Source organism: Pararhizobium polonicum, from assembly GCF_001687365.1.
Lineage (GTDB): Bacteria > Pseudomonadota > Alphaproteobacteria > Rhizobiales > Rhizobiaceae > Pararhizobium > Pararhizobium polonicum.
This window is the reverse complement of sequence record NZ_LGLV01000010.1, coordinates 228,089-274,998: the sequence shown is the minus strand read 5'-3', so window position 1 is coordinate 274,998 and position 46,910 is coordinate 228,089. Positions and strand designations below refer to the sequence as shown.

At 61.9% G+C, this 46,910-nt stretch carries 38 protein-coding genes and 1 tRNA gene (1 of these 39 cut by a window edge); 25 read left to right on the top strand and 14 right to left on the bottom strand.

Annotation, left to right across the window (positions count from 1 at the left end; translation table 11 throughout):
* Positions 1–1,248: 1,248 nt before the first annotated feature.
* The 3 genes from ADU59_RS30285 to ADU59_RS17455 form a co-directional block, all read right to left on the bottom strand.
* The gene (locus ADU59_RS30285; protein ID WP_139093189.1) at positions 1,249–1,497 is read right to left on the bottom strand and encodes a hypothetical protein; all 249 of its coding nucleotides are present in this window, start codon (positions 1,495–1,497) and stop codon (positions 1,249–1,251) included.
* 63 nt (positions 1,498–1,560) lie between these two features.
* A complete protein-coding gene (locus tag ADU59_RS17460) occupies positions 1,561–2,052 on the bottom strand; it encodes a BA14K family protein (RefSeq protein WP_068955407.1) in 492 nt (163 codons plus the stop codon).
* A gap of 125 nt (positions 2,053–2,177) precedes the next feature.
* A complete protein-coding gene (locus tag ADU59_RS17455) occupies positions 2,178–2,396 on the bottom strand; it encodes a hypothetical protein (protein WP_068955406.1) in 219 nt (72 codons plus the stop codon).
* A gap of 204 nt (positions 2,397–2,600) precedes the next feature.
* Here ADU59_RS17455 and ADU59_RS17450 point away from each other — a divergent pair, with 204 nt between their 5' ends.
* Positions 2,601–3,740, top strand: coding sequence for an alpha/beta hydrolase (locus tag ADU59_RS17450; protein WP_083198322.1), 1,140 nt, complete (start codon positions 2,601–2,603; stop codon positions 3,738–3,740).
* Positions 3,741–3,774: 34 nt separating this feature from the next.
* Here ADU59_RS17450 and cml read toward each other — a convergent pair whose 3' ends face one another.
* From cml to ADU59_RS17425, 5 genes are all read right to left on the bottom strand, one after another.
* Positions 3,775–4,971 carry a CmlA/FloR family chloramphenicol efflux MFS transporter gene (gene cml, locus ADU59_RS17445; protein ID WP_068955404.1) on the bottom strand — a complete coding sequence of 399 codons (1,197 nt, stop codon included), beginning with the start codon at positions 4,969–4,971 and terminating at the stop codon, positions 3,775–3,777.
* A gap of 224 nt (positions 4,972–5,195) precedes the next feature.
* Complete coding sequence (gene metH / locus ADU59_RS17440) at positions 5,196–8,969, bottom strand: methionine synthase (protein WP_068955403.1); 3,774 nt, start codon at positions 8,967–8,969, stop codon at positions 5,196–5,198.
* 165 nt (positions 8,970–9,134) lie between these two features.
* Positions 9,135–10,298 carry an AGE family epimerase/isomerase gene (locus ADU59_RS17435; RefSeq protein ID WP_425332027.1) on the bottom strand — a complete coding sequence of 388 codons (1,164 nt, stop codon included), beginning with the start codon at positions 10,296–10,298 and terminating at the stop codon, positions 9,135–9,137.
* A 15-nt stretch (positions 10,299–10,313) separates the two neighbouring features.
* Entirely contained in the window at positions 10,314–10,808 is a 495-nt protein-coding gene (locus ADU59_RS17430; RefSeq protein ID WP_068955401.1) for a heme-degrading domain-containing protein, read from the bottom strand.
* 18 nt (positions 10,809–10,826) lie between these two features.
* On the bottom strand, positions 10,827–11,723 hold the full coding sequence (locus ADU59_RS17425; protein WP_068955400.1) for an ROK family protein: 897 nt from the start codon (positions 11,721–11,723) through the stop codon (positions 10,827–10,829).
* A gap of 218 nt (positions 11,724–11,941) precedes the next feature.
* Here ADU59_RS17425 and ADU59_RS17420 point away from each other — a divergent pair.
* From ADU59_RS17420 to ADU59_RS17410, 3 genes are all read left to right on the top strand, one after another.
* Positions 11,942–12,018: transfer RNA gene (locus ADU59_RS17420), tRNA-Arg, on the top strand.
* 393 nt (positions 12,019–12,411) lie between these two features.
* On the top strand, positions 12,412–13,863 hold the full coding sequence (locus ADU59_RS31025; protein WP_083198321.1) for a GSCFA domain-containing protein: 1,452 nt from the start codon (positions 12,412–12,414) through the stop codon (positions 13,861–13,863).
* On the top strand, positions 13,860–14,546 hold the full coding sequence (locus ADU59_RS17410; RefSeq protein ID WP_068955398.1) for an SGNH/GDSL hydrolase family protein: 687 nt from the start codon (positions 13,860–13,862) through the stop codon (positions 14,544–14,546). Before ADU59_RS31025 ends, ADU59_RS17410 begins: the two co-directional genes overlap by 4 nt.
* Positions 14,547–14,863: 317 nt before the next feature.
* On the opposite strand, the gene ADU59_RS30900 is transcribed toward ADU59_RS17410, so the two are convergent.
* From ADU59_RS30900 to ADU59_RS17400, 3 genes are all read right to left on the bottom strand, one after another.
* Complete coding sequence (locus ADU59_RS30900; RefSeq protein WP_099050848.1) at positions 14,864–15,028, bottom strand: hypothetical protein; 165 nt, start codon at positions 15,026–15,028, stop codon at positions 14,864–14,866.
* A gap of 346 nt (positions 15,029–15,374) precedes the next feature.
* On the bottom strand, positions 15,375–16,658 hold the full coding sequence (locus ADU59_RS17405; protein WP_068955397.1) for a cystathionine gamma-synthase family protein: 1,284 nt from the start codon (positions 16,656–16,658) through the stop codon (positions 15,375–15,377).
* A gap of 159 nt (positions 16,659–16,817) precedes the next feature.
* A complete protein-coding gene (locus ADU59_RS17400) occupies positions 16,818–18,548 on the bottom strand; it encodes a cation:proton antiporter domain-containing protein (RefSeq protein WP_068955396.1) in 1,731 nt (576 codons plus the stop codon).
* A gap of 243 nt (positions 18,549–18,791) precedes the next feature.
* Here ADU59_RS17400 and ADU59_RS17395 point away from each other — a divergent pair, with 243 nt between their 5' ends.
* From ADU59_RS17395 to ADU59_RS17335, 14 genes are all read left to right on the top strand, one after another.
* Entirely contained in the window at positions 18,792–19,379 is a 588-nt protein-coding gene (locus ADU59_RS17395; RefSeq protein ID WP_068955395.1) for an ANTAR domain-containing response regulator, read from the top strand.
* Positions 19,380–19,428: 49 nt separating this feature from the next.
* Positions 19,429–20,730, top strand: a complete 1,302-nt coding sequence (locus ADU59_RS17390; protein ID WP_068955394.1) for a CmpA/NrtA family ABC transporter substrate-binding protein — start codon at positions 19,429–19,431, stop codon at positions 20,728–20,730.
* A 363-nt stretch (positions 20,731–21,093) separates the two neighbouring features.
* Complete coding sequence (locus tag ADU59_RS17385; protein WP_068955393.1) at positions 21,094–22,392, top strand: CmpA/NrtA family ABC transporter substrate-binding protein; 1,299 nt, start codon at positions 21,094–21,096, stop codon at positions 22,390–22,392.
* 197 nt (positions 22,393–22,589) lie between these two features.
* On the top strand, positions 22,590–23,483 hold the full coding sequence (gene ntrB, locus ADU59_RS17380) for a nitrate ABC transporter permease (RefSeq protein WP_068955392.1): 894 nt from the start codon (positions 22,590–22,592) through the stop codon (positions 23,481–23,483).
* A 10-nt stretch (positions 23,484–23,493) separates the two neighbouring features.
* Positions 23,494–24,291 (top strand): ABC transporter ATP-binding protein, encoded by a 798-nt coding sequence (locus tag ADU59_RS17375; protein ID WP_068955391.1) that lies wholly within the window; start codon positions 23,494–23,496, stop codon positions 24,289–24,291.
* Positions 24,292–24,296: 5 nt separating this feature from the next.
* Entirely contained in the window at positions 24,297–26,747 is a 2,451-nt protein-coding gene (nirB, locus tag ADU59_RS17370) for a nitrite reductase large subunit NirB (RefSeq protein WP_068955441.1), read from the top strand.
* Between the two features lie 169 nt (positions 26,748–26,916).
* Positions 26,917–27,246, top strand: a complete 330-nt coding sequence (nirD, locus tag ADU59_RS17365; protein WP_068955390.1) for a nitrite reductase small subunit NirD — start codon at positions 26,917–26,919, stop codon at positions 27,244–27,246.
* Between the two features lie 243 nt (positions 27,247–27,489).
* Positions 27,490–30,147 (top strand): nitrate reductase, encoded by a 2,658-nt coding sequence (locus ADU59_RS17360; RefSeq protein ID WP_068955389.1) that lies wholly within the window; start codon positions 27,490–27,492, stop codon positions 30,145–30,147.
* A complete protein-coding gene (cysG, locus tag ADU59_RS17355; RefSeq protein WP_068955388.1) occupies positions 30,119–31,621 on the top strand; it encodes a siroheme synthase CysG in 1,503 nt (500 codons plus the stop codon). The genes ADU59_RS17360 and cysG overlap by 29 nt, the downstream gene beginning before the upstream one ends.
* Positions 31,622–31,626: 5 nt before the next feature.
* The gene (locus ADU59_RS17350) at positions 31,627–31,938 is read left to right on the top strand and encodes a hypothetical protein (RefSeq protein ID WP_139093188.1); all 312 of its coding nucleotides are present in this window, start codon (positions 31,627–31,629) and stop codon (positions 31,936–31,938) included.
* 157 nt (positions 31,939–32,095) lie between these two features.
* Positions 32,096–32,233, top strand: a complete 138-nt coding sequence (locus ADU59_RS30655; RefSeq protein ID WP_158515732.1) for a hypothetical protein — start codon at positions 32,096–32,098, stop codon at positions 32,231–32,233.
* A 179-nt stretch (positions 32,234–32,412) separates the two neighbouring features.
* A complete protein-coding gene (locus tag ADU59_RS17345; RefSeq protein WP_068955387.1) occupies positions 32,413–32,625 on the top strand; it encodes a hypothetical protein in 213 nt (70 codons plus the stop codon).
* A gap of 129 nt (positions 32,626–32,754) precedes the next feature.
* Positions 32,755–34,215, top strand: coding sequence for an FAD/NAD(P)-binding protein (locus tag ADU59_RS17340; protein ID WP_068955439.1), 1,461 nt, complete (start codon positions 32,755–32,757; stop codon positions 34,213–34,215).
* 101 nt (positions 34,216–34,316) lie between these two features.
* Positions 34,317–35,534, top strand: coding sequence for an SfnB family sulfur acquisition oxidoreductase (locus ADU59_RS17335; RefSeq protein ID WP_068955386.1), 1,218 nt, complete (start codon positions 34,317–34,319; stop codon positions 35,532–35,534).
* 419 nt (positions 35,535–35,953) lie between these two features.
* On the opposite strand, the gene ADU59_RS17330 is transcribed toward ADU59_RS17335, so the two are convergent.
* The 3 genes from ADU59_RS17330 to ADU59_RS30280 form a co-directional block, all read right to left on the bottom strand.
* Complete coding sequence (locus ADU59_RS17330; protein ID WP_068955385.1) at positions 35,954–37,165, bottom strand: acyl-CoA dehydrogenase family protein; 1,212 nt, start codon at positions 37,163–37,165, stop codon at positions 35,954–35,956.
* Positions 37,166–37,238: 73 nt separating this feature from the next.
* On the bottom strand, positions 37,239–38,285 hold the full coding sequence (locus ADU59_RS17325) for a substrate-binding domain-containing protein (RefSeq protein ID WP_068955438.1): 1,047 nt from the start codon (positions 38,283–38,285) through the stop codon (positions 37,239–37,241).
* An 82-nt stretch (positions 38,286–38,367) separates the two neighbouring features.
* Entirely contained in the window at positions 38,368–38,592 is a 225-nt protein-coding gene (locus ADU59_RS30280; protein WP_139093187.1) for a hypothetical protein, read from the bottom strand.
* Positions 38,593–38,645: 53 nt separating this feature from the next.
* Here ADU59_RS30280 and ADU59_RS17320 point away from each other — a divergent pair, with 53 nt between their 5' ends.
* The 7 genes from ADU59_RS17320 to ADU59_RS17290 form a co-directional block, all read left to right on the top strand.
* On the top strand, positions 38,646–40,124 hold the full coding sequence (locus tag ADU59_RS17320) for a sugar ABC transporter ATP-binding protein (RefSeq protein WP_068955384.1): 1,479 nt from the start codon (positions 38,646–38,648) through the stop codon (positions 40,122–40,124).
* Positions 40,121–41,179, top strand: a complete 1,059-nt coding sequence (locus tag ADU59_RS17315; protein ID WP_068955383.1) for an ABC transporter permease — start codon at positions 40,121–40,123, stop codon at positions 41,177–41,179. Before ADU59_RS17320 ends, ADU59_RS17315 begins: the two co-directional genes overlap by 4 nt.
* A gap of 117 nt (positions 41,180–41,296) precedes the next feature.
* Positions 41,297–42,310: a sugar ABC transporter substrate-binding protein gene (locus ADU59_RS17310; RefSeq protein WP_068955382.1), complete on the top strand. Its 1,014-nt coding sequence runs from the start codon at positions 41,297–41,299 to the stop codon at positions 42,308–42,310.
* An 81-nt stretch (positions 42,311–42,391) separates the two neighbouring features.
* Positions 42,392–43,936 (top strand): sugar ABC transporter ATP-binding protein, encoded by a 1,545-nt coding sequence (locus ADU59_RS17305; RefSeq protein WP_068955381.1) that lies wholly within the window; start codon positions 42,392–42,394, stop codon positions 43,934–43,936.
* Positions 43,926–44,969, top strand: coding sequence for an ABC transporter permease (locus ADU59_RS17300; RefSeq protein ID WP_068955380.1), 1,044 nt, complete (start codon positions 43,926–43,928; stop codon positions 44,967–44,969). Before ADU59_RS17305 ends, ADU59_RS17300 begins: the two co-directional genes overlap by 11 nt.
* Positions 44,970–44,971: 2 nt before the next feature.
* Positions 44,972–45,970: an ABC transporter permease gene (locus tag ADU59_RS17295; RefSeq protein WP_068955379.1), complete on the top strand. Its 999-nt coding sequence runs from the start codon at positions 44,972–44,974 to the stop codon at positions 45,968–45,970.
* Between the two features lie 22 nt (positions 45,971–45,992).
* Positions 45,993–46,910, top strand: partial view of an LLM class flavin-dependent oxidoreductase gene (locus tag ADU59_RS17290; protein WP_068955378.1) — the 5' portion only. 480 nt of this gene lie beyond the right edge of the window; 918 of the gene's 1,398 nt are visible here — the first part of the coding sequence; it begins with the start codon at positions 45,993–45,995; the stop codon falls past the right edge of the window.

Below are 46,910 nucleotides of genomic sequence, written 5' to 3'. Positions count from 1 at the left end.
TTCTTCTACGCTTTTGCCTCTTGTGAAGGAAAAAGCCTCCAATGCCCCAGCCTGGCCGCTTATCCGCCAGGCCTTTCAATGAGGCGGGGTTTAGCCCTGGACCCATGGACGGCAAAGCCGTCCGGCGGGGTGAACCGCCCGTGGTGTGGCTACCCGGCACGCCCGGCCCGCTTTCACGAACCGGAGGAGAACCGCCTTTCACGCAGCCCCGGGGATCTGACGCGCGTTTCGCCAAATCGTCCGGGCACCGGCCCCGCCTCGCCGGCAACGCTAACCGGTGTATCCTCGGCGGAACAAGCTCATGATGGCATGGAACAAAAGGGCGGGGAAATTTCGTCTGTGGCGAGGATCCCCTCACCAACAAAATCTAACCCTTAGCCTGCGGCTAAGATGTTGATTTTGTGTCCTCTCCCACGAGGGGAGAGGTATGCTGCCGCATCTTTCCGATAAAAATCTCGTCCCCGTTTTGGGCGGATGAAGCCACGGGCTACCTCTCCCCTCGTGGGAGAGGAGGCAATGTCAACATCTTGGCTTTCGCCAAGTGTTCGAAATTGCAGGTGAGGGGGACGGTCCAGAAACGGAGGAGGCGCTAGCTGCGCCCGGCGGACGGGTCATCGCACCCCCCCCCCGAGATCGTTGAAAGCCTGGATCAAACACCTAGAGTTTTTCCTCCGGCCCCAACTGGCCCAATAAATAAAAACAAACAAGCGCTCCAGCATATATAGAGCTAAAAACCAATACGGTATTTTCTGGCGTATCCCTAATGCTGCCTAACATCCTCCCACGTATGCCGCTGGTATACACGAACATTGACAGTATCGTTGCTTCGCACACTATGCTGAATGCCATTGTAATTAACACACCTATCCAACCATTCGATATTTTTTGAATAAAAAATAAAGATACAGCAAATGCCGATATCGCAAGAGAAAATGGCACAATATATATAATATACTCAAGAGAATTGAATATTAACAAGCCTAGTGACGCCATGACAACAGGTAATGAATTCGCGACTATTATCTCAATCACTCGTATTTCGACACTCATTATTTTCATTATTAAATCCCTGTCCCGGTAGGCGTTTTGCTCCGGTTTTATTCATCCGATTTCCTGCTTGAGTCATCTCTATCGGATTGACTGTTTTTCTTATCCGACTCAGCGCCGCCCAGCCCCCCAATGTTGATTATCAGTGATGGATGCTTCTCTTCCTCGAACGCTTTCTTCTCCAACGCCCCTGTACGCTTTTCAAAAAATCTGCGGTGAGCCGAGAAAATGTCGAGGCAAATCCTCGATGCCCCTGCAAACGCTTTGCAAGTTTCGGTCACCCCTAATTCCGTCAAACGTCATCCCTGCTGGGGCACCAACAAGCCCACCGATTGCCGCACCCGATATAACATGCTGTAGTTCTAGCTTGCCATTTGTAATTGCATCGCCGGCAACAACACCCAGCGCGCCACCAGCATCGCTGCTGATGGCGCCTTTCACAGCGCTCACTGAAATTTCGCCAGAGATATACTCTGCCGCTCGTATGCGGATCAGGTCGTTATGAGCCTACGCCTAGTACGGCGAGATACACTGGCGACGGCCGCCATTGTACGGCTGGAACGTGTTGTCATAAGCCCGATAGGAACGATAGCGCGCATAGCACCAATTGGCATGCGAGCCGCCGCCACGATAATAGCGCTCACCGCCGGAATATCTGGGTTGCGCCAGCATGCCGCCAATGATCGCTCCGGCAGCGAAGCCGCCAAACGCTGCGCCGAAATTATCGCCGCGGTGACGGTAATAGCCCCGGCCATGGCGGTAGTACCCACCATCGCGATAGTAGCTTCGATCACGATAGAAACCCCGGTCGCGGTAGTAACGCTTTTTGTAATAACGGCTATTGCCGCCGTAGCGGCCGATACCCCAGGAACTGCGGTAGGATTCGACCTGCTGGACATCCGAAGTCTGAATCTTCGGCCTCTCGATGGATGGGAACGCCTGCGCCGGCACAACGCTTGAAAAGGCTGTGGCCAGCGACAGACCGATGATTGCGAGCATCTTCATTTGGGTCACCATTTTGCCTTTCGGCAAGCGTAACGCTCCAGACGCCGATTTGTGCCACGATTGGACGGAAGTAACAGGATTGTGATCAAGACGCACACGCATGGGGTCTCTTCCGCAATGCCTTTTCAGAAGAGACGCTTGAACGTCCATTTGACGGTATATTCGCCGCTGCGCTTCATTTTGGTCTTGGTTCGCACCTTGACCGGACCGCCAAGCGCGATCTCCGCATCCTCAAAAGCCTGGCGGGCCTCGGCGATGGCTCGGTGATAGGCGCTGTTGTCGCGCTTCGGGTCTGCGGCAATCGCCTTGAAAAGGGCGATCGTATCCAGTTTGTCTTCGGCCATGAATGGGTCACGCTCCTTCTTGCCATGCCGCGGCCGCGTATCGATCCATGTCGCGGCGCCGGACCAGGCTGGTTCAATACACCAACCTGTGAGCGCGTCTCAACGCAAACGTCCGGGCAAACGTCCGGCAGATGCATCTGTTGCCGGAGGGGAAAATATGCCACCAAGGCTCTTGCGCCTTCGCCGTCCAGTCAGCGGGTACCAATGAGTCGTTTGTTTGAACCCAATCGTGCTTCCCCCAACCTGCGCAAGATGGCCATCGTCTTCGTCGCCGTCTCGCAACTGGCGGCCTGCGCAACGCGCCCGACGGATGCCGTCTTGCAGCCGGTCAGCGCTGCCGGCGGAGAAAGAGAGATCACGCTTCTGACGGCAACCGACAGAACGAAGGATGCGGACGGCCGGGGCTTTGCAAATGGCCGCGCGCCATCGATGGCATTCGAAGAATATACGATCTCCATTCCGCCCACGCACAAGCCGTCGAAAATCGAATGGGCGAAGAACAAACCGGACGCGCGGCGTGACATCGTGGTCACGAAGCGGACCGCCCTCGATAAGCCGACGTTCGTGGCATTGGCAGGCAAACCGGCGGCCGACGGGTCTGTCGGTCTGTTCGTCCACGGTTATAACTACAGCTACCAGGAGGGCCTGTTCCGGCTGGCCCAGATCGCCGCCGACGCAAAGATCGACGCGATGCCGGTTCTCTTCTCGTGGCCTTCGGAAGCGACCCTGACGGGCTACGTGGCTGACAAGGACGCGACGCTCTTTGCCCGGGACGATCTGGTGGCTGTTATCACCGAAATGTCGCGCCAGCCCCAGGTGAAAAAGTTCTTTCTGTTCGGGCACAGCATGGGATGTTTTCTGATCATGGAAGCGCTGCGGCAGCTCAAGCTCGAAGGCCGCGGCGATGTCCTGGACAAGCTTGTCGTCCTGCTGGCAGCGCCCGACATCGATGCGGATGTTTTCCGCAAGCAGCTTGCCGTCATCGGACCGTTGAAGACGCCGCTGACATTGTTTGTGGCCAAGGACGACAAGGCGCTGAGAGTTTCCAGCTTTCTGGGAGGCGAAAGACAACGCGCCGGCGGCCTGGATGTCGACGATCCCGTCGTCGAGGATGCTGCGGCGCGCTACGGGATCAAGGTGATCGACATCACCTCCGTGAAGGCGGACGACGGCCTCGGTCACGACCGCTATGCCAGCCTGGCCGCCGTCGGTCCCCAGCTCGTCTCGCTCGACACCCGCGCGGGCGCATCGGGCCGGGAGACCGGGGCCTTCGTTTTCGACGCTGCGGCCTCTGTCGTTTCCAGCCCCTTCAGGCTGGTCGGCAGGGTGGTCGGGGGACGATGAGGCAGGGCAGCATCCGCTACCCTGCCCACACCAATTAGCCCGGTATTTTCCGCCGGCGAAGCAAGGCCAGCGCGACCAGCACCACCAGCGCCATGACAGACGCATAGGCCACAAGCGGCCATGCCGTATTGCCGTGCAGGGCGACGACCGCCAATGTCCCGAGACTGCCGACGATCAGGCTCTGGATGCAGAAATGCAAGGCAACGGCTGCCCCTGCGATATCACCAAAGCCCTTCAACGCTCCGTTGGCGGTTACGGAAACGGCAAAGACAATACCGATCGCCATGATCCACATCGGCAGGATGAAGGTGAAAAATGACGGAGAGCCGAACAACTGGCCGACACTCAGCAGAACCGCGCCGAACAGCAACATCGCCATGCCCCGGGCGAGACTTCCCGGGATTCCCCATTTTTGAACGAACTGCCGGGCAAAGCGCGTGGTGACGATCATCGCGCCCGCCGCCGTTGCAAAAGCCAGGCTGAACGTCACCTCGGAAAAGCCGGCTCCCTCGATCAGTATCCGGGGCGCGGTCGAGAAGAACACGAAAAACGTCCCCATGGCGGCGCTGAATCCAAGCGTGTAGGTCCAGAATGCGAAGCTTTTGAAAATAGGCAGGACCGAGCGGCGCGCGACTGCCGCCGATACGGGCCGCGTTTCATGCCAGCGGAAGACGGCATTGACGAGCGCCAACAGGGCGACAGCACCAAGGGCGACGAAAATCGCGCGCCATCCCAACCTTTCCGCGATCACCGCTCCGGCGATCGGACCGAGAGCCGGCACGAACGACAGCATGGCGCTGAAGAGGCTATAGATGACGGCGCTTTCCGGACGCTCCGCATAGACATCGCGAACGGCCGCAAACGTGGCGACGAGGGCGGCGGACGCACCGGCGGCCTGAAGCAGCCGGAAGGCGACGAACAGGGCCACCGTCGAAGACGCGGCCAGGCAGAACGACGCGATGGCAAACAGCAGCGCCCCGCCAAGCAGTACCGGGCGCCTGCCGATACGATCGGACAGGGGGCCGAACACGATCTGCCCAAGCCCGAGCATGATCATGTAGAGGCTGAGAGTCAGCTGGACGACCGCCGGACTGGTATTGAGGATACCCGGCATGGCGGGAACAACGGGAAGATAGATATCCATCGCCAGAGAGGCCAGAATATCGAATGGGGCCATCAGCAGCACTGTCGCTGGCAGGGAATAGGCCCAGATACGGGAGTTTGCAGGCATGGGGAAACATCCGCTCAAATGAGGTCATCTGGCGGCGTCTGCCTGTCAGCCTGAGCTGGGATTGGTTCGACAGAGCGCCGCAACAACATGGAAAAGGTTGTTGCGGCTTACTTATCTGCGGATTTTGCGGTCCCCATGCCGATGCTCCAAGATCCGGAATTCGATGGGCGCCCTATATCAAACCGGGAGCGTGCAGACAACGGGGCCGTGCAAATGCTGGCCTCCTACTCCGCAGCCTCCGCCCGCGGCGCCGGCACGTAATTCAGGATCGGCCCGAGCCAACGCTCGACCTCGCCCACCGGCATGTCCTTGCGCGCCGCATAGTCCTCGACCTGATCGCGCTCGACCTTGGCGACGCCAAAATAATAGGCGTCGGGATGGCCGATATAGATGCCGGAAACCGACGAACCCGGCCACATGGCAAAGCTCTCGGTCAGCGTCACGCCGATTTCCTGCTCGGCTTTCAGGAGATCGAACAGCGTCGCCTTTTCGGTGTGGTCCGGCTGGGCCGGATAGCCCGGAGCCGGACGGATGCCGGCATAGGGTTCGCTTGCCAGTTCCCTCGGGTCGAAGGTCTCGTCCGCCGCATAGCCCCAGAGTTCCTTGCGGACATATTCATGCATCCGCTCGGCAAAAGCCTCGGCGAAGCGGTCGGCCAGCGCCTTGACCATGATCGAGGAATAATCGTCGTTGGCGCGCTCGAAGCGTTCGGCAATTGCGACTTCCTCGATACCCGCCGTGACGACGAAGCCGCCGAGATAGTCGCGTTTGCCGCTGTCGACCGGGGCGACGAAATCAGACAGGGCGACGTTCGGCCGGCCGTCGCGCTTGGCCATCTGCTGGCGCAGCGTGAAGAAGGTGGCGCGCTCGGTTACCCGGGTTTCATCGGTAAACAGACGGATATCGTCGCCGACCACGCCGGCCGGCCAGAAGCCGACAACGGCCTTGGGGGCAAACCATTTCTCGGCGATCACCTTGGCCAGCATCGCCTGCGCATCGGCAAACAGTGCACGCGCCGCCTCGCCCTGGCGCTCATCATCAAGGATCTTCGGATAGACACCCTTCATCTCCCAGGTCTGGAAGAACGGGGTCCAGTCGATATAGCGGGCCAGTTCCGCAAGGTCCCAATTCTGGAAGACGCGGGTTCCGAGGAAGGACGGCGTCTTCGGCTGGTAGGCGTCCCAATCGACCTTCTGGGCATTGGCACGGGCCTTTGCCAGCGGCAGGCGCTGCTTTTCCAGCTCGTTGCGCGCATGCGCATCGGCCACCTTCCTGTATTCGGCGCGCACCGTCTCGATATAACCGCCCTTCGCCTCCGGCGACAGCAGGCTCGACACCACGCCGACGGCGCGGCTGGCATCGGTGACGTAGATCGCCTGACCCTGATGGTAGCGGGGATGGATCTTGACAGCAGTATGGACGCGGCTGGTCGTCGCGCCGCCGATCAAAAGCGGGATATTAAAACCTTCGCGCTCCATTTCGGCGGCCACATGCGCCATCTCGTCGAGCGAGGGCGTGATCAGGCCGGAGAGGCCGATGATATCGACGTTGCGTTCACGGGCGACTTCGAGGATTTTCGCGGCGGGAACCATGACGCCGAGATCGATGATCTCATAGTCGTTGCAGGCCAGCACCACGCCGACGATGTTCTTGCCGATATCATGGACATCGCCCTTCACCGTCGCCATCAGCACCTTGCCGGCGCTCTTGCGCTCGCCAAGCCCGCCACCGGCCAGCCGTTCGGCTTCCATGTAAGGCAGGAGAATGGCCACCGCCTGCTTCATCACCCGGGCGGACTTCACCACCTGCGGCAGGAACATCTTGCCCGCACCGAACAGATCGCCGACGACATTCATGCCGGCCATCAGCGGACCCTCGATGACATGCAGCGGCCGCTCGGCATTCTGGCGGGCCTCCTCGGTGTCGGCCTCGATGAATTCGGTGATGCCGTTGACCAGCGCATGTTCCAGCCGCTTTTCAACCGGCCATTCGCGCCATTTCAGGTCCCGTTCCTTGGCCTCCTTGCCGGCTGCGCCCTTGAAGCGTTCGGCAAGCTCCAGAAGCCGCTCGGTCGAATCGGCCCGGCGGTTGAGAACGACGTCCTCGCAGGCTTCCTTCAGCTCGGGCTCGATGGATTCATAGACCGCCAGCTGCCCGGCATTGACGATGCCCATGTCCATGCCCGCCTGAATGGCGTGATAGAGGAACACAGCGTGCATCGCCTCGCGCACCGGCTCGTTGCCGCGGAAGGAGAAGGAGAGGTTGGAGACGCCGCCGGAAATATGCACATGCGGCAGGGTTTCGATGATCTCGCGGGTCGCCTCGATGAAATCGACGCCGTAATTGTTGTGTTCCTCGATGCCGGTGGCGACCGCGAAGATGTTCGGATCGAAGATGATATCTTCCGGCGCAAAGCCGGCCTGCTCGGTCAAAAGCCTGTAGGCGCGGGTGCAGATCTCGACCTTGCGTCCTTGAGTATCTGCCTGCCCCTGCTCGTCGAAAGCCATGACCACGACGGCGGCGCCATAGGCACGGCAAAGCCGCGCGTGATGCAGAAAGGCTTCCTCGCCTTCCTTCATCGAGATGGAATTGACCAGCGGCTTGCCCTGCACGCATTTCAGGCCGGCCTCGATGATCTCCCATTTCGACGAGTCGATCATCACGGGGACGCGGGCGATATCCGGCTCGGCGGCGATCAGGTTGAGGAATTCGACCATCGCCTGCTTCGAATCGATCAGGCCTTCGTCCATGTTGATGTCGATGATCTGAGCGCCGTTGGCCACCTGATCGCGGGCGACATCAAGTGCTGCGGCATAATCGCCCGCCGTGATCAGCTTGCGGAATTTGGCCGAGCCGGTGACGTTGGTGCGCTCGCCGACATTGACGAAGGGGATGTCCTTGGTCAGCGTGAACGGCTCCAGCCCGGACAGCTTCATCAGCCGCGGCACGTCGGGAATGGCGCGCGGCGGATGTTTGGCCACCGCTTGCGCGATCGCCCTGATATGGGCCGGCGTCGAACCGCAGCAGCCGCCGACGATATTGACGAGGCCCTCGCGGGCAAAGCCTTCGATCTGGGCAGCCATCTCCTCCGGGCTCTCGTCATACTGACCGAATTCGTTGGGCAGGCCGGCATTCGGATAGGCGCAGACAAACGTATCGGCGACACTGGAAATTTCCGCCAGATGGGCGCGCATGGCGTTGGCGCCGAGCGCGCAGTTGAGGCCGATGGTGAAGGGATCGGCGTGGCGCACCGAATGCCAGAAGGCCGTCGGCGTCTGGCCCGACAGCGTGCGGCCGGAGAGATCGGTGATCGTGCCGGAGATCATCACCGGCAGGCGGATGCCCTTTTCGATGAAGACTTCCTCGGTGGCAAAGATCGCGGCCTTGGCGTTCAGCGTGTCGAAGATCGTTTCGATCAGGATGATGTCGGCGCCGCCGTCGATCAGGCCGCGCAGCTGTTCGCCATAGGCGATGCGCAGGTCATCGAAGGAGACGGCGCGGTAACCGGGATTGTTGACATCCGGAGAGATCGAGGCGGTGCGGTTGGTCGGCCCCAAGGCACCCGCAACGAAGCGGCGCTTGCCGTCGACCTGCTGCGCGCGAAGGCCGGCCCGCCGCGCCAGGCGCGCGCCGTCGCGGTTCAGCTCATAGACCATCGCCTCCATGCCATAATCGGCCTGGGCGATAGAGGTGGACGAGAACGTGTTGGTTTCGAGAATATCGGCGCCGGCGATGGCGTAGTTGTAGTGGATCTCCTCGATGGCGCCGGGCTGGGTCAGCGTCAGGAGATCGTTGTTGCCCTGCAGATGGCAATCGCAACCGACGAAGCGGTCGCCCCGGAAATGATCCTCGCCGAGACCCAGCTGCTGGATCTCCGTCCCCATGGCCCCATCCATGATCAGGATGCGCTCGCTGGCCGCCGCTTTCAGCGCGGCCATGACTTCGGATCCATCCGGTCTGGAGGAAACGGCGCCGAAGAGTGCATCGATGGCGGACATGGGAGATCTCCCGTTCTGAAAACGACAATATACTGGAAAACAGAAGTCACATAAAGATATCTTTATGTCAATATATGACTTGCATCCTTGATCGCAGACAAAACGCAACCGGCCCCGCCTCTTTCGAAGCGGGGCCGGTTGAAAAACAGTGGTTTAGATCTCTGATCAGAGCCGTTTCAGGCAATCGTCCATTTCATAGATGGCGCAGAGAATATGGTAGAACGTGCTGGCCGGCGCCGGCTCGTCGACAAAGCTGCCATCCGCCTTATGCTTGTCGCGCCACAACCCTTTGACCGGCGTATCGAGGAACCGGGTGAGCGCTGTTGCGGCGCGCACGGCGGAGCGCAGGTAACGTTCACGCTCCTCAGCTTGCGTCAGCGCCGCAAAGCGGATCGCTGCTTTGAGCCATTCCGTCTGCGGCCAGAGCCGGGCGATCGGATCGGCCACCGAGAAATCGTCATAAAGCGTCATCACGACGACCTCGCGCGGCTGCGCGATCCCGTATTGCTCGCCGATCTCGAACAACCGCCGCGCCTTGACCAGCGCATCGGCATTGCCACGCCGTTCGCCCCAGCGCAGCAGCAGCCAGGCCCATTCGAACTGGTGACCCGGCTCGACGATGCGCCCCTTGTCGCCCGGCATCGGCGACCAGTCATGATCGAAGAATTCGCGCAGCGCGCCGGTTTCCCGGTCGATAAAATGGTCCATGCAAAGGAAGGCGATTTCATCGGCCAGATTGGTCCAGGCAACGGTATCGAAACCCTCGACCGCCTCGCTGGCAAGGCACGCTTCGAACAGATGCATATGCGGGTTGGAGCAGAGCGGCAGGCGAGGCGGATTGTCTTCCTCGAAGCCCGCCACCGGATGTTTGCAATGCGCCTCCAGTTTTTCGCGCAGCGCGTTGCTGCGCGCGATCATCTCCGCCTTCCGCTCCGGAAAAACCTGCGCCAGATAGGCGAAGGACAGAAACGCGAAAGCCTGATTGTAGAGATCGAACGACGGATCGGTCAGATTGCCGTCCGCATCCGCCACCGCACCGTAAAACCCGCTCGGCTGCAGATAGACCCGGTCGAAATAGGCGATGCCTTCGGTGGCGGGCGTCCGCCAGTCTCCCGGCCAACCTCGGCGGCCGGCTTCCGCGAAACAATAGACCTGGCGCGGCTGGACGCGCGAGCGGCGATCGGCCCGCGTCGGCTGCCCCGCCATGTCGATGGTCTCGACAAAGCCGCCACTCGACGGATCGAATCCCTTGTCCCGCCACAGCGGCAGGGCCGCCTGCGTCAACCATTCGTTCAAAGTGGCCGAAAAGCCGGCAATATCCATGGTCATCTATCCATCTAGCCTCTAGGCACCGAGCGTCAGCGCGTCGACATTCTTGCCGAGAAGCTTGGCCAGCGCCTCGACGACCATGATATGGTCATCGCGCTGCGGCAAGCCCGACACGGTGACGGCGCCGATACAGCCGGTACCCTTGACGACGATCGGAAAACTGCCGCCATGCGGCGCAAACTCGGTCTCCGGCAAGCCGAACTTGGTCGTGATGTCACTTCCCTGCCTGGCCAGCGAAAGACCGGTCGCATAGCTGCTTTTCAGAAACCGGAAAACGCAATTGCGCTTGCGGCGCACCCAGTTCGGATTGTCGGGGGTCGAGCCCTCGAGCGCCGTATAAAACACCGGCATGGAAAACAGCGTCACATCGATGACGACGCCGAGCTTGCGCTCCACCGCCATGTCGCGCAGCAGCGAACCGAGCGCCCAGCCCGTTTCCAGACTGAAACTGTCGAACTGCAATTCGCGTTCCTGAAGTGCGATCCGTTCCAGATCCGCGTCGATATCCATTCTGCGCCCTCCCTTGTTTCAGTCTTTCCAGAGCCATGCGGCACCGCGCACGCCGGAACTGTCGCCATGCACCGCCTTGCGGATCGGCGTCTCGAAACTGTCGCCGAAAAGATATTTGACGATCAGATCCGGCAATTCGTCGTAAATTTCATCGACATTCGACATGCCGCCGCCCAGCACGAACACATCCGGATCGACAATATTGGTCAGCAGCGCCAGGCTGCGCGCCAGGCGGCCGACAAACCGCTCATAGACGGCGGTCGCAACCGGTTCTCCATTGCGCTTGTCGGCAATGATGTCGCGGCCGCGCCGGTCGGTCCCGGTCGTCAGGCGGTAATCCAGCTCCACGCCGGTGCCGCAGGCATACATGTCGAGGCAACCGTGCTTGCCGCACCAGCATTTGTGGCCCGGATATTCGTCCGGCGTCATCCAGGGCAGCGGATAATGGCCGATTTCGGCGGCGATGCCCTGATAGCCGGCATGCACATGTTTGCCGATCGAAAGGCCGCCACCATGACCGGTGCCGACGATGACGCCGAAAACCGTATGCGCGTCCTTGCCAGCACCATCCACCGCCTCCGACACCGCCAGGCAATTGGCGTCATTGGCAAGCCGGACCTCGCGGCCAAGCGCTGCCTGAAGATCGCGCCCGAGCGGCTGGCCGTTCAGCAGAACGGCGTTGGAATTGCGCACGATGCCGGTGCGCGGATTGGGGCTTCCGGGAATACCGATGCCGATCGTTCCCGTTTCGCCCGCCATCTGCTCGGCGGTCGCCACAAGCTCCTGAACGGCGCGGATGCAGGCGTCATAGCCGCTGGTCGGCGTGGCGATGCGGTGCCGTGCCCTCGTCGTGCCATCGCGATCGAGCGCGATGACTTCCATTTTCGTGCCGCCCCAATCAATACCGATGAACATGCTGAATCAAACTCTGTGGGTCTCATTGTCGAAGGCGGCGCCGTATCGGCCGGGTCTCCCCCGTTCCGCCGCCCCTGCTTAACACCGGAAAACCGTCCGGCGCCAGCCCCGGCCAGCGTCACGCACATCAGAAACGCCTGTTCCTGCAAAAGCATCAAAAAGCACACCGGAAAACACTTGGCTTCCGCCGTCTCCTTTTGTAAGTGTTCTCTCCGGTCGGTCCCATAGCTCAGCAGGATAGAGCGCAAGATTCCTAATCTTGAGGCCACTGGTTCGAATCCAGTTGGGATCACCAATTAAATCAATCTTGTAGTCTATCATGCGTTCCTATTCGGCTATTCCGGATACGCTCTTGCTGTTTCGGTAGGCGATTCTCGGCTGTGTCGTCGAGATGCTTTGGTGGTTAGCCTGACGAGCGCAGGCTCTCGATGTTTGTGCCGCTGAACATGGGAGAGAAGTATATACGACGGTTCTGCTACAAGACAGCAAGGGCACTATCAGGGTCCGTACCCGACACGGAGGGCAATGCCGCTTGAGGTTATGAGATACATGATGGTGAAAGACTACGGTTACCGGCGCGGGATTCGGAGGGCGGCGGTTAATTTAACGTCCATCGGACAACTCCAAGACTTGACTCTCCCTACGTCTGACTAACCAATGGTTTCAAAACAACGCTTTCGAGGTCATTATGACAGACCAGCACCCTTATAAGAACCTGCCTGATTGGGCGGACTGGCGTCGATCGGTAGCAGATCGAAACATGTTCCACATCGCCGACCTATGGCAGCCGCGATTCAACATCACCAAGTCGATGCGAATCGCCACCTTTGGATCCTGCTTCGCTCAACACATCGGCCGTTCCATGAAAGAGCGGGGATTTTCATGGCTGAACTGCGAGCCGGCCCCTCCAGGACTTTCGAAAGAAAACGCCAAAAGATTCAACTACAACATTTTTTCGGCACGAACGGGCAACATCTACACGTCCTCCATTCTGAAGCAATGGACGGAATGGGCAGCGGGTATCAAGGCTCCACCCGATGAGGTGTGGAAAAAAAACGGGCGCTTCATCGATCCGTTCCGCCCCCGCATCGAGCCCGACGGCTTCGAATCCGTTGAAGAGATGGTTGCCAATCGCGCCGTGACGATCGACAGGTTTCGCCAATGCATCGAGCAAGCGGACGTATTCGTATTCACGCTCGGGCTGACCGAGAGTTGGTTCAACAAGAGCGGTGGTTACGAGTATCCGCTATGCCCCGGTACGGCTGCAGGCACTTTTGACGAAGCCGAGCACGTTTTCATCAATCAGGGGTACGAAGCCGTTCGTTCCAGCTTGGTCGAGGCGCTTTCGATCATGCGTAACATGAACCCCGGCCTGCGCTTCCTGCTTACCGTCTCCCCGGTCCCGCTGGTGGCAACGAATGCCGGCCGTCATGTTCTCGTTTCGACAATGGCTTCTAAGTCTGTTCTCAGAGCTGTTGCTGACAGTGTGGCAGGCACAACGATCGAACCTCGTTCTGGGCGTACAAAGTTGAAGGCATCTTGGAAGGACTGGGCCATCTACGGCGAACACGAAATCTCGGATGGAGCCTTGTATATCCGCTCGCCTGGCAGCAATCCATTCTACGGTATCAAGCGCAGAACACCATTGAACGTAGTCGAAGACGATAAGGTATTGGTCCGAGTCGAGGCGGAAAGTGACGCAACCATCGTGGTACACGTGTCACCAAACCTGACAACGAGAAAAGACAGCATAAGCGCCTCTCTCCCTATCAAAGACGGTGTGGCAGAATTCGAGTTTCCCGTTGGGTGGACAGGGAACGCGGCGATTTGGCTTAGGCCCGAACGGAAGACCGATTCTATCAAATTTAAGAGTATCGCTGTTTCCCGCCAATCCGATACGGATGGTTTCGTCGATTATTTCCCATCCTATGAAATCATCAATTCTCCGGCGTTCGGAGGGGTGTTCTTCGAGCGGGATCGGCGCGAGGTCAGCCCATACGGGGTCAATTTTGTGATGAACCATTTCTTCAGCGGCCTTGGCGAAGAAGCAGAGAAAGCCGCGGCTCCGAAGAAAAAAGACGACTTTGACGTGATCTGTGATGAACTGATCCTCGGCAGTTTTTCGAAGGCAGCAGAATGACCATCCATATTGTCGGTACTTCGCATATCTTGCCGCTGCGCCAATCTCTATCCAACAACGGCGAAGGCGCCGGGTTCGAGTGGTATTTTGCCAACAACACAGAATACCAAGCCGGTGAATTCATTTGGACCGATGAAGGCTTGTCGCACACCGCTCACGGCGTCACTGCCATTTGGGAAAAACTGTCCCGGCGCCGCTCGGTCCCGATTAAAGCCGGCGACACCGTCGTCGCTTTTGGCTTCGATGACCGATACGACCGCTACAGTTTCTTGGCAGGCAACACCGATCATGTTTCAAGCGCGTGTCGAGCACAAGCCATGCGTGACCTGGTAGCCGAATCGCCTGCGTTGCGGATGGTTGCACTTGTCCGGGAGAACCAGCCGAGAGCAAGGGCAATTATGGTTGAGCCTCCACTGCTATCCCGTTCGGAGCAGCTCAGAAAATTCGTTGATCATATGGTTCTTAAGCACCGGCTGCATGAGCTATGCAGCCAACATGCAGCCGTTGCGAAAAGATATGACGCCGGATATCTGGTCCAAGCGGTCGAAACTCTCCAGATCGAAGGCGACTATATCTACACGCGCGAAGAGTTCATGGCGCCGGACGGGTTCCACTGGGGGGAGAGCGGCATTGAGACCGTAAGGCGCGATCTTATGCCAGCACTGGGCTTGCAGGCGGCGTAACGGCCTCAGGCCCGGCAGAGCAGCATTGGCCTTCGCCGTTCGCTCGGCGGGGGACTTTTTGTGTTTCACTCAAACGATAGGACACCTCCCTGAGTGCCGCCAGCGAGTACACGACCTTGCAGAGCCAAATCGGTAGCCTTCTCGAGTGTGTACGTTGCGCCCTCGCCCCGTGACGCCGACTATCCGATCATTGTCGCGATGCACTGGAAGCGGGCAACGAAACGCTTGTTCCGCTGGATATGTTGCGTGCGATATCGGGACCGGCAGGGTTCGCCCGCTCGAGCCGCAGCTTATATCAGGCAAAGTTTCGGCGAAGCTCAGTAACCCACCCGGACCCCGCCGGCTTCGCTGGCCCCGAAATCGGGCACAGGGGTATAGCCCTGATATTGCGAATAGGTGGTGTTGTTTGCGCCGGTGCTTGCGCATCCCGAAAGCGCCAGAAGTGCGAGTGCTGCAACAGCCATCAAAGATCTCAGTGACATGATTCTCTCCTGTCAGGGGGATCGGCCAGGCCGGCGGATGGCCGGACCGGGACTCTCCCAAATTATCTTCAGTGACAAGTAGGGCCATCGGCCGGAAAGGCGAGATGACACGTGGAAAAGCGTGCGCGGTTTGGAAAAAATGCGCACGCTGGCATTCGGGCCAAGGGTCGGCCCAAAGAAAAAGGCCGGGTGAAAACCCGACCTCTCCGACCCGTCTCGACAACGATTGCCAGTACATCCGTGGTCAACCGCTGGAAACGAATTCCATGGGTGCAATATGGCAAGGGAATGTAACCATTTCAAGACACAGCGGAAAATAACCAAGAACCGGGATCGGCAAAGCCCCTCAAGCCGCATCCAGTGCGATCGTCAGGTCGGCGATCAGATCATCGGGATGTTCGATGCCGATCGACAGGCGGATGGTCGATTCCAAGACGCCGATGCGCTGGCGGACCTCCAGCGGAACACCCGAATGCGTCATCGTTGCCGGATGGCTGGCGAGTGATTCCGTGCCGCCGAGGCTGACGGCAAGCTTGAAAATCTGCAGGGCGTTGAGGAACTTGAAGGAGGCCGGTTGGCCGCCGCGGATATCGAAGGAAAATGTCGAGCCCGCCCCGCTGCACTGCGCGGCAAATGTCTTTCCGAGCGGCGACTGCGGATCGTGATAGGGCAGATAGTGAATGCCCTCGACCTTCGGATGCTCCCGCAGGAAATTGGCGACGTCGAGCGCGTTGCTGTTGGCCTTTTCCATGCGGATCGACAATGTTTCCAGAGAACGGCCGAGCATCCAGCAGGAATGCGGATCGAGCTGCGTGCCGATGGCGCCGCGCAGCGCCTTGACTTGCTTCATCACCGCCTTGGCGCCAAGCGCGGCACCGGCGATCAGATCGGAATGGCCGCCGACATATTTGGTCAGCGAATAGAGCGAAATATCGGCGCCGTGCTCGATCGGCCGCTGGAAGACGGGCCCGAGCAGCGTGTTGTCGCAGGCAACGATCGGCGTATGCCCCTGTTTCTTGCCGATCGCATCGGCGATCCTGCGGATCATTGCGACATCGACAAGGCTGTTGGTGGGGTTGGCCGGTGTTTCGATCAGGATCATCGAGACCCGGCCCTTCGCCATAGCCTCGTCCGCGGCGGCCTGCACCGACGCCTCGTTGACGCCATCGGCAAACCCGACGGCCGCGACGCCCATGTTGAGAAAGGTCTTGGCCAGCAGCGTTTCCGTACCACCATAGAGCGGCTGCGAATGCAGGATGGCATCGCCCGGCCGCACGAAGGCGAGCAGCGTGGTGGCGATCGCCGACATGCCGGAGGAAAACAGGGCGCAGCTTTCCGTGCGCTCGTAAACCGCCAGACGGTCCTCGACGATCTCGCTGTTGGGATGATTGAAACGGGAATAGACCAGCCCCGCACCGGTGCCGGCCGGCGGCTCGCGGCGGCCGGAGACGAAATCGAAGAAATCACGGCCCTCTTCGGCCGACTTGAAGACGAAGGTCGACGTCAGGAACACCGGCGGCTTGACCGCGCCTTCGGAGAGCTCCGGATCGTAGCCATAGTTGAGCATCTGCGTTTCGGGGTGCAGTTTGTGGTTGCCGATATGGGTCTTGGAGGGATGTGGAGCAGTCATGACAGTCTCCGGGGTTTTGACGCGATTTTTGCAGTCTACATCAACTCCGGCCATCGCTTCTTGCCAATTTGCACCCGCTTCCAGCCTAAAATTGCGCGGCGACGCATAAACAGGCCGAAAATCCGGCAAAACCGGCAATTCTACCTATCGTTGGCAACATCAATCCTGTGCCTCGCTTTCGGCATCCAGCGACACATTCATCTGCTTGCGCTCGCGGGCCATGTCGGCGACGGCGGCCCGCAGCCGCGGGTGGCGGGCCATGAAGATATTGAAGTCACGCCTGTCGAGCTTGAGGAACTGGCAGAAATCCACCGCGATCACGTCGGCGGTGCGCAAGCCGCCGCTGAGCAGGGCCATCTCGCCGAAGAAGGAGCCGGCTTCGAGCACAATCGCATTGCCCGGCAGGCGAACCTCGGCAGCCCCGGCGGCGATGAAATACATGGCATCGCCGCGCTCACCGACACGGATCACCTTGTCGCCCGGCGACGCCGATGCCGGCCGGAACAGCAGGAGAAGCTCTTCGAGAGCATGCTCGTTCACCTCGGAAAACAACGGGAAGGTGCTGACCAGCTGCTGTTTCTTCAGCTGCTGCTGACTTTCCTTTTCTTCGACCTTGGCCTTGATCACATCGAGCTCCCGGCTGAGAGCTGCAAGTTTTTGCGCGCCGTAATGCGGCATGGCGTTCCTGAGTGCAGTTCTCAGTTTGCCGGCGGCCCAGAAGATCAGCGGATTGAGGGTGATCGACAGGATGGCGCCGGCAAGGATGAGGTCGTGGCCCTCCGTTGACAGGAGCCCGAGCGAAACGCCGAGCCCCGCGACGATGAAGGAAAACTCGCCGATCTGCGCCAGACTTGCGCCGACCGTCAGCGCCATCGGCAGGGGATAGCGCAAAAGCAGCACGAGGCCGATGGCGATCAGCGATTTGCCGCAGGTGATCAGCGCCACGATCGCAATCACGGCAAGCGGCTGATGGAGCAGCACGGTCGGATTGAACAGCATGCCGACGGAGACGAAGAACAGCACGGAGAAGGCATTCTGCAGGGGCAGCGAATCCGCCGCCGCCCTGTGGCTGAGGTGGGACTCGCTCATGATCACGCCGGCAAAAAACGCCCCGAGGGCAAAGGATACGCCGAAAATCGCCGCCGAGCCGAAGGCGATGCCGAGCGCGATGGCCAGAACCGTGAGCGTGAACAGTTCGCGCGATCCGGTGCGGGCAACCAGCGTCAGGAGCCACGGGACCAGCCTTGGGCCCAGCACCATCGCCAGCGCGGCAAAAGCACCGAGCTTGACCAGCGTCAGCATGATCGTCAGAGCAATGGAGGTGCCGCCGGTACCTGCCTGATGCGCCGCTGCCCCCCGAGCACCCAGCATCTCCGCGACGATGGGCAGGAGAACGAGCGCCAGCACCATCGCCAGGTCCTCGACGATCAGCCAGCCGATGGCCACTCGCCCGTTGGGCGAGTTGACCAGGTTCCGCTCCTCCAGCGCCTTGAGCAGCACCACCGTGCTGGCAACGGAGATGCTGAGGCCGAAGACCAGCCCGGCGCCGATGTTCCAACCCCAGAGGGTACACAGACCGATCCCCAGAGCCGTCGCCAGAACGATCTGCCCGATGGCGCCGGGAATGGCGACGCCGCGAACGGCAATCAGGTCGGAGGCGGAGAAATGCAGGCCGACCCCGAACATCAGAAGGATGACGCCGATCTCGGCCAGTTGCGCGGCAAGAGCGGCGTCGGCCGCAAAGCCCGGCGTGAACGGCCCCATCATGATACCGGCAACCAGATATCCGACCAGCGGCGGCAGGCGGAGCCGGTCCGCGAAATAGCCAAAGACCGCCGCCAGCACGAAGCTGATCGCAACGGTCGCTACCAAAGCCATATCCTGATGCACACTTTACTCCCGAAGACCCGCGCAGTTCCGCCCATACACCGCTTTTGCCATCGTAAGCTGTCAGCAGGCGTTCAATAAAGGGGCATATGGGAAAAACGATGGTTTTATCGCCGCCAGCGAACATCGCATCTGCGGCGAAACGCGGTATCCATGCCGGAATGCGCTGCCTAATTTTGATGCTTGCGCAGAAACGCAATTATTTTAGGCATTGCCAAGTTTGCTGCGCTGCGTCATCTATGCGCCATGGCTTATCTGGACCTCACAATTCTTGTCATCGATGAGAACGCAATCCGCGCGTCCATCATCGAGGAAGGGTTGCGCGAGGCCGGGCACGCGAAGGTGACTGTCGTGCACGAAGTCAACGGTATCGCCCGCATCATCGAGACGCTGCAGCCGGATGTAATCTTCATCGATCTGGAAAACCCGAACCGCGACATGATGGAGCATCTGTTCCAGCTGACGCGCACCGTCGGCCGGCCGATCGCCATGTTCGTCGACCGGTCGGACACCGCATCGATCGAGGCGGCAGTCGATGCCGGCGTCTCGGCCTATATCGTCGACGGCCTGAAAAAGGAGCGGGTCAAACCGATCCTCGACATGGCCGTCAGCCGCTTCAACGCCTTCTCGAGGCTGCAGCGGGAACTTGCCGATGCCAAGTCGGCGCTGGAAGAGCGCAAGATCGTCGAGCGCGCCAAGGGCATCCTGATGAAGATGCGCGGCCTCACCGAGGAGCAGGCCTTTGCCCTGCTGCGCCAGACGGCCATGAATGAGAAGAAGAAGATGTCGGACATCGCCCAGAGCGTCGTCACCGCGGCAGGATTGCTGATGTGATGAACGCACACCAGCCAGACATTTGCCGGCGGGAGGCATTGGAGTGGACATGATGACGAAATTCGATGGTACCGCAGTTGGGCCGCGTGGCGGCGACAGCCGTCTTGCCGCGCCCGCGGGACTGACGGGCGAAGGCTCGCGAACCCTGCGCGCCGGCTTCATTCCGCTGGTCGACGCATCCGTGTTGATCGCAGCATCCGAATTCGGCTTCGCGCAAAAGGAGGGCATCGTCCTCGATCTGGTCAAGGATGTCTCCTGGGCCAATGTGCGCGACCGGCTCGCCTTCCGGCAGTTCGACATCGCCCACATGCTGTCGCCCATGCCGGTCGCTTCGATGCTGGGCCTCGGCTCCAACCCGTCGCCGACGATCACACCCTTTTCGCTCGGACGTGGCGGCAACGCGATCACGCTTTCCACCCGGCTCTATGCTCGCATGCAGCAAGCGGGAGCCCTTTCGGAAACGGCGAGCGCCCTTGAAAATGCGCAGGCCCTGGCAAAGGCCATCTCCGGAATGAAGGCCCGTGGCGAGCCGCTGCCGACGCTCGGCGTCACCTATCCTTTCTCCTCGCATAATTACGAGTTCCGCTTCTGGCTGGCGGCCGGCGGCATCGATCCGGATCGTGACGTCAAGCTCGTGGTCGTGCCGCCGCCGCTGACCTCCGATGCGCTGGCGACCGGCGCCATCGACGGCTTCTGCGTCGGCGCACCGTGGAACATGGTCGCCTCCGAACGCGGCGTCGGCCGCATCGTCGCGGCCAAACAGGATATCTGGCCGTCCGCCCCCGAAAAAGTCATCGGCATGCGGCCGGAATGGGCCGAAACGCATCCGGAAACCGTCTCCCGGCTGATCGTCGCGCTGGATGCGGCCGCGCGCTGGTGCGACCGCCCGGACAATCACGATGCGCTATCGGAGGCGCTTGCCGACAGCCGCTATATCGCGGCACCGGTCGATATCATCCGTCGCGTGCTGGCCGGTGAATTCAATCTCGACGATCAGGGCAATCGGCGCGTCATCGATGGCTATTTCAAGTTCCATGACGGCTTTGCCAATTATCCGCGCCCGAGCCAGGCGCTGTGGATCTACAGCCAGATGATCCGCTGGGGCCAGACCGATCTTTCCTCTACCGGCATGACGGCTGCGGCTGCCGCCTATCGGCCCGATATCTATCGCCTGGCGCTTGGAGCGGACGCCGCACCCTTGCTGGATGACGATATTCGCGTCGAAGGCGCCGTGGATGGCGACCGCTTCATGGACGGACAGGTTTTCGACCCCGCCCGGATCGCCGACTATATCGCCGGATTTGCGGTCAAGAGCGGCATGGGCAGCGGGTCGCTCGCCGAGGAAAACTGACGGCGGCGAATTTTGCGTTGCACAAAATTTCCCACCTGGAAATGAACACGCCAAAGCAGACGCTGAAAATTTTTGCAGATGCAGGATACGGCCAAAATTTACGCACATCCCTGAGATCGATGAAAACCCATTCAATTTCAAAGCGCTAATACTTTCCTTCGAAACTGGCACGGGCCTTGCTTGGTATAATTCGCTGCGGTCAATGGCGATCGCAGTAAGCCGAGCCCAAGACAGGCGCTCGCAGAGACATCGACGTCGCAAGGTTTTTGCAGTCCGGGATGATTTTTCTCCCGAAGACGCAATCTCCGAGCGGCGTTTTTTTATTGCCAAATTTCCGACCGGCCACAGCAGAGGGACCTGTTCATGAAGACGATATCGAGCAACGGCATCACCCGTCGCAGCCTCCTGAAGACAACCGCAACCGCCGCGCTGTTCGGCGCCATCAAGACGGCCTTCCCGTCCGGCGCCTTTGCCGCCACGGCCGGCCCGGAAGTAACCGGCGTCAAGCTCGGCTACATCGCGCTGACGGATTCGGCGGCACTGATCATCGCCAAGGAGAAGGGCTTTTTCGAAAAGCACGGACTGCCGGATGTCGAGGTTGCCAAGCAGGCCTCCTGGGGCGCGACCCGCGACAACCTCGTGCTCGGTGGCGCCGCCAACGGCATCGATGGCGCGCATATCCTCTCGCCGATGCCCTACCTGATGCACACCGGCAAGGTGACGCAGAACAACGTTCCCGTGCCGATGGCCATCCTCGCCCGCCTCAACTGTGACAGCCAGGCAATTTCGGTTGCCAAGGAATATGCCGACACCGGCGTCCAGCTCGATGCCTCCAAGCTCAAGGCCGCCTTTGAAAAGAAGAAGGCCGATGGCGGCGAAGTGAAGGTCGCAATGACCTTCCCCGGCGGCACGCATGACCTGTGGATCCGCTACTGGCTGGCCGCCGGCGGTATCGATCCGGACAAGGACGTCTCGACCATCGTCGTGCCGCCGCCCCAGATGGTGGCCAACATGAAGGTCGGCAACATGGACGCCTTCTGTGTCGGCGAGCCATGGAACGAACAGCTGGTCAACCAGGGCATCGGCTTTACCGCAGCGTCCACCGGCGAACTCTGGAAGGGTCACCCGGAAAAAGCTCTCGGTATGCGCGCCGACTGGATCGAGAAAAACCCCAACGCCGCCAAGGCGCTGATGATGGCCGTGATGGAAGCCCAGATGTGGTGCGAGAGCATGGACAACAAGGACGAGATGGCCGCGATCGTCGGCAAGCGCCAATGGTTCAACGTACCCACGAAAGACATCATCGGCCGGCTGAAGGGCGACATCAACTACGGCAACGGCCGCGTCGTCCACGGCACCGATCTCTACATGAAGTTCTGGGCCAACGGCGCGTCCTACCCGTTCAAGAGCCACGACACCTGGTTCATGGCCGAGAACATCCGCTGGGGCAAACTGGCGCCCGACACGAACATCAAGGCACTGGTCGATCAGGTGAATCGCGAAGACATCTGGCGTGCCGCTGCCGCCGATCTGGGTGTGGCTGCCGCCGACATCCCGGCCACGACCTCGCGCGGCAAGGAAACCTTCTTCGACGGCAAGGTCTTCGATCCGGAAAACCCGTCGGCCTATCTCGACAGCCTGTCGATCAAGGCAGCGTCCTGATGAACAGCTTCATCCTCGCATCCTGCCCCTCACCCTAGCCCTCTCCCCGCAAGCGGGGAGAGGGGACGACAGAGTTTGCCGCTGGTCCCTTCTCCCCGTCAAAACGGGGAGAAGGTGGCCGCCCTTCTTCTTAAACAAGGAGGGCCGGATGAGGGGCTCTCAAGCAGGCCCGGTTCAATTGATTAAGGACGAAGACGATGGCAGCAACAGCACATAAAGAAAATCTGGCTATCCCCCCGGCGATATCCCCCAAGGGTAAGATCATCGCCCTGCCGGGCCGGCCCGCCGCAAAATTCAACACCAGAAAAATCGCGCTTGCCGTTGCCCGCAACGTCCTGCCGCCGCTGATCGTGCTGGCCGTCATACTGGTGATCTGGCAGATCCTCTGTTCCGAGGCCGGCGCCACGCTGCCGCCACCGTCGCAGGTCTGGCAGGAAAGCTACGACCTGATCGCCTATCCGTTCTTCAACTACGGATCGCAGGATATCGGCCTTGGCTGGCGGGTGCTGATCTCGCTGCAGCGCGTCGCCTACGGCTTCGGGCTTGCCGCCATTACCGGCGTCCTGATCGGCGCGCTGATCGGTCAGTCGATCTGGGCGATGCGCGGGCTCGATCCGATCTTCCAGATCCTGCGCACCGTTCCGCCGCTTGCCTGGCTGCCGCTGTCGCTGGCCGCATTCCAGGATTCGAACCCCTCGGCCATCTTCGTGATCTTCATCACCTCGATCTGGCCGGTAATCATCAACACCGCCGTCGGCGTCCGCAACATTCCGCAGGACTATCGCAACGTCGCCAAGGTGCTGTGCCTCAACCAGTTCGAATTCTTCTTCAAGATCATGCTGCCCTCGGCCGCACCCTACATCTTCACCGGTCTTCGCATCGGTATCGGCCTGTCATGGCTCGCCATTGTTGCAGCTGAAATGCTGACCGGCGGCGTCGGCATCGGCTTCTTCATCTGGGATGCGTGGAACTCGTCGCGCCTGCCCGACATCATCGTCGCACTCGCCTATATCGGCGTCGTCGGTTTCATCCTCGACAAGCTGGTCTCAGCCGTCGGCACCATCGTCACCCGCGGCGCATCCGCCAACTGAGGATACTGTCATGAGCGCCTATCTCAAGCTCGATCATATCGACAAGCATTTCGACCGGGGCGGTCAGCGCGCCGAAGTGCTGAAGGGCATCAACCTGACGATCGCCAAGGGCGAGTTCGTCTCGATCATCGGCCATTCCGGCTGCGGAAAATCGACACTACTCAATCTCATTGCCGGCCTGACGCCGGTCTCCTCCGGCGCGGTGCTGCTGGAAAACCGGGAGGTCAACGCGCCCGGTCCGGAACGTGCCGTCGTCTTCCAGAATCACAGCCTGCTGCCCTGGCTGACGGTGTATGAAAACGTCAACCTCGCCGTCTCCAAGGTTTTCGGCAGGACGAAGAGCAAGACGGAACGCCACGACTGGGTCATGGCCAATCTCGACCTCGTCCAGATGGCCCATGCCAAGGACAAGCGGCCGTCAGAGATTTCCGGCGGCATGAAGCAGCGCGTCGGCATCGCTCGCGCCCTTGCCATGGAGCCGAAGATTCTTCTGCTCGACGAGCCCTTCGGCGCGCTCGATGCGCTGACCCGGGCACATCTGCAGGATGCGGTGATGGAAATCCATCTTCGCCTCGGCAACACCATGCTGATGATCACCCATGACGTCGACGAGGCCGTGCTGCTCTCCGACCGAATCGTGATGATGACCAACGGCCCGGCTGCCTGCATCGGTGAAGTGCTCGACGTGCCGATCGGCCGGCCGCGCAACCGTATCGAGCTTGCCTCGGACCGGACCTATCTCAAATGCCGCGAGGCCGTGCTGAAGTTCCTTTACGAACGGCACCGCTTCGTCGAAGCCGCGGAGTGACCGGCATGACCCAGAAACTCGTCATCATCGGCAATGGCATGGCGCCCGGACGCATGCTGGAGCATCTGTTCGAACAGGCCCCCGGCCAATACGACGTCACCATCTTCAACGCCGAGCCCCGCGTCAACTACGACCGCATCATGCTGTCGCCGGTGCTGTCGGGCGAGAAGACCTACGAGCAGATCGTCATCCATGGCGACGGCTGGTACATCGAAAACGGCATCACGCTCTACAAGGGTCACAAGATCGTCGCCATTGACCGGGCGGCAAAAACCGTCACCTCCGATCACGGTGTCACCGAAAGTTACGACAAGCTGGTGATCGCCACCGGCTCCATGCCTTTCATCATCCCCGTTCCCGGCAAGGATCTGCCCGGCGTCATCACCTACCGTGACATCGATGACGTGCAAGCCATGCTGCTGGCCGCCCAGTCGCGGGAAAAGGCCATCGTCATCGGCGGCGGCCTTCTCGGGCTGGAGGCGGCGGCGGGGCTCAATTCGCGCGGCATGGACGTCACCGTGCTGCATGTCATGCCGACGCTGATGGACCGCCAGCTCGATCCGGCGGCCGGCTACCTGTTGCAGCGCGCCTTCGAGGAACGCGGCATCAAGGTCGTCACCAAGGCCAATACCAGGCAGATCGTCGGCACGACCAAGGTCGAGGGCATCGAGCTGGACGATGGCACGATCATCCCGGCCAGCCTCGTGGTCATGGCCGTCGGTATCCGTCCGAATGCGGCGATTGCCAAGGAAGCAGGCCTTGCTGTCAACCGTGGCATCGTCGTTGATTCCGGCATGCAGACCTCGGACGGCGACATTCTGGCACTGGGCGAATGCGCCGAAGTCGGCGGCATGGTCTACGGGCTCGTCGCCCCCTTGTACGAAATGGCGCGGATCGCCGCAGCGCATCTGGCCGGCGACCGCACTCCGGCCTTCGTCCATTCGGACACACCGACGAAACTCAAGGTCACCGGCATCAACCTCTTCTCGCTTGGCGACTTTGCCGAAGGCGAGGACCGCGAGGAAATCGTGCTGCGGGACGCCACCGCGGGCGTCTACAAGCGGGTGGTGCTGAAGGACAACCGCATCATCGGTACCGTGCTCTACGGCGAGACCGCCGATGGCGCCTGGTTCAACGACCTGAAGAAGAAAGCCACCGATATCTCCGAAATGCGCGAAACGCTCATTTTCGGCCAGGCCTACCAGGGAGGGTCTCCGCTGGACCCTACGGCGGCCGTTGCAGCCTTGCCGGATGATGCGGAAATCTGCGGCTGCAACGGCGTCTGCAAGGGCAAGATCACGGGTGCGATCACCGGCAAGGGGCTGACGTCTCTCGACGACGTGCGGGCCCATACCAAGGCATCCGCCTCCTGCGGCTCCTGCACCGGCCTTGTCGAGCAGCTGATGACCATCACGCTGGGCGACGCCTACAATCCGGCCGCCGTGCAGCCGATGTGCAAATGCACCGATCTCGGCCATGACGACGTGCGCCGCCTGATCAAGGCCAAGGGGCTGAAGACCATTCCCGCCGTCATGCAGGAGCTGGAATGGAAGACCTCGTGCGGCTGCGCCAAATGCCGGCCGGCGCTCAACTACTACCTCGTCTGCGACTGGCCGAATGAGTATGCCGACGACTACCAGTCGCGTTTCATCAACGAGCGCGTCCACGCCAATATCCAGAAGGACGGCACCTATTCGGTCGTGCCGCGCATGTGGGGCGGCGTCACCAATTCCGGCGAATTGCGGGCGATCGCTGACGTGGTCGACAAGTTCGACATCCCGATGGTGAAAGTGACCGGCGGCCAGCGTATCGACCTGCTCGGCATCGAGAAGGAAGACCTGCCCGCCGTCTGGGCCGATCTCGGCAAGGCCGGCTTCATCTCCGGCCAGGCCTATGCCAAGGGCCTGCGCACCGTGAAAACCTGCGTCGGCTCCGACTGGTGCCGCTTCGGCACGCAGGATTCGACCGGGCTCGGCATCCGCATCGAGAAGTTCATGTGGGGCTCCTGGACGCCGGCCAAGCTGAAGCTTGCCGTCTCCGGCTGTCCGCGCAACTGCGCCGAGGCGACCTGCAAGGATATCGGCGTCATTTGCGTCGATAGTGGCTTCGAGATCCATTTCGCCGGTGCCGCCGGTCTCGACATCAAGGGCACGGAAATACTCGGCCTCGTCAAGACCGAGGACGAGGCACTGCACTACATCGTGGCGCTGACGCAGATGTACCGTGAGCAGGGCCGCTATCTCGAGCGCATCTACAAATGGGCGAAACGCATCGGTCTCGAGGAAATCCGCCGCCAGATCATGGGCGATGCCGACAAGCGCCAGGCCTATTACGAGCGCTTCGTCTTCTCCCAGCAATTCGCCCAGGTCGATCCCTGGTCGGAGCGCGTCTCCGGCAAGGACAAGCATGAGTTCCGCCCGATGGCGACGGTCGGCTATCCGGAGGCTGCGGAATGATTACCTCCCCCTTGAGGGGGGAGGTCACGACGAAGTCGCGGGTGGGGGTGATCCGTTGCTCGACATGAAAGGTCACCCCACCCCGTCGCTTCGCGCCGACCCTCCCCCTCAAGGGGAGGGTAAAGGAACCGATGCCGCCGCATATTCAGAGAGTAAAGGGAACGAACACATGAACTGGATCGCAATCGGCGATATCTCCGACATCCCGTTGCGCGGCGCGCGCTGCGTGAAGACGCAGCAAGGCAAGATCGCCGTCTTTCGCACGGCCGAAAACGAAGTCTTCGCCATTGAGGATCACTGCCCCCACAAGGGCGGACCGCTGAGCCAGGGCATCGTTCACGGAACGGCCGTCACCTGCCCGCTGCACAACTGGGTGATTTCGCTGGAAACCGGCAAGGCGCTGGGTGCCGACGAGGGAGAAGTGCGGACGATCCCGGTGCGCAATGACAATGGTGCGCTCTCCATCGCGCTCGAAAGCCTGATGATGGCGGCGGAATAGCAGCGATGGAGCAAGGAACACCCCCCTCTGTCCCTTCGGGACATCTCCCCCTCAAGGGGGGAGATCGGACGGCATATGCCGCTGCCTCGTACAGCAATTTTAGCGTCTGGAAGATGCGCGTTGCGGTTGGAGGACACGAACGGCGCGGCAGGCTCCCGATCTCCCCCCTTGAGGGGGAGATGTCAGCAAAGCTGACAGAGGGGGGTGGTTGCAACGAATGCCGGAGCCAGTGGAGGCACGCTCATGTCCACTGAAACCAGGACCACCTGCCCCTATTGCGGCGTCGGTTGCGGCGTCATCGCCAAAATCGACGACACCGGCGCAGTCAGCGTCAAGGGCGATCCCGACCATCCGGCCAATTTCGGGCGGCTGTGTTCCAAGGGCTCGGCGCTCGCCGAAACCATCGATCTCGACGGCCGGGTTCTTCATCCGCAGATCAACGGAGAACGGGCGAACTGGGATGAGGCGCTCGACCTCGTCGCCGCCCGCTTCTCGCAAACCATCGCAGAACATGGCCCGGATTCCGTGGCCTTCTACGTCTCCGGCCAGTTGCTGACGGAGGACTATTATATCGCCAACAAGCTGATGAAAGGCTTCATCGGCTCCGCCAATATCGACACCAATTCGCGCCTCTGCATGTCCTCCTCCGTTGCCGGACACAAACGCGCTTTCGGCGCCGATACCGTTCCCGGCACCTACGAGGATATCGAGCGTGCCGATCTCGTCATCCTCACCGGCTCCAATCTCGCGTGGTGCCATCCGGTGATCTACCAGCGCCTCGCCGCCGCCAAGGCCGCCCGGCCAAGCATGAAGGTCGTCGTCATCGACCCGCGCCGGACGATGACGGCCGATATCGCCGACCTGCATCTGGCGATCCGCCCGGATGGCGACGTGGCGCTTTTCATGGGCCTGCTGGCTCACCTCGCGGGTACTGCCGCGATCGATCAGAACTACATCGGCACGCACACCAATGGTTTCGCAGAGGCCTTTGCGTCCGCCTCGGCCCTCAGCATCGCGGACCTGATGGAATTAACCGGCCTGCCCTCCATGCAGTTGCGGCAGTTCTTCCGCCTGTTCGAGGAAACCGAAAAGGTCGTCACCTGCTACAGCCAGGGCGTCAACCAGTCCGCTTCCGGCACCGACAAGGTCAACGCCATCATCAACTGTCACCTGGCAACCAGCCGCATCGGCCGTCCGGGCATGGGGCCGTTTTCGCTGACCGGCCAGCCGAACGCCATGGGCGGACGCGAGGTTGGCGGCCTTGCCAATATGCTGGCGGCCCACATGGCCATCGAAAATCCCGAGGACTGCGACCGCGTCCAGCGCTTCTGGCAATCGCCTGATATCGCTCGCAAGCCCGGCCTGAAGGCCGTCGACATGTTCCGAGCCGTCGCCGACGGCCGGATCAAGGCGCTCTGGATCATGGCCACCAACCCGGTCGTCTCGATGCCGGACGCCGATGCGGTCGCTGCCGCGATTGCGGCCTGTCCTTTCGTCGTCGTGTCTGATGTCCTGCAGGAAACCGACACGACGCAATATGCTCATGTTCTCCTGCCTTCGCTCGGCTGGGGTGAAAAGGACGGCACGGTCACCAATTCCGAGCGCCGCATCTCCCGCCAGCGCGCCTTCCTCAAAGCGCCCGGCGAGGCCAAGGCCGACTGGTGGCAGATGGCCGAAGTCGGGCGCCGCATGGGCTTTGCAGGCGAATTTTCCTTTCCGTCCGCAGCGGATGTCTTTGCAGAACATGCCGGGCTTTCGGCGTTCGAAAACAACGGCAGCCGCGATTTCGATATCGGCGCCCACCGGCAGATCGATGCCGATGCCTATGATGCACTGACACCGTTTCAATGGCCGCAATCGGAAAACACACAAGCGCAGATCACGCGCTTCTTCGGTGAAGGCGGCTTTTTTCATGCCGATCGCAAGGCCCGCTTCATTGCCGTCGAGGTGCCTGTCTCAGACCGGACCAGCACGGATTTCCCGCTGACACTCAACACCGGCCGCATCCGCGACCAGTGGCACACGATGACGCGGACCGGCAAAAGCGCCCGGCTCTCCGCCCATATCGCCGAGCCCTTCGCCGAAATCCACCCGCGTGACGCCATGGAGATCGGCGTTGCCAGCGCAGGTCTCGTCGAGATCGAAAGCCCCTATGGCAAAGCCGTGGTGCGCGCCCTCGTCACCGACCGGCAGGCGCGCGGCAGCCTGTTCGTGCCGATGCACTGGAATGACCAGTTCGCCGCCAAGGCACGCATCGACGCCGTCGTTGCGCCGCTCACCGATCCGATTTCCGGACAGCCGGCCTCGAAGAATGTCGCCGTCGCTGCCCGGCCGCTGAAGGTGGAAAGCTATGGTTTTGCCGTCTCCTTCGCCAAGCCGCAAAACCTCGACAGCGTTTACTGGGCTCTGGCAAAAGCAGCCAGCGGTTGGCGCTTGGAACTCGCCTTCGATGCGGCACCGGACAGCTGGACCGCATGGTGCCGCACTCATTTCGGCATTCCAGATCATATCGAACCGCTCGGCTATGCGGACGCGCAATCCGGCGACCTGCGCCTCGCCTTCTTCGACGGCGAGCGGCTGCTCGCAGCTTTTTTCCTCGCCCGCCGGCCCGTCGCCGTCGCCCGCAACTGGGCGATCGAGCAGCTCACCGTCCGACATACCGAGCTCGCCAGACGCTTCGCCGTCGTTGCCGGACGCCCCGGCGCCGGCCGCATGGACCCGGGCGCCACCGTCTGCTCCTGCTTCGGCGTCGGCGTCAACCAGATCGTCGCGGCTGTGCGCGGTGGGTGTCACAGCGTCGAAGCGGTCGGCAAAGACTTGAACGCCGGAACCAATTGCGGCTCGTGCCGCGCGGAAATCAGGGGGATCATCGATGGATGTCTTGCAGCTGCTGCCGAGTGACCGAACCACCACCCCTGCCCGCATGGCACCGCTTGCCAAACTGCCGGTCTTCTGGGCACTCGACGGAAAACGTGCCGTTGTCGCCGGCGGATCGGACGCAGCCGCCTGGAAGGCTGAACTGCTGGCCGCCTGCGGCGCCGAGGTCCATGTCTATGCGGAAGACTTGAGCGAGACGTTTGGCAATCTTATCCGTCAGGGTTCGGAATCCGAAAATGGCCGGTTCGTCCATCACCCTCATGAATGGAACGCTGCCACGTTCGAAAAGACAGCCATCGCGATCGCCGACTGTGCGGACGAAGAGGCCGCAGCAGACTTCTTCGATGCCGCCTGCAAGGCTGGCGTCCCGGTCAACGTCATCGACAAACCGAGATACTGCCAGTTCCAGTTCGGCTCGATCGTCAACCGCTCCCCCGTCGTCGTCGCCATCTCCACCGACGGCGCAGCCCCGATCCTCGCCCAGGCCATCCGCCGCCGCATCGAAACGCTGCTGCCGCCGTCGCTGAAATCCTGGGCCGCGCTGGCGCATTCCATTCGCGACAGGGTCAATGAGAAGATAAGCCCCGGTGCGCCAAGGCGGGCCTTCTGGGAAAATTTCGTCGATCGCGCATTTGGCGCGTCCCCCGAAACGGACACAGAATCCGATCTGATCTCCGATGCCGGACGCATTGGTGAAAACGCAAAATCGTCCATCGGCCGCGTGACCCTCGTCGGCGCCGGTCCCGGCGATGCGGAACTGCTGACATTGAAGGCCGTGCGCGCGCTGCAGGCCGCCGACGTCATCCTGTTCGACGATCTGGTTTCCGACGAGGTGCTGGAGCTGGCCCGCCGCGAGGCAAAGCGCATGCTGGTGGGAAAGCGCGGTGGCCGGACGAGCTGCAAGCAGGAAGACATCAACGCCACGATGGTGGCGCTGGCCAAGGCCGGTAAGCGCGTCGTTCGGCTCAAATCCGGCGACCCGATGATCTTCGGCCGTGCCGGCGAGGAAATCGCCTGTCTCGAACAGGAAGGCATCCCCGTCGATATCGTGCCGGGCATTACCTCCGCCAGCGCCATGGCCGCAAGGCTCGGCGTCTCGCTGACGCACCGCGACCACGCGCAGGCGGTGCGCTTCGTTACCGGCCATTCCCGCCTTGGCGATCTTCCCACCGACCTCGACTGGCAGAACCTTGCCGAGCCCCGCACCACGACGATCTTCTACATGGGCGGCCGCACCGCGGGGCAGATTCGCGCCAGGCTTCTGGCCGCGGGTATGAAGAGCGAGACGCCAGCAGTCATCATGAGCGCAGTCACGCGCAACAATGAAAAGCGCTGGATCGGCACGCTGCATGACCTTGCAGAGGCCGTCGAAGAAATCGGTGTCGACAACCCGATCCTGATCGGTGTCGGCCGGGCCTTTTCGCAGGCGCGATCGAGCACGCAAACGGCAGACGAAGCCAAGCTGGAATACGGCCACCCTCAAGCCCGGGCGATATGATGCCGATGGATCTCATCTCCGCACTGGCCCTCAGCCTTGCCATCGGCTTCAGCTGGCACCGGTTCCGGCAAATCTTCTCGCAGGCGACGGACCGGACCGTTCTTCTGTCGCCCGCCACGACCCTTGCCAGCACCGTCAACCTGTCGGCGATGGCCATGGCGTTCAGCGGCAATAGCCCAGGCATCGGCGGAACGATCGTCGCGCTTGGGCTGCTGTTTGCCGTAGCCGGCGATCGCTCGCGTCTTGGCTCGCCGGCGCGCCTGACATTGGCCGTCGCATGCCTGCTTGCCCATGCCGGTCTCAGCGGTTCGTTTTAAATCCGTTCAGCCATCGAATCACCACGCATTTCGCTGTATAGCACCAGCGGAAGCCAAAGCGTTCGTCCCGGACACGGAGCGCATGCATTGCAATCACCCTTTGGAACAACCTGGCGATCTGCACGTTTGCACGGATGCTTAAACAGGAAAAAGTGCAATGCAGATAACCATGCGCGCCGTTGTCTTCGTGATCGTCGGTTCCATTCTGAGCATCCTTGCCATCAAATATGCCCGCAATGATCTGAACGCCACCGTGCCGATGCTGGATCCAGCCGCGGTCACGGGGCCTGCCTGATCCCGGCCCGATCGCCAGCCGCACCGATAGAAAAACCGCCACAATCCATCGTCACTCGTATCGCCCAAGGCAATGCGGACGCCATCGGCAGACGCCTGCCCTGCCGGTTTCCGCTGCGGGCGCGTCGCTGCCTGCCGGAACCAGGCATATCGTACCGAGCAGACGGCAGGAGACGACGCATGAAAAAATGGAGCAACGAGCCGATGCTCCCCCGTCATGTGGAGCTGTGCCAGCGGGTCTTCGATGCCGCCCGGGCGGCCCGCGGCATATCCGCCGACAGCGACGCAAACGACCCGGTGGCGGCACTGGTGCTGACGCTATATCGCCATGGTGTCTGGGACGAAGAGGAATTGCTGCGGCGGGTTCTTCAGGCCCTGGACGAGACATCCTAATGCAGGTCCGGCACCCGTCGTCAGCACGAAAACTTACGGGCTTGACCGCCGCTTAATATTGATAAAAACTGTAGACTATCCGAAGCGGCCTGGCGGTGAGGTGTCGTGAACCAATTGATCGTCAATCCGATGACCTTGTCTGCCACGGGCGCAGAACCCGCTCAGCCGCGCGACCACCGGCCGGTGGTTGCCATCATCGGCGGCGGCGTCTCGGGCGCGGCTACCGCCTTCAATCTTGCGCAGACAGGTCAAAGTCCGGCCCCGGACATCATCGTCTTCGAGCCGCGCGAGAGCATCGGCAAGGGGCTCGCCTACGACACGGCCGAGCCCGCCCACCGCATCAACGTACCTGCCGCGCGCATGAGCCTGCTCAGCGACCAGCCGGATCAGTTCCTGCGGTGGATCGAGGAACGGGCGGCAACAGCCGGTGATCCCGATGCCCTGCGGCCGGACGGCAATCTCTTTCCGCAGCGCAGCGTGTTCGGCGATTATATCAACGCCATGCTGCAGCCGCTTGTTGCCAACGGCACTGTCCGGCATAACCGCTCCACTGTCGCCCATCTGCGGCGCGAGGGCCAACGCTGGTCGATCATCGGCCATGACGGCGCGCAGACCCTGGCCGATATCGTCGTCATCGCCACAAGCCATCCGCCGCCGGTGGCGCCGGGCCGGCTTCAGGCCTTGCTAAAGGATCATCCCCGTTTCGTACCGGATCCGACCAAGGCCGGCGCGCTGGACGCTATTCGCCCGTCAGACCGGGTGCTGGTTGTCGGCAACGGCCTGACGTCGGCCGATGTGATCGCATCGCTGGCACTCAAGGGCCACAAGGGCCCGATCACGGCGGTCTCGCGCCGCGGGCTGCGGTCGCGGGGGCACGCGCCTGTTCCGCAAGAGCCGCTGGGCGATTTTCTCGCGAATCCGGCCTTCACGGCGCGGACACTTCTGAAAAACATTCGCAGTGCCATCCGGCAGGCCACGTCGGATGGCCTCACCTGGCACGGCGTCATCGATCAGGTGCGGGCACAGGGTCAGGCGCTCTGGCAGGTTCTGCCGCTGGTGGAACGCCAGCGCATCGTCCGCCACCTGCGCCCCTATTGGGATGTTCACCGTTTCCGCGTTGCACCGCAGGTGGAAGCGGCGCTTGACAAGGCGATAGCCGAAGGACGCCTCGACATTCTCGCCGGATCCGTCGCGGCCAGTCGCGTCGAAAACCATGACATCCACTGCACGCTTCGCCTGCGGCGAAGCCCTGACACCATCGAGAAAACCTACGACGCCGTCGTCGTCACCACCGGACCGGGGCATGGCGGCATTCTCGCCAGCCAGCCTTTTCTCGCCGAGCTTTCCGAAAACGGCTATCTCGAACTCGACCCGACCGGTCTCGGGCTCTCCTGCACCCGCAATTCCGAAGCCATCGGTCCGGTCGCGGGCGTCACCCCTTCGCTGCTCATCGCCGGCCCCCTGGCGCGCGGCACGTTCGGCGAACTCATGGGCCTGCCGCAGGTGACGGATCATGCCGCCTTCGTCGCCTCGGTGATTGCCGGGCGTTTGCAGGCGCAGGCACCAAAGGCGGTGCAAAACCGGCTTTAAGGAAAGACTTTTCTTAGTCCAGTCGATCTATAGAAATTATAATCTTATCTTTCCGCTCGACTTCTTCCACCCATGGTCCGTGCAAAAAATCGGAGCGCGCGATGGAAACCCTCTTGCAGTACCAGCCTCATATCCGGCAGACGGCCGATCATCTCCGCAGCGATTTCGAAGCGATCGAGACCGCCCGGACGCTTGCCGCCGATTTTGCGACCCGCGCCGCCAACCGTGACGCCGAGCGCACCCTGCCCTACAGCGAGCTTGACGAGATTGCGCGGTCGGGACTGCTGGCGATCACCGTTCCCGCAGAATATGGCGGGCTGGATGTCTCCAACGCGGTGCTGGCCGAGGTCACGGCCATCCTGGCGGAAGCCGATGCCTCGATCGGCCAGATCCCGCAGAACCATTTCTATATCCTCGAGGCTCTGCGCGTCGATGGCAGCGAGGAGCAGAAGCGCTATTTCTTCGGCCGCGCACTGGCCGGCGACCGCTTCGGCAACGCGCTTTCCGAACGCGGTACGAAGACCGTCGGCGACTACAACACCCGGATCACCCCTGAAGGACCGGGCTACCGCGTCAACGGCCGGAAATTCTATTCGACGGGCGTGCTGTTTGCCGACTGGATCACCGTGTTCGCGCTCGATCCAGAGGACCACCTCACCATGTCCTTCGTCGCCAAGGGCACCGAAGGCGTCGAGATCATCGACGACTGGGACGGCTTCGGCCAGCGCACCACCGGCAGCGGCACGACAGTGTTCAACAACGTCTATGTCAACGCCGACGCCATCGTCTTCCATCACAAGGGTTTCGAGCGGCCGACGACGATCGGTTCGGTCGGCCAGATCATCCATGCTGGCGTCGACCTCGGCATTGCCCGCGCCGCCTTCGCCGAAACCGTGGATTTCGTGAAAAACCAGAGCCGCCCCTGGATGGATGCCGGCGTCGAGCGCGCCTCGGACGACCCGCTGACCATCGCCAAAATCGGCGACATCGCCATCCGGATCGAAGCCGCGGCGGCGATCATCGAACGGGCCGGCCGCAAGGTCGATGTCGCGCAGATGGACCCGACCGAGGCCCATGTCATCGACGCCACGCTATCGGTCGCGGCGGCAAAGGTGCTGACGACGGAGGTTGCGCTTGCCGCTGCCACCACGCTGTTCGAACTTGCAGGAACATCGGCCACCCGCATCGGCCTCAACCTCGACCGCCACTGGCGCAATGCCCGGACCCATACCCTACATGATCCGATCCGCTGGAAATCCCACGTCGTCGGCAATTATCACCTGAACGGGGTGAAGCCGCCGAAAAACGGGGCTTTGTAGAGTTAGGGCCGGAACGACCCCATTTCACCAAAATCACCTGGCACAACGGAGTGTGCGTAGCCCCGTCGTTGCTGCCCCATAAGCGGATCAACAGCCCCTATGGTCTGGCCCGGATATCCAGATTGCCATCCGGGTTGAGGACCGTTCGTCAACCCGGATGGCCGGCTACAATCAATCAATGGAAAACAATTCGGCCAACCGGCAGCGGTTTATTTGGGAAGCTTTCGATCCAGCGCAACAACTGAGCCGGTCTCCGCTGCGAACTATCTCTATCGTTTGCAGACAAGGCGATCCTTGACGACCGCGTCGTCTGCAAGAGTTTTCTGAATTTAGCAGCGGCTGCCCCATAGTCCGATGCCGTCGTTTCTGCCCTGCAACTCCCCTGATATTGGGTTGGACAAGGCTTCTTCGTCGTCCTCTCAGCTATACAGGCTCACCACCGGGATCGTGCCGTTCAGGACGAATTCGCCGACTTCCCTGGCCTTGTAGAATACCGGATCATGCAGCGTGTGGGTGCGCACGTTGCGCCAGAAGCGGTCGAAGCGATATTTCTCGGCCGTCGAACGGGCGCCAGTGATTTCAAAGACGCGCGCGGTGATGTCGAGCGCCACGTGGGTTGCATGCACCTTGGCCGCATAGGCTTCCGCCGCCGCCTCGCCGCGTTCCCGCGCCGTCACGTCCCGGCCCTTTGCCAGGGCCGTCTGCACTGCCAGAGCCGCGCTGTCGGCCAGGGCAGCCGAGGCTTTCAGGGACGCCGTAAACTCGCCGACACGCTCCAGAATATACGGATCGTCCGATGCCTTCTCGACACCGGAGGTGATCCACGGTCGCGTCGTGGTGCGGACATAATCGACGGCGGCGGCCAGCGCGCCTTCGGCAGCCCCCAGATAGAAATTCACGAAGACCAGTTGGATCAGCGGCGTGTTGAACGTTGCCAGCACCGGTGCCAGGTCGTTTTCATCGGCCGGCGGGCCGACGAAATCCTCGTCGTAGACGGGGAAATCATGGAATTCGACGCTGCCCGAATCGGAGAGCCGCTGGCCGATATTGTCCCAGTCGTCATTGGCGACATAGCCCGGGCGATCGGTCGGCACGGCGAAATTGGCGATCTTGCCGTCGAGCGTCGCATTGGCGTTGATGTAATCGGACACGCGGGCGGCGGTGGAGAAGGACTTGCGGCCGTTCAGCACATAGCCGCTGCCGCGGCGCGTCAGCGTCAGGCCGGGATCGCGCGGGTTGACCGCCGCGCCCCAATAGAGGTTTTGCGCCACGGTTTCGACGCCCAGCACCTGGGCGCGCGCCTGATCGGCAAAGGACCAGTAGATCGACTGGCTGTTGACATAGTGATAGCCGAGCAGCTGGCCGATCGAGCTTTCCCCGCGCGCCAGGATGCGCACCAGCTTGAGGCCATCGGCCCAGTCGAGCCCGGCGCCGCCGATCTCGCGGGCGTGCAGGGCATTGAGCAGGCCGGCCTTCTTCAGCTTGACGATCTCGCCGATGGGCGGACGGCCTTCCCTGTCGAGATCCGCCGCGCGGGCCGAGAGATCGGCTGAAATCTCGCTGGCGCTGGCAAACAGGCTGTCCCGCGTCACGCCGAGACCGGCCGCATAGACGACGTTGGATTGGCTCATTGGAAAAACTCCGGTTTCTGGAAGAAGGAGGGCGGCGGCGCCACGATCGGCCCCGCCGCCGATACTTGAATGCTCAGAACAGCTTGGCCGGGATCCAGCTGGCCGTCACCGCATCGCTGGCGCTGAAGGCCGGGACCTTGGCCGCCAGTTCCTCGATCGACTTGACGCCGGCTTCGCGCAGGCTCTTCTGGGTGAGCAGCGTTGGCTCGACGGTGATCTGGCGGGGAACCTCCTGGCCTGCGATTTCGAGCGCTGCGGCCCGGATCGACACGGCGCCGACGACGGCCGGATTGGTCGCGACAGTTGCCACCCACGGGCTTCCTTCCTCGACGATCTCCTGGATATCGGCGGTCGAGACATCGGCCGAATAGATCTTGAGCTTGTCGGAAATGCCGAGATCGGCCGCCGCCAGCTTCACGCCGCGGGCAAATTCGTCATAGGGCGCAAAAACGACTGTGATGTCAGGATTGGCCCGCAGCACGGCCTTGGCCTGATCGGCGGTGCTGGTTGCCGTCGTATCGCTGACATTGCCGAAGCGTGCCTTCTCGACGACGCCCTTGTTTTCCGCCTTGAACGTATCCCAGACCTCGTTGCGGCGATCGAGCGGCGCAAAGCCCGCGACATAGACATAACCGGCATTGAAACTGGTGCCATTGTCCTTGACGGCCTGCTCAAGCGCCTGCTTGGCAAGCGCGTGGTCGCTCTGCTCGACCTGCGGCACCTTGGGATTGTTGAGATTGACGTCGAAGGCGACGACCTTGATGCCCTTGTCGAGCGCCTGCTGCACGACATCGCCAAGCGATTCCGGAACGCCGTGATCGACGACGATCCCTTCGACGCCGAGATTGATCGCCTGCAGGATCTGCTCGCGCTGCTCGGCGGCGTCCTGACGGCCGGGGAAAACCCTGAGATCGATGCCGAGTGCCTTGGCCTGCGCTTCTGCGCCGGCCTGATAGGCCTGGAAGAAATCACCGGCCGAAATATAGCTGATCAGCGCCAGCTTCACACCGCCCTTGTCAAATGGGGCGGGCGCACCGGCAATGCCTTCGGCCTTGGCGGCGGAGACAAAGAGAAAGGGAATAAGAGCGGCGGTTGCCGCCAGACGGAAAAGGGATTTCATGGAACGCATTCCTTCTGAGGACAATCGGTCGCGTCTCCCGGCGGCTGCCTGCCCTCCTCGGGACGCATCGCCTATTAGATATTCAATCCATAAATTTAATAGAGTAATTGATGCCATTTTCACCGGTCAGGGAGAATGCTGTTTCGCCGAAACCAACCTGCACGGCAAAGTTTTGCCGAAGCGAATGGGCGTCACCGATGTGCGGAGGCTCCACGCGAACATTCCGCCGCAGCCCGGCCATCCGCAAAGAAATTGCCCCGGCTGCCACTACTTCGCAAAGCTGTTCTCCCCATACGGCTGTCGCCAATCCCAAATATATGACAAATTATATAGACAATAACGATATCGGAATGCCGACCCATGCCGCTGCTACACATCGATGCGCTCAGCCGCAGTTTCGGCCCCACCCGCGCGCTCTCCGGCGCGACCTTGACGATCGATGCCGGCGAGATCGTCGCCCTGATGGGAGCGAACGGCGCGGGCAAATCGACACTGGTGAAGATCCTTTCCGGCGTGCTGCCGGCCGGTAGCGGCACGATCACCCTGAAGCAGCAGCCCTATACGCCCCGAACCCCCGCCGAGGCCGCCGCTGCCGGCGTCGTTACCGTCCATCAATCGACCGACCTGGTTGGCGCTCCGGGGCTTTCCGTCGCCGATACGCTGCTGCTCACCCGCTTTGCAGAGCGCGGCCGGCCCTTTTTCGTGTCCCGTTCCGGCATCCGGCGGCAAGCCCGGGCAATCCTTGACACCGCCGGGTTCGAGCTGCCGCTGGACCGTGATTTCGCCGATCTGTCCGCTGCCGACCGACAGCTGGTGGCCATTGCCCGCGCGCTTGCCAACAAGGCGGAACTGCTCATCCTCGACGAGCCGACCGCGAGCCTGTCGATCGAGGAAAGCCGCCGCCTGTTCGATATTCTCAAGCGCCTGCGCGATGGCGGCCTTGCCATTCTCTACATTTCGCACCGCACCGCCGACCTGGAAGCAATCGCCGACCGGGCGCTGGTCATGCGCGGCGGCGTGATTGCCGGCGCGTTCCGGCGACCCATCGATTTTTCCGCCGCGATCGAAACGATGATCGGCCGCAAGCTGCAATCGGCACGACCGGATATCCGGATTGCCGGGGGCGCGCCTGTTTTCGAAATGCGCGGCGCACGGCTGCTGCCGGATTCAACTCCCTTCGATCTCGCCATTCATACGGGTGAAGTGGTTGCGATCACCGGCGTGCTCGGAGCGGGGAAAAGCCGCCTCCTGTCGGCAATCTTCGGCGCTGGCCGCCTTGCGTCCGGCCATATGTTGCTTAATGGACAGGCTCACCGACCGGAAACGCCGGCTCAGGCGATTGCAGCCGGGGTCGCCATGGCGGCAGAGGACCGGCATCGCTCCTCGCTGATGCCGGCGAATTGGCCGGGCAGTTCGCTGGCGGCCACCATCAGCCTTCCGCACCTCGCCAAATGGTATCCGCATGGCTTGCTGTTCGGCGGCCGGGAGCAACGCGAGGCGGAAAAGGCCATAGCCCGCCTGCGCATCAAGGCATCCGGCCCGCAGGCCCCGATCGCCTCGCTCTCCGGCGGCAACCAGCAAAAGGTGGTGCTTGCCCGCTGGGAAGCCGAGCCGAGCCGCCTTCTGCTGCTCGACGAACCGTTCCAGGGCGTCGATGTCGGCGCCCGCCACGACATCATCCAGGCGATCCGCGGACGGAGCGACCGCGCCACGCTGATCGCCACCTCCGACCCGGAAGAGGCGTACGAGGTCGCCGACCGCATCCTCGTCATCGACCATCACAGCCTCGTCCCGGCGCCGCACGGGCCATCTGCCGTTTCCCAAGGAATTCACGCATGACCTCGATCAATGACGAAAGCCTGTCTCCGCCGGCGCGCAGCGCCACGGCAAAGGGCGAGACAATCCATTGGCTTTCCAGCCTCAGCGCCGCGCTTCGATCCGGCGCCGTCTTCATCCTGCTGGCCGCGCTCCTGCTGGGCTTTACCGCCGCCGAACCCGCCTTCGCCAATATCGGCAACCTGATGAGCATTCTTCAGGCGGTTGCCGTGGTTGCGATTCTGGGCGCGGGCGTCACCGTCACGCTGGCCGTCGGCGGCTTCGACCTTTCGATCGGCGCGGTTGCCGCCTCCAGCGTCATGGCGGCAAGCTACGCGATGATCGTCTGGGGGCTGGATGCCGTTACGACCGTGCCGCTGGTGCTTGCCTTCGGCGCGCTTGTCGGCCTCGTCAACGCCTTCCTGATCGTCCGTCTCAAGGTTCCCGATCTTCTCGCCACGCTGTCGATGATGTTTCTCCTTTCCGGCCTGCAGCTGATCCCGACCGCCGGCCGCTCCATCTCCGCCGGGCTGATCCTGCCGGATGGAACGACAGCCACCGGCGCCTACGATCCCGCATTCCTGCTGATCGGCCGCGCCAGCCTGTTCGGCACCGTCCCTGTCTCCGTCGTGCTGATGGCTCTCGTCGCCATCGCCCTGTATGTCCTGACCGAGCACACCCGTATCGGCCGCCTGCTGTTTGCCACGGGCGGAAACGAGGTGGCGACGCGGCTGGCCGGTGCCTCGACCGCAAGGTTGAAGGTGCTTGCCTATGTCATCTCCGGCACGCTCGCATCGCTTGGCGGCATCGTCATCGCCGCCCGCGTCGGGCGCGGTGATGTCTCCTCCGGCGGTTCGCTGCTGATGGATGCCGTCGCCGCGGCGCTGATCGGATTCGCGGTGCTTGGAAAGCGCCGGCCGAACGTTCTCGGCGCCATCGTCGGCGCCGTCTTCGTCGGCGTCCTGCTCAATGGCCTCACCATGCTCAATGCGCCCTACTACACGCAGGACTTCGTCAAGGGCGCCGTGCTGGTGGGAGCGCTCGCGCTCACCTACGGGCTTGGACGCAACAATGCCTGATGGCGCGCGCAGGACATCAAGTTTTCCGGCACGGCCACCTTCTTTGGAAATTCCTTTCTCGGCACGGCCGTTAATAGACTTATTCTATAGACATTATTTTCTCACAAGGGATGTGTCATGGAACAGGAAAAGTCGGGACAAGGCGTTGGACGCCGTGACCTGTTGAAACTCTCGGCAGTGGCAGGCGCAGCACTCGCCGGCGCCAGCCTCATCGGCAGCCGGACGGCAGCAGCGGCGGACGAGGAGCTTTCGCTGAAGGGCAAGCGCATCGCCATCAGCGCCACCGGCACCGACCACTTCTTCGACCTGCAGGCCTACAATGCCCAAATCGAGGAAGTGAAGCGGCTCGGCGGCGAGCCGATCGCAGTCGATGCCGGCCGCAACGACGGCAAGCTCGTATCCCAGCTTCAGACGCTGATCGCCCAGAAGCCGGATGCGATCGTCCAGATCCTCGGCACGCTGAGTGTCATCGACCCCTGGCTGAAGAAGGCGCGCGATGCCGGCATTCCGGTGCTGACCGTCGATGTCGGCTCGACCAATTCGATCAACAACACCACCTCCGACAACTGGGGCATCGGCAAGGATCTGGCCCTGCAGCTGGTGTCCGATATCGGCGGCGAAGGCAATATCGTCGTCTTCAACGGCTTCTACGGCGTGACGCCCTGCGCCATCCGCTACGACCAGCTGGTCAATGTCGTGAAATATTTCCCCAAGGTGAAAATCCTTGAGCCGGAACTGCGCGACGTCATTCCGAACACCGTGCAGGACGCCTTCACGCAGATCACAGCCCTGCTCAACAAATATCCGGAGAAGGGCTCGATCAAGGCGATCTGGTCGGCCTGGGATATTCCCCAGCTTGGCGCGACGCAGGCCCTGGCTGCGGCCGGCCGCACCGAAATCCGCACCTATGGCGTCGACGGCAGTCCGGAAGTGCTGCAGCTCGTTGCCGATCCGAACTCGCCGGCTGGCGCCGACGTTGCCCAGCAGCCGGCCGAAATCGGCCGCACGGCGATCCAGAATGTCGCCCGCCTGCTCGCCGGCCAGACCCTGCCGCGCGAAACCTATGTCCCGGCGCTCCTCGCCAACAAGGCCAACGTCAACGAGGTCAGCAAGAAACTCGGCATCGGCTGACACGCGCACCGCAATCGGGCGATCCGGGCTCTCTCCGGATCGCCTCTTCTGATCCAGATCGACCAGCAGGACGGACATGTCATGAGCGCAGCTTCACCAGCCGCAGACAGAAGCGGCGATGCCATTCATCTCGAGCGCATCGTCAAGCGTTTCGACGGAGCCCAAGCCCTGAGCGGTGCCTCATTGCGCGTCCGTCGCGGCACGGTTCACGGCCTCGTCGGCCAGAACGGTGCCGGCAAATCAACGCTGATCAAGCTGCTGGCTGGCCTGCACCAGCCCGACGAAGGCCGCATCGAGATCGATGGCCAGACCTATGACAGGCTCACCCCGCACCGGGTCGAGGAGCTCGGCATCCATTTCATCCATCAGGACCGCCTGCTGGTGCCGACCTTCACCGTCGGCGAGGCGCTGTTCCTCGGGCGCGAGCCGCGTATCGCCGGCACGCCCTTTCTCGACCGGCGGCTGATGCAGCGCCGCGCCGGCGAAATCCTCGATGATTATTTCGGCGTCAGGCTGCCCAACAGCGCCCTGATCAGCGAACTCTCCACCGCCGAGAAGCAGATCGTGCAGATCACCCGCGCGCTGCTCGACCAGCCGAAGGTTCTGGTGTTCGACGAGCCGACGGCAGCCCTTGTGCGCCGCGAGGCGGATATCCTCTTCCGGCTGATCCGCCGCCTGCGCGCCGAAGGCGTGACGATTATCTACATCTCGCATTACCTCAACGAGATCGAGGAACTGTGCGATCACGTCACGGTCCTGCGCAACGGCGAGGACGTCGCGACGCTCGCGCTCAGCGAAACATCGGCCACCGCCATCGCGCGGCTGATGGTGGCGCGCGACATCGCGGACATGTTTCCCAAGCGCAGCGTCGCACTCGGCAAGGATATCCTGACCCTCGATCGCCTTTCGGCGCGCGGAAAATATCAGGACGTCTCGCTCACCCTGCGCCGGGGTGAAGTGCTCGGCCTTACGGGGCTGCTCGGCTCCGGTGCCAAGGAACTGATCCGCACGCTGTTCGGCCTCGAAACCGCCACCTCCGGACAGATCGAGATCGACGGCAAGGCCGTGCGTTCGGTCAACCCGGCCCAGTCCGTCGATCGGCATGTGGCGCTTGTGCCGGAAGACCGGCGCGGCAATGGCGTGGCGCTGGACCTGAGCGTTTCGGAAAACATCACCCTGTCGTCGCTCAGACGCTTCACCCGCCTCGGCTTCCTCGATTTCGGCGACGAGCGGCGCGAAGCGGACGAGCTGATCCGCCGCCTTGAAATCAAGACGGCAGGCAGGGATGCGCTCGTGCGCACGCTCTCGGGCGGCAACCAGCAGAAGGTGGCGATCGCCAAATGGCTGAGCCGCCATTCCGAGGTCTATCTGCTCGATGAGCCCACGGTCGGCGTCGATATCGGCTCGAAAGTCGAAATCTACAACCTGATCGGCGACCTCGCCGCCCGCGGTGCCGGCATCATCGTGCTCTCGTCCGACCTGCCGGAGCTGATCGGCATCACCGATCGCATCCTCGTGCTTTTCCGCGGCCATGTCGTGCGCGAGTTCATTTCTTCCGAGACCTCGCCGGACGAGGTTCTTGCCACATCCACCGGATCTTCGGAGACGCTCCGCCATGTCGGTTGACATCCAGCTCGCGCCCACCATCCATTTCGAACCGGATGAATCCACATTCCGTTCAGACAAAGGCCGATCGGGCCGAGGCGCCAATCTGGCCGCAACAGCGCTGCGTGCCGGATCGCTGATCGCGTTCGTCGCCATCCTTCTCGTTTTTTCGGCAACGGCACCTTATTTTCTCAGCGTCGGCAATATCGGCAACGTGCTCGGCCAGTCGGCCATTTCCGGCGTGCTGGCCATCGGCCTGACTGTCGTCCTGATCGCCGGCGGCTCCAATGTCGTCACCGGCGGCATCGACCTGTCGCTGGCCGCCAACATGGGGCTGAGCGCCGCCGTCTACGCGACGGTTGCCCAGCTCGGCTATGGCGACACAACCGCCGTCGCGGCAGCCCTGCTCACCGGCGGCTTGATCGGTCTGGTCAACGCCATCGCCGTCGTCGGCGCGGGCATCGTGCCGCTGTTGGCGACACTTGCCGTGATGAACATCGTCGCCGGCCTTGAGTTGGTGCTGACGCAGAATACCGTCATCCCGGCCTCGACCCCGCTCCTGACGGCCCTTTCATCATCCGGCCCGTTCGGCATTCCGGCGCTCGCCTATGTGCTGCTCGTCTTCACGCTGATCGCCGCCGCGATCGTGCAATATACCCCGACTGGACTTCGGCTCTACGCGGTCGGTGAATTTCCCGATGCCGCCCGCGCCGCCGGCCTGCCTGTCCGCCGGCTGCTTGCCGGCGCTTTCGTCGCCAGCGGCCTGTGTGGCGGGTTTGCCGGCATTCTGTCGGTCTCCAATCTCAGCGGCAGCACCACCGGGTCCGGCGAAATGCTGCTGCCGGTGGTGGTCACCGCCCTGCTCGGCTCGGTCTTCTCACGACGACTGGTGCCGACCGTGATCGGCACGCTTCTCTCCACGCTGTTCGTCGGCTTCCTCGTCAACGGCTTCCAGCTTCTCAACATTTCCAGTGTGCTGGTCAGCGGCGTCCAGGGGCTTCTCATCCTGCTCGTCGTTTCCGCCACGACGCTGCTGCGCAGGCAGGAGGCCTGATCATGACCCTGCAGACCTCCCCAATCGAGACATCCGGCCTGCCGCGCGCCATTATCGGCGCGATCGTCAACAACGCGCTGGTGCTGGCGCTCGTCGCCGTCTTTGCCGCCTTTTCCTTCGCGGCTCCGACGTTCCTTACGATCGCCAACCTCCAGAGCATCCTCGTCAACAACTTCACGCTGCTGGCCATCGTCGCCATCGCCATGACCTTTGCCGTCTCGGTTGGCGGCATCGATCTGTCGGTCGGCACGGCGGTCGATTTCGCCAGTTTCGCCTTCGTCTCGCTGGTGCTTGCCGGACAACCCGTCGTCATCGCGGCATTGGCCGGGTTGGGCGCGGGAGCAGCCGTCGGCGCGTTCAACGCCATCCTGATTTCCGGTATCGGCATTTCGCCGTTTCTCGGAACCCTCGGCACACTGTTCATCGGCCGCAGCATCCAGCAGCTTCTGACCAATGGCGGCAATCCAGTCTATCTGCCTCCATCAGGCGTGCCGGAAGCCTTCCGCTTTCTCGGCCGCGGCGCGATCGCCGGCATTCCCGTTCCGCTCGTCATCGCCGCCATCATCATCGTGACCGCCACTGTCATCCTGACCCGCGCCCGCTTCGGCCGTGTCGCACTCGCCATCGGCATCCAGCCGAGCGTCGTGCGCTATTCCGGCATTACCGCGCGTGCCCATGTCGCGATCGCCTTCATTCTCGTCGGCCTGATCGCCGCCGTCGCGGGGCTGATCCTGTCGGCGACGGTGACCGTCTACATCCCCTCTTCCGGCAACGCCTTCCTGCTCAACGCCATCGGCGCCACCTTCATCGGCACGACGCTCTCCCGGCTCGGCCGTCCGAATGTGGCCGGCACCGTTCTCGGCGTGCTGCTGCTCAGCATTGTCGCCAACGGCCTGCTTTTGACCGGGCTGAACTTCTACTGGCAGCAGGTCGGGACCGGACTGCTGATCTTTGCCGTGCTTGCGCTGAGCTTCATCAACAGGCGCAAGGCAACGGCCTGACATCAAGACAAGGAAATAAGACATGAGCCGCGAAATCAGGCTGAACGCCTTCGACATGAACTGCGTCGGCCACCAGTCGCCGGGCCTCTGGCGGCATCCGCGCGACCAGTCGTGGAAATACAAGGATCTCGACTACTGGGTGCATCTGGCAAAGACGCTGGAGCGCGGCAAGTTCGATGGCCTGTTCCTCGCCGACGTGCTCGGCGTCTACGACGTCCTGAACGGCAATGTCGATGCGGCCCTGCGCCATTCCACCCAGGTTCCGGTCAACGATCCCCTACAGCTCGTTCCGACCATGGCCTATGTGACCGAACATCTCGGCTTCGGCCTCACCGCATCGCTGTCCTTCGAGCATCCCTATACCTTCGCCCGCCGCCTCTCGACGCTCGATCATCTGACCAAAGGCCGCGTCGGCTGGAACATCGTTACCTCCTATCTCAACAGCGGCGCACAGAATATCGGCCAGGCAAGCCAGACCAAGCATGACGACCGCTACGACCTCGCCGAGGAATATCTGGAAGTCTGCTACAAGCTCTGGGAGGGAAGCTGGGAAGAGGACGCCGTGGTGCGCGACCGCGACAGCGGCATCTTCACCCATCCGGAAAAGGTTCACCCGATCCATCACGCCGGCAAACATTTCACCGTGCCCGGCATTCACCTGAGCGAACCCTCGCCGCAGCGCACGCCGGTGCTCTACCAGGCCGGTGCATCAAGCAGGGGCAAGGATTTCGCCGGCGCCCATGCGGAATGCATCTTCGTCGCAGCACCATCCAAGCCGGTGCTGAAGCGCTACGTCGCCAATGTCCGTGAGGCAGCCGAGAAAGCCGGCCGCAACCCGCGCAACATTCTCGCCTTCAACCTGCAGACCGTCATTCTCGGCGAAACCGATGCGGAGGCAAAGAAGAAATTCGACGACTACCGCAAATATGTTTCCTATGAG

What these genes read in the sequence shown, in the direction of transcription:
- ADU59_RS17315 (WP_068955383.1), top strand. Translation starts at nt 40,121, where the DNA reads ATGACCTCGATCAATGACGAAAGCCTGTCTCCGCCGGCGCGCAGCGCC.
- ADU59_RS17455 (WP_068955406.1), bottom strand. Translation starts at nt 2,396, where the DNA reads ATGGCCGAAGACAAACTGGATACGATCGCCCTTTTCAAGGCGATTGCC.
- ADU59_RS31025 (WP_083198321.1), top strand. Translation starts at nt 12,412, where the DNA reads ATGACAGACCAGCACCCTTATAAGAACCTGCCTGATTGGGCGGACTGG.
- ADU59_RS30900 (WP_099050848.1), bottom strand. Translation starts at nt 15,028, where the DNA reads ATGTCACTGAGATCTTTGATGGCTGTTGCAGCACTCGCACTTCTGGCG.
- ADU59_RS17360 (WP_068955389.1), top strand. Translation starts at nt 27,490, where the DNA reads ATGTCCACTGAAACCAGGACCACCTGCCCCTATTGCGGCGTCGGTTGC.
- ADU59_RS17335 (WP_068955386.1), top strand. Translation starts at nt 34,317, where the DNA reads ATGGAAACCCTCTTGCAGTACCAGCCTCATATCCGGCAGACGGCCGAT.
- ADU59_RS17430 (WP_068955401.1), bottom strand. Translation starts at nt 10,808, where the DNA reads ATGGATATCGACGCGGATCTGGAACGGATCGCACTTCAGGAACGCGAA.
- ADU59_RS17350 (WP_139093188.1), top strand. Translation starts at nt 31,627, where the DNA reads ATGGATCTCATCTCCGCACTGGCCCTCAGCCTTGCCATCGGCTTCAGC.
- ADU59_RS17460 (WP_068955407.1), bottom strand. Translation starts at nt 2,052, where the DNA reads ATGAAGATGCTCGCAATCATCGGTCTGTCGCTGGCCACAGCCTTTTCA.
- ADU59_RS17405 (WP_068955397.1), bottom strand. Translation starts at nt 16,658, where the DNA reads ATGACTGCTCCACATCCCTCCAAGACCCATATCGGCAACCACAAACTG.
- ADU59_RS17410 (WP_068955398.1), top strand. Translation starts at nt 13,860, where the DNA reads ATGACCATCCATATTGTCGGTACTTCGCATATCTTGCCGCTGCGCCAA.
- ADU59_RS17340 (WP_068955439.1), top strand. Translation starts at nt 32,755, where the DNA reads ATGACCTTGTCTGCCACGGGCGCAGAACCCGCTCAGCCGCGCGACCAC.
- ADU59_RS17320 (WP_068955384.1), top strand. Translation starts at nt 38,646, where the DNA reads ATGCCGCTGCTACACATCGATGCGCTCAGCCGCAGTTTCGGCCCCACC.
- ADU59_RS17305 (WP_068955381.1), top strand. Translation starts at nt 42,392, where the DNA reads ATGAGCGCAGCTTCACCAGCCGCAGACAGAAGCGGCGATGCCATTCAT.
- ADU59_RS17295 (WP_068955379.1), top strand. Translation starts at nt 44,972, where the DNA reads ATGACCCTGCAGACCTCCCCAATCGAGACATCCGGCCTGCCGCGCGCC.
- ADU59_RS17375 (WP_068955391.1), top strand. Translation starts at nt 23,494, where the DNA reads ATGAGCGCCTATCTCAAGCTCGATCATATCGACAAGCATTTCGACCGG.
- nirD (WP_068955390.1), top strand. Translation starts at nt 26,917, where the DNA reads ATGAACTGGATCGCAATCGGCGATATCTCCGACATCCCGTTGCGCGGC.
- ADU59_RS17325 (WP_068955438.1), bottom strand. Translation starts at nt 38,285, where the DNA reads ATGAAATCCCTTTTCCGTCTGGCGGCAACCGCCGCTCTTATTCCCTTT.
- ADU59_RS17395 (WP_068955395.1), top strand. Translation starts at nt 18,792, where the DNA reads ATGGCTTATCTGGACCTCACAATTCTTGTCATCGATGAGAACGCAATC.
- metH (WP_068955403.1), bottom strand. Translation starts at nt 8,969, where the DNA reads ATGTCCGCCATCGATGCACTCTTCGGCGCCGTTTCCTCCAGACCGGAT.
- ADU59_RS17345 (WP_068955387.1), top strand. Translation starts at nt 32,413, where the DNA reads ATGAAAAAATGGAGCAACGAGCCGATGCTCCCCCGTCATGTGGAGCTG.
- ADU59_RS17450 (WP_083198322.1), top strand. Translation starts at nt 2,601, where the DNA reads ATGAGTCGTTTGTTTGAACCCAATCGTGCTTCCCCCAACCTGCGCAAG.
- ADU59_RS17390 (WP_068955394.1), top strand. Translation starts at nt 19,429, where the DNA reads ATGATGACGAAATTCGATGGTACCGCAGTTGGGCCGCGTGGCGGCGAC.
- nirB (WP_068955441.1), top strand. Translation starts at nt 24,297, where the DNA reads ATGACCCAGAAACTCGTCATCATCGGCAATGGCATGGCGCCCGGACGC.
- ADU59_RS17300 (WP_068955380.1), top strand. Translation starts at nt 43,926, where the DNA reads ATGTCGGTTGACATCCAGCTCGCGCCCACCATCCATTTCGAACCGGAT.
- ADU59_RS17385 (WP_068955393.1), top strand. Translation starts at nt 21,094, where the DNA reads ATGAAGACGATATCGAGCAACGGCATCACCCGTCGCAGCCTCCTGAAG.
- ADU59_RS17330 (WP_068955385.1), bottom strand. Translation starts at nt 37,165, where the DNA reads ATGAGCCAATCCAACGTCGTCTATGCGGCCGGTCTCGGCGTGACGCGG.
- cysG (WP_068955388.1), top strand. Translation starts at nt 30,119, where the DNA reads ATGGATGTCTTGCAGCTGCTGCCGAGTGACCGAACCACCACCCCTGCC.
- cml (WP_068955404.1), bottom strand. Translation starts at nt 4,971, where the DNA reads ATGCCTGCAAACTCCCGTATCTGGGCCTATTCCCTGCCAGCGACAGTG.
- ADU59_RS17310 (WP_068955382.1), top strand. Translation starts at nt 41,297, where the DNA reads ATGGAACAGGAAAAGTCGGGACAAGGCGTTGGACGCCGTGACCTGTTG.
- ADU59_RS30655 (WP_158515732.1), top strand. Translation starts at nt 32,096, where the DNA reads ATGCAGATAACCATGCGCGCCGTTGTCTTCGTGATCGTCGGTTCCATT.
- ADU59_RS17435 (WP_425332027.1), bottom strand. Translation starts at nt 10,298, where the DNA reads ATGACCATGGATATTGCCGGCTTTTCGGCCACTTTGAACGAATGGTTG.
- ADU59_RS17425 (WP_068955400.1), bottom strand. Translation starts at nt 11,723, where the DNA reads ATGTTCATCGGTATTGATTGGGGCGGCACGAAAATGGAAGTCATCGCG.
- ntrB (WP_068955392.1), top strand. Translation starts at nt 22,590, where the DNA reads ATGGCAGCAACAGCACATAAAGAAAATCTGGCTATCCCCCCGGCGATA.